The sequence below is a fragment of the Escherichia sp. Lx600-2 genome (assembly GCF_036662595.1).
Taxonomy (GTDB): Bacteria; Pseudomonadota; Gammaproteobacteria; order Enterobacterales; family Enterobacteriaceae; genus Escherichia; species Escherichia coli.
This window is the reverse complement of the sequence record NZ_JAYQWM010000021.1, coordinates 1-57671: the sequence shown is the minus strand read 5'-3', so window position 1 is coordinate 57671 and position 57671 is coordinate 1. Positions and strand designations below refer to the sequence as shown.

The window sequence follows — 57671 nt, the reverse complement described above, 5'->3', positions numbered from 1 at the left end:
TGGCTGCTGTTAAAACTGGCTATCGTTTTTGCCGTGCTGATCGCCATTTACGGCGTTTATCTCGATCAAAAAATTCGTAGCCGTATTGATGGCAAGGTCTGGCAACTGCCTGCGGCAGTTTATGGTCGAATGGTCAACCTTGAGCCAGACATGACCATCAGCAAGAACGAGATGGTGAAGCTGCTGGAGGCAACACAGTATCGTCAGGTGTCGAAAATGACCCGTCCTGGCGAATTTACTGTGCAGGCTAACAGCATTGAGATGATCCGCCGTCCGTTTGATTTCCCGGACAGCAAAGAAGGGCAGGTGCGTGCGCGTCTGACCTTTGATGGCGATCATCTGGCGACCATCGTCAATATGGAGAACAACCGTCAGTTCGGTTTCTTCCGTCTTGATCCGCGCCTGATCACCATGATCTCCTCACCAAACGGTGAGCAACGTCTGTTTGTGCCGCGCAGTGGTTTCCCGGATTTGCTGGTGGATACTTTGCTGGCGACAGAAGACCGTCATTTTTACGAGCATGATGGGATCAGTCTCTACTCCATCGGACGTGCGGTGCTGGCAAACCTGACAGCCGGACGCACGGTGCAGGGGGCGAGTACGCTGACGCAACAGCTGGTGAAAAACCTGTTCCTCTCCAGCGAGCGCTCTTATTGGCGTAAAGCGAATGAAGCCTACATGGCGCTGATCATGGACGCGCGTTACAGCAAAGACCGTATTCTTGAGCTGTATATGAACGAGGTGTATCTCGGTCAGAGCGGCGACAACGAAATCCGCGGCTTCCCGCTGGCGAGCTTGTATTACTTTGGTCGCCCGGTAGAAGAATTGAGCCTCGATCAGCAGGCGCTGTTAGTCGGTATGGTGAAAGGAGCGTCCATCTACAACCCGTGGCGTAACCCGAAACTGGCGCTGGAGCGACGTAATCTGGTACTGCGTCTGCTGCAACAGCAACAGATTATTGATCAAGAACTCTATGACATGTTGAGTGCGCGTCCGCTGGGTGTTCAGCCGCGCGGTGGGGTGATCTCTCCTCAGCCAGCCTTTATGCAACTGGTGCGTCAGGAGCTTCAGGCTAAATTAGGCGATAAGGTAAAAGATCTCTCCGGCGTGAAGATCTTCACTACCTTTGACTCGGTGGCCCAGGACGCGGCAGAAAAAGCCGCCGTGGAAGGCATTCCTGCACTGAAGAAACAGCGTAAGTTGAGCGATCTGGAAACCGCGATTGTGGTCGTCGACCGCTTTAGTGGTGAAGTTCGTGCGATGGTCGGAGGTTCTGAGCCGCAGTTTGCGGGCTACAACCGTGCGATGCAGGCGCGGCGTTCGATTGGTTCCCTTGCAAAACCAGCGACTTATCTGACGGCTTTAAGCCAGCCGAAAATCTATCGTCTGAATACGTGGATTGCGGATGCGCCAATCGCGCTACGTCAGCCGAATGGCCAGGTCTGGTCACCGCAGAACGATGACCGTCGTTATAGCGAAAGCGGCAGAGTGATGCTGGTGGATGCGTTGACCCGTTCGATGAACGTGCCGACGGTAAATCTGGGGATGGCGCTGGGGCTGCCTACGGTTACGGATACCTGGATTAAACTGGGCGTACCGAAAGATCAGTTGCATCCGGTTCCGGCAATGCTGCTGGGGGCGTTGAACTTAACGCCAATCGAAGTGGCGCAGGCATTCCAGACCATCGCCAGCGGTGGTAACCGTGCACCGCTTTCTGCGCTGCGTTCGGTAATCGCGGAAGATGGTAAGGTGCTGTATCAGAGCTTCCCGCAGGCAGAACGCGCTGTTCCGGCACAGGCGGCGTATCTGACACTATGGACCATGCAGCAGGTGGTACAACGTGGTACGGGTCGTCAGCTTGGGGCGAAATACCCGAACCTGCATCTGGCAGGGAAAACAGGGACTACCAACAATAACGTAGATACATGGTTTGCGGGCATTGACGGCAGCACGGTGACCATCACCTGGGTCGGCCGTGATAACAACCAGCCGACCAAACTGTATGGTGCCAGCGGGGCAATGTCGATTTATCAGCGTTATCTGGCTAACCAGACGCCAACGCCGCTGAATCTTGTTCCGCCAGAAGATATTGCAGATATGGGCGTGGACTACGACGGCAACTTTGTTTGCAGCGGTGGCATGCGTGTCTTGCCGGTCTGGACCAGCGATCCGCAATCGCTGTGCCAGCAGAGTGAGATGCAGCAGCAGCCGTCAGGCAATCCGTTTGATCAGTCTTCTCAGCCGCAGCAACAGCCGCAACAGCAACCTGCTCAGCAAGAGCAGAAAGACAGCGACGGTGTAGCCGGTTGGATTAAAGATATGTTTGGTAGTAATTAACGTCTAAACGTGACATACCGGATGGCGAGTTGCCATCCGGTAAAATAACATCCCACCTAAAGTATTAACCCTTTCTTTTCATCTGGTTGTTTATTAACCCTTCAGGAACGCTCAGATTGCGTACCGCTTGCGAACCCGCCAGCGTTTCGAATATTATCTTACCTTTATAATAATCATTCTCGTTTACGTTATCATTCACTTTACATCAGAGATATACCAATGGCGCGTTCCAAAACTGCTCAGCCAAAACACTCACTGCGTAAAATCGCAGTTGTAGTAGCCACAGCGGTTAGCGGCATGTCTGTTTATGCACAGGCAGCGGTTGAACCGAAAGAAGACACTATCACCGTTACCGCTGCACCTGCGCCGCAAGAAAGCGCATGGGGGCCTGCTGCAACTATTGCGGCGCGACAGTCAGCTACCGGCACTAAAACCGATACGCCGATTCAAAAAGTGCCACAGTCTATTTCTGTTGTGACCGCTGAAGAGATGGCGCTGCATCAGCCTAAGTCGGTGAAAGAAGCGCTTAGCTACACGCCGGGTGTCTCTGTTGGTACGCGTGGCGCATCCAACACCTATGACCACCTGATCATTCGCGGTTTTGCGGCAGAAGGCCAAAGCCAGAATAACTATCTGAATGGCCTGAAGTTGCAGGGCAACTTCTATAACGATGCGGTCATTGATCCGTATATGCTGGAACGCGCTGAAATTATGCGTGGCCCGGTTTCCGTGCTTTACGGTAAAAGCAGTCCTGGCGGCCTGTTGAATATGGTCAGCAAGCGTCCGACCACCGAACCGCTGAAAGAAGTTCAGTTTAAAGCCGGTACTGACAGCCTGTTCCAGACTGGTTTTGACTTTAGCGATGCACTGGATGATGACGGCGTTTACTCTTATCGCCTGACCGGCCTTGCGCGTTCTGCCAATGCCCAGCAGAAAGGGTCAGAAGAGCAGCGTTATGCTATTGCACCGGCGTTCACTTGGCGTCCGGATGATAAAACCAATTTCACCTTCCTTTCTTACTTCCAGAACGAGCCGGAAACCGGTTATTACGGCTGGTTGCCGAAAGAGGGAACCGTTGAGCCGCTGCCGAACGGTAAGCGTCTGCCGACAGACTTTAATGAAGGGGCGAAGAACAACACCTATTCACGTAATGAGAAGATGGTGGGCTACAGCTTCGATCACGAATTTAACGACACCTTTACTGTGCGTCAGAACCTGCGCTTTGCTGAAAACAAAACCTCGCAAAACAGCGTTTATGGTTACGGCGTCTGCTCCGATCCGGCGAATGCTTACAGCAAACAGTGTGCGGCATTAGCGCCAGCGGATAAAGGCCATTATCTGGCACGTAAATACGTCGTTGATGATGAGAAGCTGCAAAACTTCTCTGTTGATACCCAGTTGCAGAGCAAGTTTGCCACTGGCGATATCGACCACACCCTGCTGACCGGTGTCGACTTTATGCGTATGCGTAATGACATCAACGCCTGGTTTGGTTACGACGACTCTGTGCCACTGCTCAATCTGTACAATCCGGTGAATACCGATTTCGACTTCAATGCCAAAGATCCGGCAAACTCCGGCCCTTACCGCATTCTGAATAAACAGAAACAAACGGGCGTTTATGTTCAGGATCAGGCGCAGTGGGATAAAGTGCTGGTCACCCTGGGCGGTCGTTATGACTGGGCAGATCAAGAATCTCTTAACCGCGTTGCCGGGACGACCGATAAACGTGATGACAAACAGTTTACCTGGCGTGGTGGTGTTAACTACCTGTTTGATAATGGCGTAACACCTTACTTCAGCTATAGCGAATCGTTTGAACCTTCTTCGCAAGTTGGGAAGGATGGTAATATTTTCGCACCGTCTAAAGGTAAGCAGTATGAAGTCGGCGTGAAATATGTACCGGAAGATCGTCCGATTGTAGTTACTGGTGCCGTGTATAATCTCACTAAAACCAACAACCTGATGGCGGACCCTGAGGGTTCCTTCTTCTCGGTTGAAGGTGGCGAGATCCGCGCACGTGGCGTAGAAATCGAAGCGAAAGCGGCGCTGTCGGCGAGTGTTAACGTAGTCGGTTCTTATACTTACACCGATGCGGAATACACCACCGATACTACCTATAAAGGCAATACGCCGGCACAGGTGCCAAAACACATGGCTTCGCTGTGGGCTGACTATACCTTCTTTGACGGTCCGCTTTCAGGTCTGACGCTGGGCACCGGTGGTCGTTATACTGGCTCCAGCTATGGTGATCCGGCTAACTCCTTTAAAGTGGGAAGTTATACGGTCGTGGATGCGTTAGTGCGTTATGATCTGGCGCGAGTCGGCATGGCGGGCTCCAACGTGGCGCTGCATGTTAACAACCTGTTCGATCGTGAATACGTCGCCAGCTGCTTTAACACTTATGGCTGCTTCTGGGGCGCAGAACGTCAGGTCGTTGCAACCGCAACCTTCCGTTTCTAATTTCTCTTTTGGGGCACGGATTTCCGTGCCCATTTCACAAGTTGGCTGTTATGCAGGAATACACGAATCATTCCGATACCACTTTTGCACTGCGTAATATCTCCTTTCGTGTGCCCGGGCGCACGCTTTTGCATCCGCTGTCGTTAACCTTTCCTGCTGGGAAAGTGACCGGTCTGATTGGTCACAACGGTTCTGGTAAATCCACTCTGCTCAAAATGCTTGGCCGTCATCAGCCTCCGTCAGAAGGGGAGATTCTTCTTGATGCCCAGCCGCTGGAAAACTGGAGCAGCAAAGCGTTCGCCCGCAAAGTGGCTTATTTGCCGCAGCAGCTTCCTCCGGCAGAAGGGATGACCGTGCGTGAACTGGTGGCGATTGGTCGTTACCCGTGGCATGGCGCGCTGGGGCGCTTTGGGGCGGCAGATCGCGAAAAAGTCGAGGAAGCTATCTCGCTGGTTGGCTTAAAACCGCTGGCGCATCGGCTGGTCGATAGCCTCTCTGGCGGCGAACGTCAGCGGGCGTGGATCGCCATGCTGGTGGCGCAGGATAGCCGTTGTCTGTTGCTCGACGAGCCAACCTCGGCGCTGGATATCGCTCACCAGGTTGATGTGCTGGCACTGGTGCATCGTTTAAGTCAGGAACGTGGCCTGACGGTCATTGCCGTGCTGCACGATATCAATATGGCTGCGCGTTACTGTGATTATCTGGTCGCCCTGCGCGGCGGTGAAATGATTGCTCAGGGAACGCCTGCGGAAATTATGCGCGGCGAAACCCTCGAAATGATTTATGGCATCCCGATGGGTATTTTGCCGCATCCGGCGGGTGCTGCACCTGTGAGTTTTGTTTATTGATGAGCGGCTTACCTCTTATTTCGCGCCGTCGACTGTTAACGGCGATGGCGCTTTCTCCGTTGTTATGGCAGATGAATACCGCCCACGCGGCGGCTATTGATCCCAATCGTATTGTGGCGCTGGAGTGGTTGCCGGTGGAATTACTGCTGGCGCTCGGCATCGTGCCTTACGGCGTGGCGGACACCATCAACTATCGCCTGTGGGTTAGCGAACCGCCATTGCCGGACTCAGTGATTGACGTTGGTTTGCGTACAGAACCTAACCTTGAACTGCTGACCGAAATGAAACCGTCGTTTATGGTCTGGTCGGCAGGATATGGCCCTTCACCAGAAATGCTGGCTCGTATTGCGCCGGGGCGTGGTTTTAACTTCAGCGACGGCAAACAGCCGCTGGCGATGGCGCGTAAATCGCTGACGGAAATGGCGGATTTACTTAACCTGCAAAGCGCAGCAGAAACGCATTTAGCGCAATATGAAGACTTTATCCGCAGCATGAAACCCCGCTTTGTGAAGCGTGGTGCACGCCCGTTATTGCTGACGACGCTTATCGATCCGCGCCATATGTTGGTCTTCGGTCCAAACAGCTTGTTCCAGGAAATTCTTGATGAGTACGGTATCCCAAATGCCTGGCAAGGGGAAACCAACTTCTGGGGCAGCACCGCCGTCAGTATCGATCGTCTGGCGGCGTATAAAGATGTTGATGTGCTCTGTTTTGATCATGACAACAGCAAAGACATGGATGCGCTAATGGCAACGCCGCTGTGGCAGGCCATGCCGTTTGTCCGCGCCGGACGCTTTCAGCGCGTACCTGCAGTCTGGTTTTATGGTGCGACGCTCTCGGCAATGCACTTTGTGCGCGTTCTGGATAACGCCATCGGAGGTAAAGCGTGAGTAAACGAATTGCGCTTTTCCCGGCGTTATTGCTGGCGCTGTTAGTGATTGTCGCTACGGCGCTCACCTGGATGAACTTCTCGCAGGCGCTGCCGCGTAGCCAGTGGGCGCAGGCTGCCTGGTCGCCGGATATTGACGTCATCGAGCAGATGATTTTTCACTACAGCTTGTTGCCGCGTCTGGCGATTTCGCTGCTGGTGGGCGCGGGCCTGGGGCTGGTGGGCGTGCTGTTTCAGCAAGTGCTGCGTAACCCGCTGGCGGAACCGACGACACTTGGCGTTGCTACAGGCGCGCAACTGGGGATTACCGTCACTACGCTCTGGGCGATCCCAGGGGCGATGGCGAGTCAGTTTGCTGCGCTGGCGGGCGCTTGCGTTGTTGGCTTAATCGTCTTTGGCGTCGCGTGGGGGAAACGGCTTTCGCCGGTAACGCTGATCCTCGCGGGGCTGGTAGTGAGCCTTTATTGTGGGGCAATCAATCAGTTACTGGTTATCTTCCACCATGACCAACTGCAAAGCATGTTCCTGTGGAGCACCGGAACGCTGACGCAAACCGACTGGGGCGGTGTTGAGCGTTTATGGCCGCAGTTGCTGGGCGGTGTGATGCTGACGTTGCTGCTACTTCGTCCGTTAACCCTGATGGGGCTTGATGATGGCGTGGCGCGCAATCTCGGGCTGGCCTTGTCGCTCGCGCGTCTGGCGGCGCTGTCGCTGGCGATAGTCATCAGTGCGCTGCTGGTGAACGCAGTGGGGATTATCGGCTTTATCGGGTTGTTCGCGCCGCTGCTGGCAAAAATGCTGGGGGCGCGGCGTCTGCTGCCGCGACTGATGCTGGCGTCGTTGATTGGTGCGCTGATCCTCTGGCTTTCCGATCAAATCATCCTCTGGCTGACTCGTGTGTGGATGGAAGTGTCCACCGGTTCGGTCACTGCGTTGATCGGTGCGCCGCTGCTACTGTGGCTGTTGCCGCGTTTACGCAGCATTAGCGCGCCGGATATGAAGGTCAACGATCGTGTCGCGGCTGAACGCCAACATGTGCTGGCGTTTGCCCTCGCGGGCGGCGTGCTGCTGTTGATGGCTGTGGTGGTGGCGCTGTCGTTTGGTCGTGATGCGCACGGCTGGACGTGGGCGAGCGGGGCGTTGCTCGATGATTTAATGCCCTGGCGCTGGCCGCGAATTATGGCGGCGCTATTTGCGGGCGTCATGCTGGCGGTGGCGGGCTGTATTATTCAGCGACTGACCGGCAACCCGATGGCAAGCCCGGAAGTGCTGGGGATTAGCTCCGGCGCAGCGTTTGGCGTGGTACTGATGCTGTTTCTGGTACCGGGTAATGCTTTTGGCTGGCTGTTACCCGCGGGAAGTATCGGTGCGGCGGTGACGCTGTTGATTATTATGATCGCCGCCGGGCGCGGTGGATTTTCCCCACACCGTATGTTACTGGCGGGGATGGCGTTAAGTACCGCATTCACCATGCTTTTGATGATGTTGCAGGCGAGCGGTGACCCGCGAATGGCGCAAGTGCTGACCTGGATTTCCGGTTCGACCTACAACGCGACCGATGCGCAGGTCTGGCGTACCGGAATTGTGATGGTGATTTTGCTGGCGATTACCCCGCTGTACCGCCGCTGGCTGACCATTTTACCGCTGGGTGGTGATACCGCCCGAGCCGTAGGAATGGCGCTGACGCCGACGCGAATTGCGCTGCTGCTGTTAGCGGCTTGCCTGACGGCGACCGCGACGATGACTATTGGACCGTTGAGTTTTGTTGGTTTAATGGCACCGCATATTGCGCGGATGATGGGTTTTCGACGGACGATGCCACACATCGTAATTTCGGCGCTGGTGGGTGGTTTACTGCTGGTATTCGCTGACTGGTGTGGGCGGATGGTGCTGTTTCCATTCCAGATCCCGGCGGGGCTGCTGTCGACCTTTATCGGCGCGCCATATTTTATCTATTTGCTGAGAAAGCAGAGCCGTTAATAGAATGCCTCGCCCGGTGGGCGAGGCAAAATTATCACAACTTCGCAAATACCCGACGTGCAGCATCGATGGTGTTATTGATATCTTCCCTGCTGTGCGCCACAGACATAAAGCCCGCTTCAAACGCTGACGGTGCCAGGTAAACACCTTCATCCAGCATCATATGGAAGAAACGCTTAAAGCGCTCGACGTCACAGGCCATCACATCCTGATAGCACGTCACGGACTCGGCGTCGGTAAAGAAAATACCGAACATGCCGCCAACGTGGTTTACCACCAGCGGAATTCCGGCTTCTTCTGCCGCTTCCAGCAGACCTTCTGCCAGACGTGTTGTCAGCTCATCCAGCGTTTCGTGAACGCCCGGCTGCGCGACTTCATTCAGACAGGCGAAACCGGCTGCCATCGCAATCGGGTTACCGGAAAGCGTACCCGCCTGATAGACCGGACCCGTCGGGGCCAGCGCATCCATTACATCACGACGACCACCGAATGCGCCTACCGGCATTCCACCGCCGATGATTTTTCCGAGGCAGGTTAAATCTGGCACTACGCCGTAATAATCCTGTGCGCCAGCTAGCGCTACGCGGAAACCGGTCATCACTTCATCGATGATCAGCAACGCGCCAAATTCGTCGCACAGCGCGCGCAGACCTGGCAGGAAGTCTGGCAGCGGTGGAACACAGTTCATATTGCCTGCCACCGGCTCGACGATAATACAGGCAATCTCTTGCGGGTATTGCTCAAACGCGGCGCGTACAGAAGCCAGATCGTTATAAGTACAGGTTAAGGTATGTTTGGCGAAATCTGCCGGAACGCCCGGCGAGTTTGGCTGACCTAACGTGAGTGCGCCAGAACCGGCTTTCACCAGCAGGCAGTCAGCGTGACCGTGGTAGCATCCTTCAAATTTAATAATTTTGTCGCGACCGGTAAAACCACGGGCCAGGCGGATGGCGCTCATTGTCGCTTCAGTGCCGGAGTTCACCATGCGCACCATATCCATGGTCGGGACCAGTTCGGTCACCAGTTGCGCCATTTTCACTTCCATTTCGGTTGGTGCACCAAAGCTTAAACCACGCTCGGCGGCTTCAATCACGGCATTGCGGATCGCCGGATGGTTATGGCCCAGCACCATCGGCCCCCAGGAACCGACATAATCGATATAGGCTTTGCCATCAACATCGTACAGATAAGCGCCGTCCGCTTTTTCGATAAACAGTGGAGTGCCGCCCACGCCAGTAAAGGCGCGAACAGGGGAGTTCACACCGCCAGGGATCAGCTCGCGCGCTGCGCTGTAAAGATTTTCAGACTTACTCATGGAGGGTTCCTGATTCGTAGAAAAAGTGAATGGCTGCTATTCTATGTTATTCATAACAAGTTAAATACTCGTCAAACATCAGGCTGCTTGTACTGGTGCAATCCTGATTTCTTAGAGTATAAAAGTTTTGTGCATTTGAAACATTACGCTTTGCAAAGGATTTTCATGGAACGTGCGAGTAAAATGCCGTCATCTTATTTGTATGACCAATAAGTGATCATTGGATGAAAACTGATACTCCCTCTTTAGAAACACCGCAGGCCGCGCGCCTGCGACGCAGACAACTGATTCGCCAACTTCTTGAGCGCGATAAAACCCCGTTAGCCATTTTGTTTATGGCGGCAGTCGTCGGCACGCTTGTCGGGCTGGCTGCGGTTGCTTTTGACAAAGGTGTCGCCTGGTTGCAGAACCAACGTATGGGGGCGCTGGTACATACTGCTGATAATTATCCGCTACTGTTAACCGTCGCTTTTCTCTGTTCGGCGGTGCTGGCGATGTTCGGCTACTTTTTAGTGCGCAAATACGCGCCGGAAGCAGGTGGTTCGGGGATCCCGGAAATTGAAGGGGCGCTGGAAGATCAACGTCCCGTTCGCTGGTGGCGTGTATTGCCGGTGAAATTCTTTGGCGGGCTGGGGACACTCGGCGGAGGCATGGTGTTGGGGCGCGAAGGGCCAACCGTGCAGATCGGCGGTAATATCGGGCGGATGGTACTCGATGTTTTCCGCCTGAAAGGTGATGAAGCTCGCCATACGCTGTTGGCAACCGGTGCGGCGGCGGGTCTGGCGGCGGCCTTTAACGCGCCGCTGGCGGGTATTTTGTTTATTATCGAAGAGATGCGTCCGCAGTTTCGCTATACGTTAATTTCGATTAAAGCGGTATTTATTGGCGTCATTATGTCGACCATTATGTACCGGATTTTTAATCATGAAGTTGCGTTGATTGACGTCGGTAAACTTTCTGACGCGCCGCTTAATACGCTGTGGCTTTATCTGATCCTCGGTATTATTTTTGGCATTTTCGGCCCTATTTTTAATAAATGGGTGCTGGGGATGCAGGATTTGCTGCACCGTGTGCACGGCGGCAATATTACCAAATGGGTACTGATGGGCGGTGCGATTGGCGGTCTGTGTGGATTGCTGGGGTTTGTGGCACCAGCAACGTCGGGCGGCGGTTTTAACCTGATTCCTATCGCTACCGCGGGGAATTTCAGCATGGGAATGCTGGTGTTTATCTTCGTCGCGCGGGTCATTACCACCTTACTCTGCTTCTCTTCCGGCGCGCCGGGCGGTATTTTTGCCCCGATGCTGGCGCTGGGTACTGTGCTGGGAACCGCTTTCGGAATGGTTGCCGTTGAGCTGTTTCCGCAATATCACCTTGAGGCGGGGACGTTTGCTATTGCCGGAATGGGGGCGTTACTGGCGGCATCTATTCGCGCGCCGTTAACGGGGATCATTCTGGTTCTGGAGATGACCGATAACTACCAGCTCATTTTGCCAATGATTATTACCGGTCTTGGCGCAACACTATTAGCGCAATTTACCGGCGGGAAACCGCTATACTCGGCGATTCTTGCGCGCACGCTGGCAAAACAGGAAGCTGAGCAACTGGCGCGAAGCAAGGCCGCATCAGCCAGCAAGAATACTTGAACGAAATACCAGGGTATTAGATAATGGCGATTATTATTGGGTTAGAATTTGCCCAATTGCCGATGTCGTTTGGAGCAAAATATGAGTGATGACGTAGCACTGCCGCTGGAGTTTACCGACGCAGCAGCCAACAAAGTTAAAAGCCTGATCGCTGACGAAGATAACCCGAATCTGAAATTACGCGTGTATATCACCGGTGGCGGTTGCAGCGGCTTCCAGTATGGTTTCACCTTTGATGATCAGGTGAACGAAGGCGATATGACCATCGAAAAACAGGGCGTTGGCCTGGTGGTTGATCCGATGAGCCTGCAATATCTGGTCGGCGGTTCCGTTGACTATACCGAAGGACTGGAAGGTTCTCGTTTCATCGTGACCAACCCGAACGCGAAAAGCACCTGCGGTTGCGGTTCTTCCTTTAGTATCTAATCTGTTGTTCATGTGCCGGATAAATTATCCGGCACATCTTCTCTCTTCAACGCCCATTCTCATCCAGCGCAAACGTCGGTAGCTTAAGATGCCAACGAATAGCCGCCAGCCGAATCAATAGCGTCACGACCATGCCCATCATACTGGCTGTTTCCAGTGGTACGGAAAATGTGTAATAAGCCGTAGCGTGGACAATACCGCCGATAATACAGGCAGTTGCGTAGATTTCTGTACGTAAAATCATGGGGATTTCGCGGGCCAGAACATCACGAATGATCCCGCCGCCAACGCCAGTAATGACGCCCATACAAACCGCGATTAACGGACCGGCTTCCGCATTAAAGGCTTTATTCACGCCAATGCCGACAAACACCGCCAGACCAACGGCGTCCAGCACCGGCAACATCCATTTTGGTAAGCGTCTTGGCTGGCGCACCAGCACGATGGTCAGCATGCTGGTTACCATTGCAACGACCAGATCGGTGGGATCTTTCACCCAAAATACCGGGCCGTGATCCAGCGCCATGTCGCGAATTGTTCCGCCGCCTACTGCGGTAACCACGCCCAATACCAGAACACCAAAAGGGTCCATACGCAATTTTCCGGCTAACAAAACGCCGGAGATGGCAAATACCGCTGTGCCGACTATATCCAGCCAATAGACGAGCATTGTTCAATCCCCACTGAGCACCTAAAAAGGTCAGGCGCTAATCTACCTGTGAAAGCGCATTACAGAGCTGTTGTGCAGCGAGGATAATACGTGGGCTTGCACGTTCAAACCAGTCACTCGTGAGAGGAATAACGGGAATTTTGAGCTGTTCACCCCAGTATTGTTTGATTTTAGGAATTTGGTCCGGTCCGCCTGTAATGACAATCGCCTGTGGCGAGCGTGCTAACACCTGTTCGCGGCTAACTTGCGGCCAGGGAACCCGGCTGTCTTTAAAGATGTTTTCTCCGCCACAAACTTCGAGTACCTGGTTTTGAATCGACTCTTTTCCACTGGTAAATGGCGGATTAATGCCGAATTGCAGAAAAACACGTTTTTTAGGTTTATCAGCATATTGCGCTTTCAATTGCGCGTACTGATCCAGCAGGGATTGCGCGGCTTGTTCGGCCTTATCCGGTTGCGGACTCCAGGGGGCCAGTTGACGTAACGCATTGGCAATTTGTTCAATGCTTGTCGCATCGACCCACATCACTTTTATTCCCAGCGAAGCCAGCTGGTCAACCTGCCGCTCGGCATTACCTCCACGCCAGGCAATCACCAGATCGGGTTTCAGCGCGACAATGCGTTCCAGATTCATCCCCTGCCAGGTGGAAACCTGCTCAATCTTTTGCGCTTGTGGAGGATAGTCGGAATAGCTGCTGACCCCAACCGGCGTGATCCCGGCGGCAAAGGCAAGTTCAGTGTTGGCGGGAGAAAGCGTGATGACGCGCGGTGCCGCGTTGAGCCACAGTGGCGCGAGAAAAGACAGGGCGACCAGCGCCCTGAACAGTGACTTAGCCATGTGCCAGTTTCTGCACCAGTGACTCAACCATCAGGCTGGACTGTTTAGCGGCAACAGCCAGGAACTCATCGAAGCTAAGATGAGACTGTTGATCGGCCACGTCGGAGATGGCGCGTACGACAACAAACGGGACGTTGAAATTGTGGCAGACATGGGCGATTGCCGTCGCTTCCATCTCTACAGCAATGGCCTGTGGGAAGTTGTGGCGGATTTTCGCCAGACCAACAGAACCGTTGATGAAAGCGTCGCCGCTAACAATCAGGCCACGTACAGCGTTAAGATTCAGTTCGGCAATGCAGGCCTCAGCGGCAGCGATCAGTTTATCGTCAGCTTTAAAGCCTGCCGGACAGCCTGGTAACTGACCGTATTCATAACCAAATGCCGTGACATCCGCGTCGTGATAACGTGCTTCGTCCGAGACAACGATATCGCCCACTTTCAACGTTGGTGCCAGGCCACCGGCAGAACCGGTGTTAATAATCACATCTGGCTTGCAGTGTTCCAACAGCAAAGTGGCACCCAGCGCCGCAGCGACTTTACCGATGCCCGATTTCAGAAGCGCAACCTCGGTTCCATTCAGTTGGCCGGTATAGATTTCGCAACCGCCGAGACTGATAGTTTGACGGTTTTCGATTTTGTCACGCAGCAGCGTAACTTCTTCTTCCATTGCACCAATGATGCCGATTTTCATAGATTTACTCGCGATAAGCCCGATTTGAAGGCATAGTTTACCATGCGCTTACGGGGAAGCGTATTTCTCACGCGGGAGAGGACATGGCACAGATTGATTTCCGAAAAAAAATAAACTGGCATCGTCGTTACCGTTCACCGCAGGGCGTTAAAACCGAACATGAGATCCTGCGGATCTTCGAGAGCGATCGCGGGCGTATCATCAACTCTCCGGCAATTCGTCGTCTGCAACAAAAGACCCAGGTTTTTCCACTGGAGCGCAATGCCGCCGTGCGCACGCGTCTTACCCACTCGATGGAAGTCCAGCAGGTGGGGCGCTACATCGCCAAAGAAATTTTAAGCCGTCTGAAAGAGCTTAAATTGCTGGAAGCATACGGCCTGGATGAACTGACCGGACCTTTTGAAAGCATTGTTGAGATGTCATGCCTGATGCACGATATCGGCAATCCGCCGTTTGGTCATTTTGGCGAAGCGGCGATAAATGACTGGTTTCGCCAGCGTTTATACCCGGAAGATGCCGAAAGCCAGCCTCTGACTGACGATCGCTGCAGCGTGGCGGCACTACGTTTACGGGACGGGGAAGAACCGCTTAACGAGCTGCGGCGCAAGATTCGTCAGGACTTATGTCATTTTGAGGGGAATGCACAAGGCATTCGTCTGGTGCATACATTGATGCGGATGAATCTCACCTGTGCGCAGGTTGGCGGTATTTTAAAATATACCCGTCCAGCGTGGTGGCGTGGCGAAACGCCTGAGACACATCACTATTTAATGAAAAAGCCGGGTTATTATCTTTCTGAAGAAGCCTATATTGCCCGGTTGCGTAAAGAACTTAATTTGGCGCTTTACAGTCGTTTTCCATTAACGTGGATTATGGAAGCTGCAGACGACATCTCCTATTGTGTGGCAGACCTTGAAGATGCGGTAGAGAAAAGAATATTTACCGTTGAGCAGCTTTATCATCATTTGCACGAGGCGTGGGGTCAGCATGAGAAAGGTTCGCTCTTTTCGCTAGTGGTTGAAAATGCCTGGGAAAAATCACGCTCAAATAGTTTAAGCCGCAGTACGGAAGATCAGTTTTTTATGTATTTACGGGTAAACACCCTAAATAAACTGGTACCCTACGCGGCACAACGATTTATTGATAATCTGCCTGCGATTTTCGCCGGAACGTTTAATCATGCATTATTGGAAGATGCCAGCGAATGCAGCGATCTTCTTAAGCTATATAAAAATGTCGCTGTAAAACATGTGTTTAGCCATCCAGATGTCGAGCAGCTTGAATTGCAGGGCTATCGGGTCATTAGCGGATTATTAGAGATTTATCGTCCTTTATTAAGCCTGTCGTTATCAGACTTTACTGAACTGGTAGAAAAAGAACGGGTGAAACGTTTCCCTATTGAATCGCGCTTATTCCACAAACTCTCGACGCGCCATCGGCTGGCCTATGTCGAGGCTGTCAGTAAATTACCGTCAGATTCTCCTGAGTTTCCGCTATGGGAATATTATTACCGTTGCCGCCTGCTGCAGGATTATATCAGCGGTATGACCGACCTCTATGCGTGGGATGAATACCGACGTCTGATGGCCGTAGAACAATAACCAGGCTTTTGTAAAGACGAACAATAAATTTTTACCTTTTGCAGAAACTTTAGTTCGGAACTTCGCGCTATAAAACGAATCTGAAGAACACAGCAATTTTGCGTTATCTGTTAATCGAGACTGAAATACATGAAAAAAACCACATTAGCACTGAGTGCACTGGCTCTGAGTTTAGGTTTGGCGTTATCTCCGCTCTCTGCAACGGCGGCTGAGACTTCTTCAGCAACGACAGCCCAGCAGATGCCAAGCCTTGCACCGATGCTCGAAAAGGTGATGCCTTCAGTGGTCAGCATTAACGTAGAAGGTAGCACAACCGTTAATACGCCGCGTATGCCGCGTAATTTCCAGCAGTTCTTCGGTGATGATTCTCCGTTCTGCCAGGAAGGTTCTCCGTTCCAGAGCTCTCCGTTCTGCCAGGGTGGCCAGGGCGGTAATGGTGGCGGCCAGCAACAGAAATTCATGGCGCTGGGTTCCGGCGTCATCATTGATGCCGATAAAGGCTATGTCGTCACCAACAACCACGTTGTTGATAACGCGACGGTCATTAAAGTTCAACTGAGCGATGGCCGTAAGTTCGACGCGAAGATGGTTGGCAAAGATCCGCGCTCTGATATCGCGCTGATCCAAATCCAGAACCCGAAAAACCTGACCGCAATTAAGATGGCGGATTCTGATGCACTGCGCGTGGGTGATTACACCGTAGCGATTGGTAACCCGTTTGGTTTGGGCGAGACGGTAACTTCCGGGATTGTCTCTGCGCTGGGGCGTAGCGGCCTGAATGCCGAAAACTACGAAAACTTCATCCAGACCGATGCAGCGATCAACCGTGGTAACTCCGGTGGTGCGCTGGTTAACCTGAACGGTGAACTGATCGGTATCAACACCGCGATCCTCGCACCGGACGGCGGCAACATCGGTATCGGTTTTGCTATCCCGAGCAACATGGTGAAAAACCTGACCTCGCAGATGGTGGAATACGGCCAGGTGAAACGCGGTGAGCTGGGTATTATGGGGACTGAGCTGAACTCCGAACTGGCGAAAGCGATGAAAGTTGACGCCCAGCGCGGTGCTTTCGTAAGCCAGGTTCTGCCTAACTCCTCCGCTGCAAAAGCGGGCATTAAAGCGGGTGATGTGATCACCTCACTGAACGGTAAGCCGATCAGCAGCTTTGCCGCCCTGCGTGCTCAGGTGGGTACTATGCCGGTGGGCAGCAAACTGACCCTGGGCTTACTGCGCGACGGTAAGCAGGTTAACGTGAACCTGGAACTGCAGCAGAGCAGCCAGAATCAGGTTGATTCCAGCTCCATCTTCAACGGCATTGAAGGCGCTGAGATGAGCAACAAAGGCAAAGATCAGGGCGTGGTAGTGAACAACGTGAAAACGGGCACTCCGGCTGCGCAGATCGGCCTGAAGAAAGGTGATGTGATTATTGGCGCGAACCAGCAGGCAGTGAAAAACATCGCTGAACTGCGTAAAGTTCTCGACAGCAAACCGTCTGTGCTGGCACTGAACATTCAGCGCGGCGACAGCACCATCTACCTGTTAATGCAGTAATCTCCCTCAACCCCTTCCTGAAAACGGGAAGGGGTTCTCCTTACAATCTGTGAACTTCACCACAACTCCATACATCTTCATCATCCTTTAGGCATTTGCACAATGCCGTACGTTACGTACTTCCTTATGCTAAGCCGTGCATAACGGAGGACTTATGGCTGGCTGGCATCTTGATACCAAAATGGCGCAGGATATCGTGGCACGTACCATGCGCATCATCGATACCAATATCAACGTAATGGATGCCCGTGGGCGAATTATCGGCAGCGGCGATCGTGATCGTATTGGTGAATTGCACGAAGGTGCATTGCTGGTACTTTCACAGGGACGAGTCGTCGATATCGATGACGCGGTGGCACGTCATCTGCACGGTGTGCGGCAAGGGATTAATCTACCGTTACGGCTGGAAGGTGAAATTGTCGGCGTAATTGGCCTGACAGGTGAACCAGAGAATCTGCGTAAATATGGCGAACTGGTCTGCATGACGGCTGAAATGATGCTGGAACAGTCGCGGTTGATGCACTTGTTGGCGCAGGATAGCCGTTTGCGGGAGGAACTGGTGATGAACCTGATTCAGGCTGAGGAGAATACTCCCGCACTTACTGAATGGGCGCAACGGCTGGGGATCGATCTCAATCAACCGCGAGTGGTGGCTATTGTTGAGGTCGACAGCGGTCAGCTTGGTGTGGACAGCGCAATGGCGGAGTTACAACAACTGCAAAACGCGCTGACTACGCCCGAGCGTAATAATCTGGTGGCGATTGTCTCGCTAACCGAAATGGTGGTGTTGAAACCGGCGTTGAACTCTTTTGGGCGCTGGGATGCAGAAGATCATCGTAAGCGAGTTGAACAACTGATTACCCGCATGAAAGAGTACGGCCAGCTGCGTTTTCGCGTTTCACTGGGCAACTATTTTACCGGTCCTGGCAGTATTGCCCGATCCTATCGTACGGCGAAAACGACGATGGTGGTGGGTAAACAGCGGATGCCAGAAAGTCGCTGCTATTTTTATCAGGATCTGATGTTACCTGTGTTACTCGACAGTTTGCGTGGCGACTGGCAGGCCAACGAACTGGCGCGACCGCTGGCGCGGCTGAAAGCGATGGACAATAACGGCTTGCTGCGACGAACGCTGGCGGCGTGGTTTCGTCACAATGTGCAACCGCTGGCAACGTCAAAGGCGTTGTTTATTCATCGTAATACCCTGGAGTATCGGCTTAATCGTATATCGGAACTGACCGGGCTTGATTTGGGCAATTTTGATGACAGGTTGCTGCTGTATGTGGCGTTACAACTGGATGAAGAGCGGTAGGTTATGCGTTAAGGTTGAGGCGGCGCTGGCTCATTCCCCTCAGCCCGAAGGGGAGAGGGGAATGCCCGAGTTAACCGTCAATTCGGGATTATTTACGCGTTAGTTTTTCCAGATCGGCTTCAATCTCGCTGATCTTATTGGTTACGACTGACTCCAGGTGACGTAAGTCGTCGAGGATCTTACGCTTAAGATCAACTTCGCTGCGGTCACGCTGACAGATTTGATCAAGCTCATCAATGATATACCGTAGATTCGGGCTGATTTCCTGGACTTCTTTATAACCCTGACCCACACCATCAGCGACGACCGTTTTACGCTGACGCGGATATTTAAACTTAACGCTCTTGGCGAAAAACTCGCCTTTGTCTTTCTGGAAATAGATTTTCAGAATATCGTTGTTGGCTTCCTGCCGGAGGCTGTAACGATCAATTTCTTCAGGATTGGTAATACCCAGACTTTTCAGATTGTCGTACATAGCGTTACCTCAAAATGAGTCAGTAAATTGTGCTTATTTTAGCATTTGGCCTGGCCCGCCCGGCTCGACTGTGATCGCAGAAAGCCTTTTTCTTCCAGACTTCTATCATGGCGTAAAAATCAAAAAATTACCTGCTTTATTGTGGCGATATTCCATGGGATGGATTAGCACATTTATCTTCGTTTTGCGAATTACATGACAGTCCGAAACAAGATGAAAAAGTATTTAAAAAAGGGGGAGGAAGAATGAGTAGGACGAATTATTCTGAACCAGAAAGCAATCGGGCAGCGTCGTGCTGCCCGTGTGCATACTTTTAGTCGATGGTACGCAGCAGTTCGTTAATGCCGACTTTGCCGCGAGTTTTCGCGTCAACTTTCTTAACGATAACCGCACAGTAGAGGCTGTATTTGCCATCTTTCGACGGCAGATTACCTGAAACAACCACAGACCCCGCCGGAACGCGACCGTAGTGGATTTCGCCGGTTTCACGGTCGTAAATACGGGTGCTCTGACCAATGTATACGCCCATGGAAATGACGGAACCTTCTTCGACAATCACCCCTTCAACCACTTCAGAGCGCGCGCCGATGAAGCAATTATCTTCAATGATGGTTGGGTTAGCCTGCAGCGGTTCCAGCACACCGCCGATGCCCACGCCACCGGAAAGGTGGACGTTTTTACCAATCTGCGCACAAGAACCGACGGTCGCCCAGGTATCAACCATGGTGCCTTCGTCAACATATGCGCCGATGTTGACGTAAGACGGCATCAGCACGGTGTTACGGGCAATAAATGCACCCTGACGTACCGCCGCAGGTGGTACAACGCGGAAGCCTTCTTTCTGGAAACGTGCTTCGTCGTAGTCGGCGAATTTCATCGGCACTTTGTCGAAGTAGCGGCTTTCTGCCCCTTCGATCACCTGATTATCATTAATACGGAAAGAGAGCAGCACCGCTTTTTTCAACCACTGATGCGTCACCCATTGACCGTCAATTTTTTCCGCAACACGCAGTGCGCCGGAATCCAGCAGGGCGATCACCTGATTTACCGCTTCGCGGGTAACGGTGTCTGCATTGGCTGGCGTGATCTCGGCACGGCGTTCAAAAGCGGTTTCAATAATGTTCTGTAACTGCTGCATTGTTAAACTCTTTTCATATCAGTAAACACATCACCCTTTATCGTTTGGATTGAGGGCCTCTGTCAACCGCTGATGCACTTCCTGCTGCAACTCGTTATTAAGAGCACGCCGGTCAGCGGTGGCAATTATGAATAAATCTTCTACTCGCTCGCCAATGGTTGTAATTCGGGCACCATGGAGCGAAATTCCCAGATCGGCAAAAATTTTCCCGACTCTCGCCAGCAGTCCTGGCTGGTCGAGCGCGATAAGCTCAAGGAACGATTTGCGGTCGGTATGGGTTGGCAAAAACGTCACTTCGGTTTCAACAGTAAAGTGACGTAGTTTAGCCGGTTGACGACGCGGCTGTGGTGGCTGCCAGCTACTTTGTGTCAGTACTTGCTCCAGACCAAACCGAATAACCTCATGACGATCTGCGGATAGCGGGCTACCATCGGGTTCCAGCACGATGAAGGTATCCATCGCCATACCGTCGCGAGTGGTGAAAATTTGTGCGTCGTGGACACTTAAATTGCGGCGGTCTAATTCGGCACAGACGGCGGCAAACAGATAGGGGCGGTCCGGGCTCCAGATAAAAATCTCGGTGCCTCCACGCGTAGCCTGCGGACTAAGCAATACCAGCGGTTTGCTTAAATCATGCTGTAATAAATGGCGCGCATGCCAGGCCAGTTGATTTGGGCTATGGCGGACAAAATAGTTAGCACGACAGCGTGACCAAATTTGGTGCAGCGCCTCTTCGTCGATGTTATCCATGCGCAGTAGTGCCAGCGCCTGGAGTTGGTGATGGCGAACCCGTTCGCGCATATCCGGCGTGTTTTGCATTCCGCGTCGTAGCTGCTTTTCGGTGGCGAAATAGAGTTCGCGCAACAGACTTTGCTTCCAGCTATTCCACAGCGTTTCGTTGGTGGCGCAAATGTCAGCCACTGTCAGGCATACCAGATAGCGCAGACGATTTTCCGTTTGAACTTCTTCGGCAAACTGCTTGATGACTTCCGGGTCCTGAATATCGCGACGCTGAGCTGTCACCGACATCAGCAAGTGCTGGCGAACCAGCCAGGCGACCAGCTGTGTTTCGCGTGAGTTCAGCCCGTGGAGTTCGGCAAAATGCACTACATCCTGAGCACCGAGAATAGAGTGGTCGCCGCCGCGTCCTTTGGCGATATCGTGAAACAGCGCGGCGATGAAAATCAGCTCAGTTGACGGTAGGCGCGGCCAGACGTCCACACACAACGGATGGCGCTGGCGCGTTTCTTCACTGGCAAAACTCTCCAGTTTCAGCATCACGCGGATAGTATGTTCATCCACCGTGTAGGCGTGGAACAGATCAAACTGCATCTGCCCGACGATATGTGACCATTGCGGCATATACGCGCCGAGTACGCTATGGCGATGCATTGGCAATAGCCCGCGCCGCACCGCTCCGGGGTGACGCAGAATGCTCAAAAACAGTTTTCGTGCTTGCGGAATATTACACAGCGGTTGTTGCAGATGGCGCCGGGCATGGCGTAACTGGCGCAGCGTGGTGGAGTAAATGCCGGTGATCGCACTGTTGCGCACCATGGTGTAGAACATACGCAAGATGGCTTCCGGCTGGCGCATAAATAGTGTTTCATCACGCAGGTCGATTAGCGTACCGCGTAGCTGAAACTCATCGTCGATTGGACGTGGTTTTTCGTCGGCGGGAAGGGCGAGGATGGCTTCATCGAACAGTTGCAGCAGCATCTGGTTGAGTTCACTGACGCGGCGTGTCACGCGGAAGTAATCCTTCATCATCCGCTCGACCGGTTCGTTACCTTCGCCACTGTAATTCAGACGCTGGGCGACGCTAAGCTGGCGATCGAATAACAGGCGATTATCGTAACGGCTGACGACCAGATGCAGGGCAAAGCGAATACGCCACAATATATGCAGACATTCGTTTAATTCCGCCCGCTCCGCTGAGGTTAAGAAGCCAAACCCAACCATTTCATCCAGCGATGTTGCGCCAAAATGACGGCGGGCCACCCATTGCAGAGTGTGGATATCGCGCAAGCCGCCAGGGCTACTTTTGATGTCTGGTTCAAGATTGTAGCTGGTGCCGTGGTAACGCTGATGGCGCTGGTTCTGTTCTTCAACTTTCGCCGCGTAGAACTTGTCGGAAGGCCAGAATCCTTCGCTGAAAATATGTTTTTGCAGTTCAAGAAATAGCGCAACATCGCCAATTAATAAGCGGGATTCGATCAAATTGGTGGCGACGGTTAAATCCGATAACCCTTCCAGCATGCACTCTTCAAGCGTGCGCACACTATGACCGACTTCCAGCTTTACATCCCAGAGCAGCGTTAACAGCTCGCCCACTTTTTGCGCCTGATCGTCCGGGAGCTTTTTACGGCTTAAAATCAGTAAATCGATGTCAGAAAGTGGATGCAGCTCGCCACGACCGTAGCCACCGACGGCGACCAATGCCAGGTCGGCAATCTGGCTGAATCCCGCTTCAATCCATAATCGTTGCAGGAGCTGGTCGATAAACTCGGTGCGCGCCTCAATCAACTGTTCTGCAGAGATCCCATTGTCAAAGGCATCACCCAGCCAACGCTGGAAAGTATCGATATGGGCTTTTATCCCACCGACGGTTAATTCATCACGGGGCCAGACGCATGGATTTTGCGGTTGACCGGGCAGGGTGGGGAGAGCGGTGTTTGCGTACTGTTCTGGAAGGGTATTCATTGTGCGCCACCCATAAGATTAAATTATCGCATTAAAAAAGCCGGCATTCGCCGGCTTCATTTTATTCGTCGTGCGAGATTATCGCCGGGATGGTGTCATCCTTGCGTAGTGTCAGAATTTCGCAGCCGTTATCAGTCACCACAATAGTATGCTCATATTGTGCAGACAAGCTGCGATCTTTGGTTTTTACCGTCCAGCCATCTTTCATGGTGCGGATCTCTTTTTTACCCGCGTTGACCATTGGCTCGATGGTGAACGTCATCCCAGGTTTCAGTACGACGTTGGTTTCACGGGAGTCATAGTGCAGCACCTGCGGTTCTTCATGGAAGCCGCGACCAATACCGTGTCCGCAATATTCACGAACGACGGAGAAGCCTTCTGCTTCGACAAATTTCTGAATCGCCGCACCGATTTCGCGCAGATTAATGCCTGGTTTTACCATGCGTAGCGCCAGGTACAGGCTTTCTTGCGTGATACGGCACAGACGTTCGCCCATGATGGTCGGCTTACCGACGATAAACATTTTCGAGGTATCGCCGTGGAAACCATCTTTGATTACGGTGACATCAATGTTAACGATATCGCCATCTTTCAGCAGCTTAGCATCGTCCGGGATACCGTGGCACACCACTTCATTAATTGAGATGCAAACGGATTTCGGATAACCGTGATAGCCGAGGCAGGCAGAAACCGCGTGTTGTTCATTAACAATGTAATCATTACAGATGCGATCCAGCTCACCGGTGCTGACGCCCGGTTTAACATATGGTTCGATCATCTCCAGCACTTCGGCAGCCAGTCGGCCAGCGACGCGCATTTTTTCGATATCTTCTGGGGTCTTGATTGAGATAGCCATTAATTCTGTCCATCAGCGTCGGTGATACCGACAATATATATGTAAGTGCCGTCAATGGTATCACACCCGGGCAAATTGAGAATCATTCTGAATTTCGCCAAACGTGCCACTGAAGGTTTTCTATAATAGAAAATTCGACGTCTGATGCTGTACACAGCGCCAACAATTATTGGTGTCCCAGACGTATTTGTGGTATAAAGCGCGCCGGACTTCCGATCCATTTCGTATACACAGACTGGACGGAAGCGACAATCTCACTTTGTGTAACAACACACACGTATCGGCACATATTCCGGGGTGCCCTTTGGGGTCGGTAATATGGGATACGTGGAGGCATAACCCCAACTTTTATATAGAGGTTTTAATCATGGCAACTGTTTCCATGCGCGACATGCTCAAGGCTGGTGTTCACTTCGGTCACCAGACCCGTTACTGGAACCCGAAAATGAAGCCGTTCATCTTCGGTGCGCGTAACAAAGTTCACATCATCAACCTTGAGAAAACTGTACCGATGTTCAACGAAGCTCTGGCTGAACTGAACAAGATTGCTTCTCGCAAAGGTAAAATCCTTTTCGTTGGTACTAAACGCGCTGCAAGCGAAGCGGTGAAAGACGCTGCTCTGAGCTGCGACCAGTTCTTCGTGAACCATCGCTGGCTGGGCGGTATGCTGACTAACTGGAAAACCGTTCGTCAGTCCATCAAACGTCTGAAAGACCTGGAAACTCAGTCTCAGGACGGTACTTTCGACAAGCTGACCAAGAAAGAAGCGCTGATGCGCACTCGTGAGCTGGAGAAACTGGAAAACAGCCTGGGCGGTATCAAAGACATGGGCGGTCTGCCGGACGCTCTGTTTGTAATCGATGCTGACCACGAACACATTGCTATCAAAGAAGCAAACAACCTGGGTATTCCGGTATTTGCTATCGTTGATACCAACTCTGATCCGGACGGTGTTGACTTCGTTATCCCGGGTAACGACGACGCAATCCGTGCTGTGACCCTGTACCTGGGCGCTGTTGCTGCAACCGTACGTGAAGGCCGTTCTCAGGATCTGGCTTCCCAGGCGGAAGAAAGCTTCGTAGAAGCTGAGTAATAAGGCACGCTCGTACGAGCCCTTATAGACCAGGTAGTACACGTTTGGTTAGGGGGCCTGCATATGGCCCCCTTTTTCACTTTTATATCTGTGCGGTTTAATGCCGGGCAGATCACATCTCCGAGGATTTTAGAATGGCTGAAATTACCGCATCCCTGGTAAAAGAGCTGCGTGAGCGTACTGGCGCAGGCATGATGGATTGCAAAAAAGCACTGACTGAAGCTAACGGCGACATCGAGCTGGCAATCGAAAACATGCGTAAGTCCGGTGCTATTAAAGCAGCGAAAAAAGCAGGCAACGTTGCTGCTGACGGCGTGATCAAAACCAAAATCGACGGCAACTACGGCATCATTCTGGAAGTTAACTGCCAGACTGACTTCGTTGCAAAAGACGCTGGTTTCCAGGCGTTCGCAGACAAAGTTCTGGACGCAGCTGTTGCTGGCAAAATCACTGACGTTGAAGTTCTGAAAGCACAGTTCGAAGAAGAACGTGTTGCGCTGGTAGCGAAAATTGGTGAAAACATCAACATTCGCCGCGTTGCTGCGCTGGAAGGCGACGTTCTGGGTTCTTATCAGCACGGTGCGCGTATCGGCGTTCTGGTTGCTGCTAAAGGCGCTGACGAAGAGCTGGTTAAACACATCGCTATGCACGTTGCTGCAAGCAAGCCAGAATTCATCAAACCAGAAGACGTATCCGCTGAAGTGGTAGAAAAAGAATACCAGGTACAGCTGGATATCGCGATGCAGTCTGGTAAGCCGAAAGAAATCGCAGAGAAAATGGTTGAAGGCCGCATGAAGAAATTCACCGGCGAAGTTTCTCTGACCGGTCAGCCGTTCGTTATGGAACCAAGCAAAACTGTTGGTCAGCTGCTGAAAGAGCATAACGCTGAAGTGACTGGCTTCATCCGCTTCGAAGTGGGTGAAGGCATCGAGAAAGTTGAGACTGACTTTGCAGCAGAAGTTGCTGCGATGTCCAAGCAGTCTTAATTATCAAAAAGGAGCCGCCTGAGGGCGGCTTCTTTTTGTGCCCATCTTGTAAATTCAGCTAACCCTTGTGGGGCTGCGCTGAAAAGCGACGTACAATGTCGCTAGTATTAATTCATTTCAATCGTTGACAGTCTCAGGAAAGAAACATGGCTACCAATGCAAAACCCGTCTATAAACGCATTCTGCTTAAGTTGAGTGGCGAAGCTCTGCAGGGCACTGAAGGCTTCGGTATTGATGCAAGCATACTGGATCGTATGGCTCAGGAAATCAAAGAACTGGTTGAACTGGGTATTCAGGTTGGTGTGGTGATTGGTGGGGGTAACCTGTTCCGTGGCGCTGGTCTGGCGAAAGCGGGTATGAACCGCGTTGTGGGCGACCACATGGGGATGCTGGCGACCGTAATGAACGGCCTGGCAATGCGTGATGCACTGCACCGCGCCTATGTGAACGCTCGTCTGATGTCCGCTATTCCATTGAATGGCGTGTGCGACAGCTACAGCTGGGCAGAAGCTATCAGCCTGTTGCGCAACAACCGTGTGGTGATCCTCTCCGCCGGTACAGGTAACCCGTTCTTTACCACCGACTCAGCAGCTTGCCTGCGTGGTATCGAAATTGAAGCCGATGTGGTGCTGAAAGCAACCAAAGTTGACGGCGTGTTTACCGCTGATCCGGCGAAAGATCCAACCGCAACCATGTACGAGCAACTGACTTACAGCGAAGTGCTGGAAAAAGAGCTGAAAGTCATGGACCTGGCGGCCTTCACGCTGGCTCGTGACCATAAATTACCGATTCGTGTTTTCAACATGAACAAACCGGGTGCGCTGCGCCGTGTGGTAATGGGTGAAAAAGAAGGGACTTTAATCACGGAATAATTCCCGTGATGGATAAATAAGGGTAAGATTCCGCGTAAGTATCGCGGGGGATCTTACCCGTAATATGTTTAATCAGGGCTATACTTAGCACACTTCCACTGTGTGTGACTGTCTGGTCTGACTGAGACAAGTTTTCAAGGATTCGTAACGTGATTAGCGATATCAGAAAAGATGCTGAAGTACGCATGGACAAATGCGTAGAAGCGTTCAAAACCCAAATCAGCAAAATACGCACGGGTCGTGCTTCTCCCAGCCTGCTGGATGGCATTGTCGTGGAATATTACGGCACGCCGACGCCGCTGCGTCAGCTGGCAAGCGTAACGGTAGAAGATTCCCGTACTCTGAAAATCAACGTGTTTGATCGTTCAATGTCTCCGGCCGTTGAAAAAGCGATTATGGCGTCCGATCTTGGCCTGAACCCGAACTCTGCGGGTAGCGACATCCGTGTTCCGCTGCCGCCGCTGACGGAAGAACGTCGTAAAGATCTGACCAAAATCGTTCGTGGTGAAGCAGAACAAGCGCGTGTTGCAGTACGTAACGTGCGTCGTGACGCGAACGACAAAGTGAAAGCACTGTTGAAAGATAAAGAGATCAGCGAAGACGACGATCGCCGTTCTCAGGACGATGTACAGAAACTGACTGATGCTGCAATCAAGAAAATTGAAGCGGCGCTGGCAGACAAAGAAGCAGAACTGATGCAGTTCTGATTTCTTGAACGACAAAAACGCCGCTCAGTAGATCCTTGCGGATCGGCTGGCGGCGTTTTGCTTTTTATTCTGTCTCAACTCTGGATGTTTCATGAAGCAACTCACCATTCTGGGCTCGACCGGCTCGATTGGTTGCAGCACGCTGGACGTGGTGCGCCATAATCCCGAACACTTCCGCGTAGTTGCGCTGGTGGCAGGCAAAAATGTCACTCGCATGGTAGAACAGTGCCTGGAATTCTCTCCCCGCTATGCCGTAATGGACGATGAAGCGAGTGCGAAACTTCTTAAAACGATGCTACAGCAACAGGGTAGCCGCACCGAAGTCTTAAGTGGGCAACAAGCCGCTTGCGATATGGCAGCGCTTGAGGATGTTGATCAGGTGATGGCAGCCATTGTTGGCGCTGCTGGGCTGTTACCTACGCTTGCTGCGATCCGCGCGGGTAAAACCATTTTGCTGGCCAATAAAGAATCACTGGTTACCTGCGGACGTCTGTTTATGGACGCCGTAAAGCAGAGCAAAGCGCAATTGTTACCGGTCGATAGCGAACATAACGCCATTTTTCAGAGTTTACCGCAACCTATCCAGCATAATCTGGGATACGCTGACCTTGAGCAAAATGGCGTGGTGTCCATTTTACTTACCGGGTCTGGTGGCCCTTTCCGTGAGACGCCATTGCGCGATTTGGCAACAATGACGCCCGATCAAGCCTGCCGTCATCCGAACTGGTCGATGGGACGTAAAATTTCTGTCGATTCGGCTACCATGATGAACAAAGGTCTGGAATACATTGAAGCGCGTTGGCTGTTTAACGCCAGCGCCAGCCAGATGGAAGTGCTGATTCACCCGCAGTCAGTGATTCACTCAATGGTGCGCTATCAGGACGGCAGTGTTCTGGCGCAGCTGGGGGAACCGGATATGCGTACGCCAATTGCCCACACCATGGCATGGCCGAATCGCGTGAACTCTGGCGTGAAGCCGCTCGATTTTTGCAAACTAAGTGCGTTGACATTTGCCGCACCGGATTATGATCGTTATCCATGCCTGAAACTGGCGATGGAGGCGTTCGAACAAGGCCAGGCAGCGACGACAGCATTGAATGCCGCAAACGAAATCACCGTTGCTGCTTTTCTTGCGCAACAAATCCGCTTTACGGATATCGCTGCGTTGAATTTATCCGTACTGGAAAAAATGGATATGCGCGAACCACAATGTGTGGACGATGTGTTATCTGTTGATGCGAACGCGCGTGAAGTCGCCAGAAAAGAGGTGATGCGTCTCGCAAGCTGAGGATAATCCGGCTACAGAGAGTCGCGCTATTTGTTAGCGTAGGGCTTCGGTGATATAGTCTGCGCCATCTGATCGTAAGTAGTTGGCTTTATAAGGTCAGGTATGCCGTGGTTTTACACGGCTTTTTTTTGTATAGGCTTCAGTATTCCTGAGTACCGTAAACCCTGTCAGGGAATAAAAAACGCGTGATGTTGTCTGCTACTCAACCACTTAGCGAAAAATTGCCAGCGCATGGCTGCCGTCATGTTGCGATCATTATGGACGGCAATGGTCGCTGGGCAAAAAAGCAAGGGAAGATTCGTGCCTTTGGGCATAAAGCCGGGGCAAAATCCGTCCGCCGGGCTGTCTCTTTTGCGGCCAACAACGGTATTGAGGCGTTAACGCTGTATGCCTTTAGTAGTGAAAACTGGAACCGACCAGCGCAGGAAGTCAGTGCGTTAATGGAACTGTTTGTGTGGGCGCTCGATAGCGAAGTAAAAAGTCTGCACCGACATAACGTGCGTCTGCGTATTATTGGCGATACCAGTCGCTTTAACTCGCGTTTGCAAGAACGTATTCGTAAATCTGAAGCGCTAACAGCCGGGAATACCGGTCTGACGCTGAATATTGCGGCGAACTACGGTGGACGTTGGGATATAGTCCAGGGAGTCAGGCAACTGGCTGAAAAGGTGCAGCAAGGAAACCTGCAACCAGATCAGATAGATGAAGAGATGCTAAACCAGCATGTCTGTATGCATGAACTGGCCCCTGTAGATTTAGTAATTAGGACTGGGGGGGAGCATCGCATTAGTAACTTTTTGCTTTGGCAAATTGCCTATGCCGAACTTTACTTTACAGATGTTCTCTGGCCCGATTTCGATGAACAAGACTTTGAAGGGGCGTTAAATGCCTTTGCTAATCGAGAGCGTCGTTTCGGCGGCACCGAGCCCGGTGATGAAACAGCCTGATGGGGGTCGCTTTTGCTGAAGTATCGCCTGATATCTGCTTTTGTGTTAATACCCGTCGTCATCGCGGCGTTGTTTCTGTTGCCGCCGGTGGGGTTCGCCATTGTAACGCTGGTGGTCTGCATGCTGGCAGCGTGGGAATGGGGACAGCTTAGCGGTTTTACCACTCGTTCGCAGCGAGTATGGTTGGCGGTGTTATGCGGGTTATTGTTGGCGCTGATGCTTTTTCTGTTGCCGGAATATCACCGAAATATTCATCAACCGCTGGTTGAAATCTCACTTTGGGCTTCGCTGGGTTGGTGGATTGTCGCGCTATTGCTGGTGCTGTTTTACCCAGGTTCCGCAGCAATCTGGCGTAACTCTAAAACATTGCGCCTTATTTTTGGCGTGCTAACCATTGTTCCCTTCTTCTGGGGCATGCTGGCGTTACGGGCCTGGCACTATGACGAGAATCATTACAGTGGCGCAATATGGCTGCTCTATGTCATGATCCTGGTATGGGGCGCTGACTCCGGCGCATATATGTTTGGCAAATTGTTTGGTAAACATAAGCTGGCTCCGAAGGTTTCTCCGGGTAAAACCTGGCAAGGCTTTATCGGTGGACTCGCTACTGCAGCGGTAATCTCATGGGGTTATGGCATGTGGGCGAATCTCGACGTCGCTCCCGTCACCTTACTCATTTGCTCTATTGTCGCAGCGTTAGCCTCAGTGCTCGGCGATCTGACCGAGAGTATGTTTAAGCGTGAAGCAGGAATTAAGGACAGCGGTCATTTAATTCCAGGACACGGTGGTATTTTAGATCGTATTGATAGCCTGACGGCTGCGGTACCGGTCTTTGCTTGCTTGTTGTTACTGGTATTCAGGACGCTTTAACGGAAGGTAATATGCTGAGTTTTCTCTGGGATTTGGCTTCGTTCATCGTTGCACTGGGTGTACTTATCACCGTGCATGAATTTGGTCATTTCTGGGTTGCCCGGCGTTGTGGTGTTCGCGTTGAGCGTTTCTCAATAGGGTTTGGTAAGGCGCTCTGGCGGCGAACTGATAAGCTCGGCACCGAATATGTTATCGCCCTGATCCCGTTGGGCGGTTATGTCAAAATGCTGGATGAGCGCGCAGAACCGGTCGTTCCGGAACTCCGCCACCATGCCTTCAATAATAAATCTGTCGGCCAACGAGCGGCGATTATTGCCGCAGGTCCGGTTGCAAACTTCATTTTTGCTATCTTTGCCTACTGGCTGGTTTTTATTATTGGTGTGCCTGGCGTACGTCCGGTGGTTGGCGAAATAGCAGCCAATTCGATAGCTGCGGAAGCACAAATTGCACCAGGTACGGAACTAAAAGCCGTAGATGGTATCGAAACGCCTGATTGGGATGCCGTGCGTTTGCAGTTGGTCGATAAAATTGGCGATGAAAGCACCACCATTACAGTAGCGCCATTTGGCAGCGACCAACGGCGGGATGTAAAGCTCGATTTACGTCACTGGGCGTTTGAGCCTGATAAAGAAGATCCGGTATCTTCGCTGGGGATTCGTCCTCGTGGGCCGCAAATTGAACCTGTACTGGAAAATGTGCAGCCAAACTCGGCGGCAAGCAAGGCAGGTTTGCAAGCAGGCGACAGGATCGTTAAAGTCGATGGTCAGCCCTTAACGCAGTGGGTGACCTTTGTGATGCTTGTCCGGGATAACCCGGGTAAATCCTTAGCGTTAGAAATCGAAAGGCAGGGGAGTCCCTTGTCTTTGACATTAATCCCGGAGAGTAAACCGGGTAATGGTAAAGCGATTGGTTTTGTCGGTATTGAGCCGAAAGTCATTCCTTTGCCAGATGAGTATAAAGTTGTACGCCAGTATGGGCCGTTCAACGCCATCGTCGAAGCCACGGACAAAACGTGGCAGCTGATGAAGCTGACGGTCAGTATGCTGGGAAAATTGATCACCGGTGATGTGAAACTGAACAACCTCAGTGGGCCGATCTCTATCGCCAAGGGGGCTGGGATGACAGCGGAACTCGGGGTAGTTTATTACCTGCCGTTTCTTGCGCTTATTAGCGTGAACTTAGGGATAATTAACCTGTTTCCGTTGCCCGTGCTTGACGGGGGGCATCTGCTGTTCCTTGCGATCGAAAAGATCAAGGGCGGACCGGTATCCGAGCGGGTTCAAGACTTTTGTTATCGCATTGGCTCGATTCTGCTGGTGCTGTTAATGGGGCTTGCACTTTTCAATGATTTCTCTCGGTTATGAGAGTTAGTTAGGAAGAACGCATAATAACGATGGCGATGAAAAAGTTGCTCATAGCGTCGCTGCTGTTTAGCAGCGCCACCGTATACGGTGCTGAAGGGTTCGTAGTGAAAGATATTCATTTCGAAGGCCTTCAGCGTGTCGCCGTTGGTGCGGCCCTCCTCAGTATGCCGGTGCGCACAGGCGACACGGTTAATGATGAAGATATCAGTAATACCATTCGCGCTCTGTTTGCTACCGGCAACTTTGAGGATGTTCGCGTCCTTCGTGATGGTGATACCCTTCTGGTTCAGGTAAAAGAACGTCCGACCATTGCCAGCATTACTTTCTCCGGTAACAAATCGGTGAAAGATGACATGCTGAAGCAAAACCTCGAGGCTTCTGGTGTGCGTGTGGGCGAATCCCTCGATCGCACCACCATTGCCGATATCGAGAAAGGTCTGGAAGACTTCTACTACAGCGTCGGTAAATATAGCGCCAGCGTTAAAGCTGTCGTGACCCCGCTGCCGCGCAACCGTGTTGACCTAAAACTGGTGTTCCAGGAAGGTGTGTCAGCTGAAATCCAGCAAATTAACATTGTTGGTAACCATGCTTTCACCACCGACGAACTGATCTCTCATTTCCAACTGCGTGACGAAGTGCCGTGGTGGAACGTGGTAGGCGATCGTAAATACCAGAAACAGAAACTGGCGGGCGACCTTGAAACCCTGCGCAGCTACTATCTGGATCGCGGTTATGCCCGTTTCAACATCGACTCTACCCAGGTCAGTCTGACGCCAGATAAAAAAGGTATTTACGTCACGGTGAACATCACCGAAGGCGATCAGTACAAGCTTTCTGGCGTTGAAGTGAGCGGCAACCTTGCCGGGCACTCCGCTGAAATTGAGCAGCTGACTAAGATCGAGCCGGGTGAGCTGTATAACGGCACCAAAGTGACCAAGATGGAAGATGACATTAAAAAGCTTCTCGGTCGCTATGGTTATGCCTATCCGCGCGTACAGTCGATGCCCGAAATTAACGATGCCGACAAAACCGTTAAATTACGCGTGAACGTTGATGCGGGTAACCGTTTCTACGTGCGTAAGATCCGTTTTGAAGGTAACGATACCTCGAAAGATGCCGTCCTGCGTCGCGAAATGCGTCAGATGGAAGGTGCATGGCTGGGAAGCGATCTGGTCGATCAGGGTAAGGAGCGTCTGAATCGTCTGGGCTTCTTTGAAACTGTCGATACCGATACCCAACGTGTTCCGGGTAGCCCGGACCAGGTAGATGTAGTCTACAAGGTGAAAGAACGTAACACCGGTAGCTTCAACTTCGGGATTGGTTACGGTACTGAAAGTGGCGTGAGCTTCCAGGCTGGCGTGCAACAGGATAACTGGTTAGGTACAGGTTATGCTGTTGGTATCAACGGGACCAAAAACGATTACCAGACCTATGCTGAATTGTCGGTAACCAACCCGTACTTCACTGTAGATGGTGTAAGCCTCGGTGGTCGTCTCTTCTATAATGACTTCCAGGCAGATGACGCCGACCTGTCCGACTATACCAACAAGAGTTATGGTACAGACGTGACGTTGGGCTTCCCGATCAACGAATATAACTCGCTGCGTGCAGGTCTGGGTTATGTACATAACTCCCTGTCCAACATGCAGCCTCAGGTTGCGATGTGGCGTTATCTGTACTCTATGGGTGAACATCCGAGCACCTCTGATCAGGATAACAGCTTCAAAACGGACGACTTCACGTTCAACTATGGTTGGACCTATAACAAGCTTGACCGTGGTTACTTCCCGACAGATGGTTCACGTGTCAACCTGACCGGTAAAGTGACCATTCCTGGATCGGATAACGAATACTACAAAGTGACGTTAGACACGGCGACTTATGTGCCGATCGATGACGATCACAAATGGGTTGTTCTGGGGCGTACCCGCTGGGGTTATGGTGATGGTTTAGGCGGCAAAGAGATGCCGTTCTACGAGAACTTCTATGCCGGTGGTTCCAGCACCGTGCGTGGCTTCCAGTCCAATACCATTGGTCCGAAAGCAGTTTACTTCCCGCATCAGGCCAGTAATTATGATCCGGGCTATGATTACGAATGTGCGACTCAGGACGGCGCGAAAGACCTGTGTAAATCGGATGATGCTGTAGGCGGTAACGCCATGGCGGTTGCCAGCCTCGAGTTCATCACCCCGACGCCGTTTATTAGCGATAAGTATGCTAATTCGGTTCGTACTTCCTTCTTCTGGGATATGGGTACCGTTTGGGATACAAACTGGGATTCCAGCCAATATTCTGGATATCCGGACTATAGTGATCCAAGCAATATCCGTATGTCTGCGGGTATCGCATTACAATGGATGTCCCCATTGGGGCCGTTGGTGTTCTCCTACGCCCAGCCGTTCAAAAAGTACGATGGAGACAAGGCAGAACAGTTCCAGTTTAACATCGGTAAAACCTGGTAAGTGTTCTCCACAAAGGAATGTAGTGGTAGTGTAGCGATGACTTTAGGCGATCAATATAAGATCGCCGGGCCACGCAAAGAACTGCACCCTCCGGTGCAAATGGGATGGTAAGGAGTTTATTGTGAAAAAGTGGTTATTAGCTGCAGGTCTCGGTTTAGCACTGGCAACATCTGCTCAGGCGGCTGACAAAATTGCAATCGTCAACATGGGCAGCCTGTTCCAGCAGGTAGCGCAGAAAACCGGTGTTTCTAACACGCTGGAAAATGAGTTCAAAGGCCGTGCCAGCGAACTGCAGCGTATGGAAACCGATCTGCAGGCTAAAATGAAAAAGCTGCAGTCCATGAAAGCGGGCAGCGATCGCACTAAGCTGGAAAAAGACGTGATGGCTCAGCGCCAGACTTTTGCTCAGAAAGCGCAGGCTTTTGAGCAGGATCGCGCACGTCGTTCCAACGAAGAACGCGGCAAACTGGTTACTCGTATCCAGACTGCTGTGAAATCCGTTGCCAACAGCCAGGATATCGATCTGGTTGTTGATGCAAACGCCGTTGCTTACAACAGCAGCGATGTAAAAGACATCACTGCCGACGTACTGAAACAGGTTAAATAAGTAATGCCTTCAATTCGACTGGCTGATTTAGCGCAGCAGTTGGATGCAGAACTACACGGTGATGGCGATATCGTCATCACCGGCGTTGCGTCCATGCAATCTGCACAAACAGGTCACATTACGTTCATGGTTAACCCAAAATACCGTGAGCATTTAGGCTTGTGCCAGGCGTCCGCGGTTGTCATGACCCAGGACGATCTTCCTTTCGCGAAAAGTGCCGCGCTGGTAGTGAAGAATCCCTACCTGACTTACGCGCGCATGGCGCAAATTTTAGATACCACGCCGCAGCCCGCGCAGAACATTGCACCCAGTGCGGTGATCGACGCGACGGCGAAGCTGGGTAACAACGTATCGATTGGCGCTAACGCGGTGATTGAGTCCGGCGTTGAACTGGGCGATAACGTGATTATCGGTGCCGGTTGCTTCGTAGGTAAAAACAGCAAAATCGGTGCAGGTTCGCGTCTCTGGGCGAACGTAACCATTTACCATGAGATCCAGATCGGTCAGAATTGCCTGATCCAGTCCGGAACAGTGGTAGGCGCAGACGGCTTTGGTTATGCCAACGATCGTGGTAACTGGGTGAAGATCCCACAGATTGGTCGCGTAATTATTGGCGATCGCGTGGAGATCGGTGCCTGCACAACCATCGATCGCGGCGCGCTGGATGACACTATTATTGGCAATGGCGTGATCATTGATAACCAGTGCCAGATTGCACATAACGTCGTGATTGGCGACAATACGGCGGTTGCCGGCGGCGTCATTATGGCGGGCAGCCTGAAAATTGGTCGTTACTGCATGATCGGCGGAGCCAGCGTAATCAACGGGCATATGGAAATATGCGACAAAGTGACGGTTACGGGCATGGGTATGGTGATGCGTCCCATCACTGAACCAGGCGTCTATTCCTCAGGCATTCCGCTGCAACCCAACAAAGTCTGGCGCAAAACCGCTGCACTGGTGATGAACATTGATGACATGAGCAAGCGTCTGAAATCGCTTGAGCGCAAGGTTAATCAACAAGACTAACGTTCCATCTTTTGTTCGCCAAACTTTACGGCCTGTCTCATTCTTACGATTGCGGCAGGCCGTGTTATTATTGTCGTTTCTTATATTTTGACAGGAAGAGTATCTTGACTACTAACACTCATACTCTGCAGATTGAAGAGATTTTAGAACTTCTGCCGCACCGTTTCCCGTTCTTACTGGTAGATCGCGTGCTGGATTTTGAAGAAGGTCGTTTTCTGCGCGCAGTAAAAAATGTCTCTGTCAATGAGCCATTCTTCCAGGGCCATTTCCCTGGAAAACCGATTTTCCCGGGTGTGCTGATTCTGGAAGCAATGGCACAGGCAACAGGTATTCTGGCGTTTAAAAGCGTAGGAAAACTGGAACCGGGTGAGCTGTACTATTTCGCTGGTATTGACGAAGCGCGCTTCAAGCGCCCGGTCGTGCCTGGCGATCAAATGATCATGGAAGTCACTTTCGAAAAAACGCGCCGCGGCCTGACCCGTTTTAAAGGGGTTGCTCTGGTCGACGGTAAAGTAGTTTGCGAAGCAACGATGATGTGTGCTCGTAGCCGGGAGGCCTGATACGTGATTGATAAATCCGCCTTTGTGCATCCAACCGCCATTGTGGAAGAGGGCGCGTCGATTGGCGCGAACGCACACATTGGTCCTTTTTGTATCGTTGGACCCCATGTCGAAATTGGTGAGGGTACCGTACTGAAATCTCACGTTGTCGTGAATGGTCATACTAAAATTGGCCGCGATAATGAGATTTATCAGTTCGCCTCCATCGGCGAAGTTAACCAGGATTTGAAATATGCTGGCGAACCGACCCGTGTGGAAATCGGCGATCGTAACCGCATTCGCGAAAGCGTCACCATTCATCGTGGCACAGTCCAGGGCGGTGGATTGACGAAGGTGGGCAGCGACAACTTACTGATGATCAACGCGCACATTGCGCACGATTGTACGATAGGTAACCGCTGTATTCTCGCCAACAACGCAACGCTGGCGGGTCACGTATCGGTAGACGACTTCGCGATCATCGGCGGCATGACCGCAGTCCATCAGTTCTGCATCATTGGTGCGCATGTGATGGTTGGCGGTTGCTCCGGTGTGGCGCAGGACGTCCCTCCTTATGTCATTGCGCAGGGTAACCACGCAACGCCGTTCGGTGTCAATATCGAAGGGCTGAAGCGCCGCGGATTCAGCCGCGAGGCGATTACCGCTATCCGCAATGCGTATAAGCTGATTTATCGCAGCGGTAAAACGCTCGATGAAGTGAAACCGGAAATTGCTGAACTGGCGGAAACGTATCCGGAAGTGAAAGCTTTTACCGATTTCTTTGCACGCTCAACGCGCGGTCTGATTCGTTAATGACTGAACAGCGTCCATTAACGATTGCCCTGGTCGCCGGAGAAACCTCCGGCGATATCCTGGGGGCCGGTTTAATCCGCGCTCTGAAAGAACGTGTGCCCAACGCCCGCTTTGTTGGCGTTGCCGGGCCACGAATGCAGGCTGAAGGCTGCGAAGCCTGGTACGAAATGGAAGAACTGGCGGTGATGGGCATTGTTGAAGTGCTCGGTCGTCTGCGTCGCTTACTGCATATTCGTGCCGATCTGACAAAGCGTTTTGGTGAACTAAAGCCAGATGTTTTTGTTGGCATTGATGCGCCTGACTTCAATATTACCCTCGAAGGTAACCTTAAAAAGCAGAGTATCAAAACCATTCATTATGTCAGTCCGTCCGTCTGGGCGTGGCGACAGAAACGCGTTTTCAAAATAGGCAGAGCCACCGATCTGGTGCTCGCATTTCTGCCTTTCGAAAAAGCGTTTTATGACAAGTATAACGTGCCGTGCCGTTTTATCGGTCACACGATGGCTGATGCCATGCCGTTAGATCCAGATAAAAACGCCGCCCGTGATGTGCTGGGTATCCCTCACGATGCCCACTGTCTGGCATTGTTGCCGGGCAGCCGTGGCGCGGAAGTCGAAATGCTTAGTGCCGATTTCCTGAAAACGGCCCAGCTTTTGCGCCAGACATATCCGGATCTCGAGATCGTGGTGCCGCTGGTGAATGCCAAACGCCGTGAGCAGTTTGAGCGTATCAAAGCGGAAGTTGCGCCAGACCTGTCGGTTCATTTGCTGGATGGAATGGGCCGTGAGGCGATGGTCGCCAGTGATGCGGCGCTACTGGCGTCGGGTACGGCAGCCCTGGAGTGTATGCTGGCGAAATGCCCAATGGTGGTGGGGTATCGCATGAAGCCTTTCACCTTCTGGTTGGCGAAGCGTCTGGTGAAAACTGATTATGTCTCGCTGCCAAATCTGCTGGCGGGCAGAGAGTTAGTCAAAGAGTTATTGCAGGAAGAGTGTGAGCCGCAAAAACTGGCTGCGGCGCTGTTACCGCTGTTGGCGAACGGGAAAACCAGCCACGCGATGCACGATACCTTCCGTGAACTGCATCAGCAGATCCGCTGCAATGCCGATGAGCAGGCGGCACAAGCCGTTCTGGAGTTAGCACAATGATCGAATTTGTTTATCCGCACACGCACTTGGTTGCGGGTGTGGATGAAGTCGGACGCGGGCCGTTAGTTGGCGCGGTCGTCACCGCTGCGGTGATCCTCGACCCGGCGCGCCCGATTGCCGGGCTGAATGATTCCAAAAAGCTGAGCGAAAAACGTCGTCTGGCGCTCTATGAAGAGATCAAAGAGAAAGCGTTGAGCTGGAGTCTGGGGCGCGCGGAACCCCACGAAATCGACGAGCTGAACATTCTTCATGCGACCATGCTGGCGATGCAGCGTGCCGTCGCTGGGCTGCATATTGCGCCGGAATATGTGTTGATTGATGGTAACCGCTGCCCGAAATTACCGATGCCTGCGATGGCTGTGGTGAAAGGCGATAGCCGCGTACCGGAAATCAGTGCCGCGTCTATCCTGGCGAAAGTGACGCGCGACGCCGAAATGGCGGCGCTGGATATTGTTTTCCCGCAATATGGTTTTGCCCAACACAAAGGGTATCCAACCGCTTTTCATCTGGAAAAACTGGCTGAACACGGCGCGACCGAACACCATCGGCGCAGCTTTGGGCCTGTCAAACGCGCACTGGGACTTGCGTCCTGATTCTTGTGTCGAGATTAAGTAAACCGGAATCTGAAGATGTCTGAACCACGTTTCGTACACCTGCGGGTGCACAGCGACTACTCGATGATCGATGGCCTGGCCAAAACCGCACCGCTGGTAAAAAAGGCGGCGGCGTTGGGTATGCCAGCACTGGCGATCACCGATTTCACCAACCTTTGCGGTCTGGTGAAGTTCTACGGAGCGGGACATGGCGCAGGGATTAAGCCTATCGTCGGGGCAGATTTTAACGTCCAGTGCGACCTGCTGGGTGATGAGTTAACCCACCTGACGGTACTGGCGGCGAACAATACCGGCTATCAGAATCTGACGTTGCTGATCTCAAAAGCGTATCAGCGCGGGTACGGTGCCGCCGGGCCGATCATCGATCGCGACTGGCTTATCGAATTAAACGAAGGGTTGATCCTTCTTTCCGGCGGGCGCATGGGCGACGTCGGACGCAGTCTTTTGCGTGGTAACAGCGCGCTGGTAGATGAGTGTGTCGCGTTTTATGAAGAACACTTCCCGGATCGCTATTTTCTCGAGCTGATCCGCACCGGCAGGCCGGATGAAGAAAGCTATCTGCACGCGGCGGTGGAACTGGCGGAAGCGCGCGGTTTGCCCGTCGTGGCGACTAACGATGTGCGCTTTATCGACAGCAGCGACTTTGACGCACACGAAATCCGCGTCGCGATCCACGACGGCTTTACCCTCGACGATCCTAAACGCCCGCGTAACTATTCGCCGCAGCAATATATGCGTAGCGAAGAGGAGATGTGCGAGCTGTTTGCCGACATCCCAGAAGCCCTTGCCAACACCGTTGAGATCGCCAAACGCTGTAACGTAACTGTGCGTCTTGGTGAATACTTCCTGCCGCAGTTCCCGACCGGGGACATGAGCACCGAAGATTATCTGGTCAAGCGTGCAAAAGAGGGCCTGGAAGAGCGTCTGGCCTTTTTATTCCCTGATGAGGAAGAACGTGTTAAGCGCCGCCCGGAATATGACGAACGTCTGGAGACTGAACTTCAGGTTATCAACCAGATGGGCTTCCCGGGCTACTTCCTCATCGTTATGGAATTTATCCAGTGGTCGAAAGATAACGGCGTACCGGTAGGGCCAGGCCGTGGCTCCGGTGCGGGTTCACTGGTGGCCTACGCGCTGAAAATCACCGACCTCGATCCGCTGGAATTTGACCTGCTGTTCGAACGTTTCCTTAACCCGGAACGTGTCTCCATGCCTGACTTCGACGTTGACTTCTGTATGGAGAAACGCGATCAGGTTATCGAACACGTAGCGGACATGTACGGTCGTGATGCGGTATCGCAGATTATCACCTTCGGTACGATGGCGGCGAAAGCGGTGATCCGCGACGTAGGCCGCGTGCTGGGGCATCCGTACGGCTTTGTCGATCGTATCTCGAAACTGATCCCGCCCGATCCGGGGATGACGCTGGCGAAAGCGTTTGAAGCCGAGCCGCAGCTGCCGGAAATCTACGAAGCGGATGAAGAAGTTAAGGCGCTGATCGACATGGCGCGCAAACTGGAAGGGGTCACCCGTAACGCCGGTAAGCACGCCGGTGGGGTGGTTATCGCGCCGACCAAAATTACCGATTTTGCGCCGCTTTATTGCGATGAAGAGGGCAAACATCCGGTCACCCAGTTTGATAAAAGCGACGTTGAATACGCCGGACTGGTGAAGTTCGACTTCCTTGGTTTGCGTACGCTCACCATCATCAACTGGGCGCTGGAGATGATCAACAAGCGGCGGGCGAAGAATGGCGAGCCGCCGCTGGATATCGCCGCGATCCCGCTGGATGACAAGAAAAGCTTCGACATGCTGCAACGCTCGGAAACCACGGCGGTATTCCAGCTTGAATCGCGCGGCATGAAGGACCTGATCAAGCGTCTGCAACCTGACTGCTTCGAAGATATGATCGCACTGGTGGCACTGTTCCGCCCTGGTCCGTTGCAGTCAGGGATGGTGGATAACTTTATTGACCGTAAACATGGTCGCGAAGAAATCTCCTATCCGGACGTACAGTGGCAGCATGAAAGCCTGAAACCGGTACTGGAGCCAACCTACGGCATTATCCTGTATCAGGAACAGGTCATGCAGATTGCGCAGGTGCTTTCTGGTTATACCCTCGGTGGCGCGGATATGCTGCGTCGTGCGATGGGTAAGAAAAAGCCGGAAGAGATGGCTAAGCAGCGTTCTGTATTTGCTGAAGGTGCAGAAAAGAACGGAATCAACGCTGAACTGGCGATGAAAATCTTCGACCTGGTGGAGAAATTCGCTGGTTACGGATTTAACAAATCGCACTCTGCGGCCTATGCTTTGGTGTCATATCAAACGTTATGGCTGAAAGCGCACTATCCGGCGGAGTTTATGGCGGCGGTAATGACCGCCGATATGGACAACACCGAGAAGGTGGTGGGCCTGGTGGATGAGTGCTGGCGGATGGGGCTGAAAATCCTGCCACCAGATATAAACTCCGGTCTTTACCATTTCCACGTCAACGACGACGGCGAAATCGTGTATGGTATTGGCGCGATCAAAGGGGTAGGTGAAGGTCCGATTGAGGCGATCATCGAAGCCCGTAATAAAGGCGGCTACTTCCGCGAACTGTTTGATCTCTGCGCCCGAACCGACACCAAAAAGTTAAACCGGCGGGTGCTGGAAAAACTGATCATGTCCGGGGCGTTTGACCGTCTTGGGCCACACCGCGCGGCGCTGATGAACTCGCTGGGTGATGCGTTAAAAGCGGCAGATCAACACGCGAAAGCGGAAGCTATCGGTCAGGCCGATATGTTCGGCGTGCTGGCCGAAGAACCGGAACAAATTGAACAATCCTACGCCAGCTGCCAACCGTGGCCGGAGCAGGTGGTATTAGATGGGGAACGTGAAACGTTAGGTCTGTACCTGACGGGACACCCTATCAACCAGTATTTAAAAGAGATTGAGCGTTATGTCGGAGGCGTAAGGCTGAAAGACATGCACCCGACAGAACGTGGTAAAGTCATCACGGCTGCGGGGCTCGTTGTTGCCGCGCGGGTTATGGTCACCAAGCGCGGCAATCGTATCGGTATCTGCACGCTGGATGACCGTTCCGGGCGGCTGGAAGTGATGTTGTTTACTGACGCCCTGGATAAATACCAGCAATTGCTGGAAAAAGACCGCATACTTATCGTCAGCGGACAGGTCAGCTTTGATGACTTCAGCGGTGGGCTTAAAATGACCGCTCGCGAAGTGATGGATATTGACGAAGCCCGGGAAAAATATGCTCGCGGGCTTGCTATCTCGCTGACGGACAGGCAAATTGATGACCAGCTTTTAAACCGACTCCGTCAGTCTCTGGAACCCCACCGCTCTGGGACAATTCCAGTACATCTCTACTATCAGAGGGCGGATGCACGCGCGCGGTTGCGTTTTGGCGCGACGTGGCGTGTCTCTCCGAGCGATCGTTTATTAAACGATCTCCGTGGCCTCATTGGTTCGGAGCAGGTGGAACTGGAGTTTGACTAATACAGGAATACTATGAGTCTGAATTTCCTTGATTTTGAACAGCCGATTGCAGAGCTGGAAGCGAAAATCGATTCTCTGACTGCGGTTAGCCGTCAGGATGAGAAACTGGATATTAACATCGATGAAGAAGTGCATCGTCTGCGTGAAAAAAGCGTAGAACTGACGCGTAAAATCTTCGCCGATCTCGGTGCATGGCAGATTGCGCAACTGGCACGCCATCCACAGCGTCCTTATACCCTGGATTACGTTCGCCTGGCATTTGATGAATTTGACGAACTGGCTGGCGACCGCGCGTATGCAGACGATAAAGCTATCGTCGGTGGTATCGCCCGTCTCGATGGTCGTCCGGTGATGATCATTGGCCATCAAAAAGGTCGTGAAACCAAAGAAAAAATTCGCCGTAACTTTGGTATGCCAGCGCCAGAAGGTTACCGCAAAGCACTGCGTCTGATGCAAATGGCTGAACGCTTTAAGATGCCTATCATCACCTTTATCGACACCCCGGGGGCTTATCCTGGCGTGGGCGCAGAAGAGCGTGGTCAGTCTGAAGCCATTGCACGCAACCTGCGTGAAATGTCTCGCCTCGGCGTACCGGTAGTTTGTACGGTTATCGGTGAAGGTGGTTCTGGCGGTGCGCTGGCGATTGGCGTGGGCGATAAAGTGAATATGCTGCAATACAGCACCTATTCCGTTATCTCGCCGGAAGGTTGTGCGTCCATTCTGTGGAAGAGCGCCGACAAAGCGCCGCTGGCGGCTGAAGCGATGGGTATCATCGCTCCGCGTCTGAAAGAGCTGAAACTGATCGACTCCATCATCCCGGAACCGCTGGGCGGCGCTCACCGTAACCCGGAAGCGATGGCGGCATCGTTGAAAGCGCAACTGCTGGCGGATCTGGCCGATCTCGACGTGTTAAGCACTGAAGATTTAAAAAATCGTCGTTATCAGCGCCTGATGAGCTACGGTTACGCGTAATTCGCAAAAGTTCTGAAAAAGGGTCACTTCGGTGGCCCTTTTTTATCGCCACGGTTTGAGCAGGCTATGATTAAGGAAGGATTTTCCAGGAGGAACACATGAACATCATTGCCATTATGGGACCGCATGGCGTCTTTTATAAAGATGAGCCCATCAAAGAACTGGAGTCGGCGCTGGTGGCGCAAGGCTTTCAGATTATCTGGCCACAAAACAGCGTTGATTTGCTGAAATTTATCGAACATAACCCTCGAATTTGCGGCGTGATTTTTGACTGGGATGAGTACAGTCTCGATTTATGTAGCGATATCAATCAGCTTAATGAATATCTCCCGCTTTATGCCTTCATCAACACCCACTCGACGATGGATGTCAGCGTGCAGGATATGCGGATGGCGCTCTGGTTTTTTGAATATGCGCTGGGGCAGGCGGAAGATATCGCCATTCGTATGCGTCAGTACACCGACGAATATCTTGATAACATTACCCCACCGTTCACGAAAGCCTTGTTTACCTACGTCAAAGAGCGGAAGTACACCTTTTGTACGCCGGGTCATATGGGCGGCACCGCATATCAAAAAAGCCCGGTTGGCTGTCTGTTTTATGATTTTTTCGGCGGGAATACCCTTAAGGCTGATGTCTCTATTTCGGTCACCGAGCTTGGTTCGTTGCTCGACCACACCGGGCCACACCTGGAAGCGGAAGAGTACATCGCGCGGACTTTTGGCGCGGAACAGAGTTATATCGTTACCAACGGAACATCGACGTCGAACAAAATTGTGGGTATGTACGCCGCGCCATCCGGCAGCACGCTGTTGATCGACCGCAATTGTCATAAATCGCTGGCGCATCTGTTGATGATGAACGATGTAGTGCCAGTCTGGCTGAAACCGACGCGTAATGCGTTGGGGATTCTTGGTGGGATCCCGCGCCGTGAATTTACTCGCGACAGCATCGAAGAGAAAGTCGCTGCTACCACGCAAGCACAATGGCCGGTTCATGCGGTGATCACCAACTCCACCTATGATGGCTTGCTCTACAACACCGACTGGATCAAACAGACGCTGGATGTCCCGTCGATTCACTTCGATTCTGCCTGGGTGCCGTACACCCATTTTCATCCGATCTACCAGGGTAAAAGTGGTATGAGCGGCGAGCGTGTTGCGGGAAAAGTGATCTTCGAAACGCAATCTACCCACAAAATGCTGGCGGCGTTATCGCAGGCTTCGCTGATCCACATTAAAGGCGAGTATGACGAAGAGGCGTTTAACGAAGCCTTTATGATGCATACCACCACCTCGCCCAGTTATCCCATTGTTGCTTCGGTTGAGACGGCGGCGGCGATGCTGCGTGGTAATCCGGGCAAACGGCTGATTAACCGTTCAGTAGAACGAGCTCTGCATTTTCGCAAAGAGGTCCAGCGGCTGCGGGAAGAGTCTGACGGTTGGTTTTTCGATATCTGGCAACCGCCGCAGGTGGATGAAGCCGAATGCTGGCCCGTTGCGCCTGGCGAAGAGTGGCACGGATTTAACGATGCGGATGCCGATCATATGTTTCTCGATCCGGTTAAAGTCACTATTTTGACACCGGGGATGGACGAACAGGGCAATATGAGCGAGGAGGGGATCCCGGCGGCGCTGGTGGCAAAATTCCTCGACGAACGTGGGATCGTAGTAGAGAAAACCGGCCCTTATAACCTGCTGTTTCTCTTTAGTATTGGTATCGATAAAACCAAAGCAATGGGATTATTGCGTGGGTTGACGGAATTTAAACGCTCTTACGATCTCAACCTGCGGATCAAAAATATGCTACCCGATCTCTATGCTGAAGATCCCGATTTCTACCGCAATATGCGTATTCAGGATCTGGCGCAAGGGATCCATAAGCTGATTCGTAAACACGATCTTCCCGGTTTGATGTTGCGGGCATTCGATACTTTGCCGGAGATGATCATGACGCCACATCAGGCATGGCAGAGACAGATTAAAGGTGAAGTAGAAACCATTGCGCTGGAACAACTGGTCGGTAGAGTATCGGCAAATATGATCCTGCCTTATCCACCGGGCGTACCGCTGTTGATGCCTGGAGAAATGCTGACCAAAGAGAGCCGCACAGTACTCGATTTTCTACTGATGCTTTGTTCCGTAGGGCAACATTACCCCGGTTTTGAAACGGATATTCACGGTGCGAAACAGGACGAAGACGGCGTTTACCGCGTACGAGTCCTAAAAATGGCGGGATAACTTGCCAGAGCGGCTTCCGGGCGAGTAACGTGCTGTTAACAAATAAAGGAGACGTTATGCTGGGTTTAAAACAGGTTCACCATATTGCGATTATTGCGTCGGATTATGCGGTGAGCAAAGCTTTCTACTGCGATATTCTTGGTTTCACGCTGCAAAGCGAAGTCTATCGCGAAGCGCGCGACTCGTGGAAAGGGGATTTGGCGCTTAATGGGCAATATGTGATTGAGCTTTTCTCATTTCCGTTCCCGCCGGAGCGCCCCAGCCGACCGGAAGCTTGCGGCCTGCGTCATCTGGCTTTTAGCGTTGATGATATCGATGCGGCAGTGGCGCACCTTGAAAGCCATAACGTGAAGTGTGAAGCCATCCGTGTCGATCCATACACGCAAAAACGCTTCACCTTCTTTAACGATCCGGACGGGCTGCCGTTGGAACTGTATGAGCAGTAAGGCTTGTCATCGCCGCATTTGCCCGGTAACGTGCCGGGCATTGCTACTGTAAAATCGCACCATCATGACACTCACGCTCAATAGACAACTTCTCACCTCACGCCAGATTCTGGTGGCCTTTAGCGGCGGGCTTGACTCCACCGTTCTGCTGCATCAGTTGGTGCAGTGGCGGACGGAAAATCCGGGTGTCGCTCTGCGCGCTATTCATGTGCATCACGGTTTAAGTGCCAATGCCGATGCCTGGGTTACGCATTGCGAAAACGTCTGCCAACAGTGGCAGGTGCCGCTGGTGGTCGAACGCGTACAACTTGCGCAAGAGGGGCTGGGGATTGAGGCCCAGGCGCGACAGGTGCGTTATCAGGCATTTGCCCGCACCTTGTTGCCCGGTGAAGTGCTGGTCACCGCGCAACATCTCGACGATCAATGTGAAACTTTTCTGCTGGCGCTAAAACGCGGTAGCGGCCCTGCCGGGCTTTCGGCTATGGCGGAAGTTTCGGAGTTTGCCGGAACACGGCTTATCCGCCCGTTGCTTGCCCGCACGCGGGGGGAACTGGAGCAGTGGGCATTGGCGCATGGTTTACGCTGGATTGAAGACGAAAGTAATCAGGACGACTCATACGATCGTAACTTTCTGCGCCTGCGCGTAGTGCCGTTATTGCAGCAGCGTTGGCCGCATTTTGCCGAAACAACGGCCCGCAGCGCCGCACTTTGTGCTGAACAAGAGAGCCTGCTGGATGAACTGCTGGCAGATGATTTAGCACACTGTCAATCGCCGCAGGGGACGCTGCAGATTGTGCCAATGCTGGCGATGAGTGATGCCCGCCGCGCGGCGATTATCCGCCGCTGGCTGGCAGGGCAGAATGCACCGATGCCTTCCCGCGACGCGTTGGTGAGGATCTGGCAGGAAGTGGCGCTGGCGCGGGAAGATGCCTCCCCCTGTTTACGTTTGGGCGCGTTTGAAATCCGACGCTATCAGTCGCAACTGTGGTGGATTAAATCCGTCACCGGGCAAAGCGAAAACATTGTGCCGTGGCAGACGTGGCTTCAACCGCTGGAATTACCGGCGGGGCTGGGAAGTGTACAGCTTAATGCGGGAGGCGATATTCGCCCTCCGCGTGCAGACGAAGCGGTCAGCGTGCGTTTCAAAGCGCCAGGATTGCTGCATATTGTCGGGCGTAACGGCGGACGTAAGCTAAAGAAAATCTGGCAAGAGCTGGGCGTGCCGCCGTGGCTACGTGACACCACGCCACTGCTGTTTTATGGCGAAACGCTGATTGCGGCGGCAGGGGTATTTGTGACGCAAGAAGGTGTGGCTGAAGGTGAGAATGGCATAAGTTTTGTCTGGCAGCGAAACGCTTAGTTAAGTGAAGGCCGGATATGACGCATTAAGCGTCGCATCCGGCGAAAGTCAATCAGGACTCGCTCACCACCACCGTACCGATTTCTGGGTGGCTAAAGCTGGTAATTTTATCCAGACGTAGCTCACGGGTTTCGCCAGCGGCCTCGACGACCAGATACTCCACATTTTTGCGGGAGACTAAATCGCTGGCTTTTGCCTGCAATTTTTCGCCATCTTTCAGCTCAAGTGTCAGCATTAAATGATGCTGGCAGGCGAGCTCAAGATTATCGTAATCATCACAATTGATTGGTTGATACGTATCATTCATTGACATAATCGCTCACCAGTAAGTTTGCCGCAGCGTATGCTGCTTTTTCCCTGACAGCCTCAGAAAGGGCGTCGTCGGCAGCCATTTCATTCAGCACTTTCAAAACGCAGCCCAGCGCGTCCGGAACGTATCCTAAGTCTCCGCTGGCGATTTCCGCGTACCGCTTGCGTATTAACTCACAATATTTTTCCACATGCCCTCCTGTCAGCACTCTGACTTAACCGTGGATGCAAGTCTAAGCCTACGAAGATAAACTCTGTTTCGCAAGGTGACTATACCACACTCATTTCTGCAATATCAGCGCCGCAACTGCACGTATTCCGTTACAATGGCCTCCTGATTCGAAAGGAGTTTTCTTATGGCGCTTAAAGCGACAATTTATAAAGCGACGGTTAATGTGGCCGATCTCGACCGCAACCAGTTTCTCGATGCCTCTCTGACGCTGGCGCGCCACCCTTCAGAAACCCAGGAGCGTATGATGCTGCGCTTGCTGGCGTGGTTGAAATATGCTGATGAACGTCTGCAATTTACCCGTGGTTTGTGTGCCGATGATGAGCCGGAAGCGTGGCTGCGTAACGATCACCTGGGCATTGATTTGTGGATTGAGCTGGGGCTGCCGGATGAGCGGCGGATTAAGAAAGCCTGCACCCAGGCCGCAGAAGTGGCGCTGTTTACCTATAATAGTCGGGCGGCGCAAATCTGGTGGCAGCAAAATCAGAGCAAATGTGTGCAGTTTGCCAATCTTTCCGTCTGGTATCTGGACGATGAACAACTGGCGAAAGTAAGCGCCTTTGCCGATCGTACCATGACGCTGCAGGCAACGATTCAGGATGGCGTGATCTGGTTATCGGATGATAAGAATAATCTGGAAGTGAACTTAACCGCCTGGCAACAACCTTCATGATTGTGATTTCCCGACATGTTGCTATTCCCGATGGTGAGCTTGTGATCACCGCCATTCGTGCGCAGGGCGCGGGCGGGCAGCATGTTAATAAGACCTCAACGGCTATTCATCTGCGTTTTGACATTCGGGCGTCCAGCCTGCCAGAGTATTACAAAGAGCGTCTGCTCGCCGCCAGCCATCATTTGATCAGCAGTGATGGCGTGATTGTCATTAAGGCACAGGAATACCGCAGTCAGGAACTGAACCGCGAAGCAGCTCTGGCCCGGCTGGTGGCTGTGATTAAAGAATTAACAACAGAACAAAAAGCCCGACGACCCACGCGGCCCACCCGAGCATCGAAAGAGCGCAGGCTGGCATCGAAAGCACAAAAATCAAGCGTGAAGGCGATGCGCGGCAAAGTGCGCAGCGGTCGGGAATAAAAAGAAGGAATGGATGGTGAAAAAAGCGATAGTGACAGCGATGGCTGTAATCAGCCTCTTTACTCTGATGGGTTGTAATAATCGGGCCGAAGTCGATACGCTTTCTCCGGCGCAGGCTGCCGAACTGAAACCGATGCCGCAAAGTTGGCGCGGCGTGCTGCCGTGTGCCGATTGCGAAGGAATCGAAACCTCTCTGTTCCTCGAAAAAGACGGAACATGGGTGATGAATGAGCGTTATCTCGGTGCTCGTGAAGAACCTTCCTCCTTCGCTTCCTACGGTACATGGGCGCGAACCGCTGACAAGCTGGTATTAACCGACAGCAAAGGTGAAAAGTCATATTATCGGGCGAAAGGCGATGCGCTGGAGATGCTCGATCGTGAAGGCAATCCGATTGAATCGCAGTTCAACTATACGCTGGAACCGGCACAATCCAGTTTACCCATGACGCCGATGACCCTGCGGGGCATGTATTTTTATATGGCTGATGCGGCGACCTTCACTGATTGCGCGACCGGAAAACGTTTCATGGTAGCGAATAACGCAGAGCTGGAGCGTGGCTACCTGGCTGCGCGCGGTCACAGTGAAAAACCGGTGTTACTGTCAGTAGAAGGTCACTTTACGCTTGAGGCTAATCCGGATACCGGTGCGCCGACCAAAGTATTAGCGCCCGATACGGCAGGTAAATTTTACCCAAACAAGGATTGCAATAGTTTGGGGCAGTAACCCGTCTTGAGACAGAAACAAACGCAAAACAGGCCAGAAGGATATATTTCAACATTTTGAATTTGCACGTTTTTTGTAGGCCGGATAAGGCGTTTACGCCGCATCCGGCAATGGTGCTCAACGCCTGATGCGACGCTGGCGCGTCTTATCATGCCTACAACCCCCCTCATACCTTAAGGCGGATAAGGCATTTACTTTATCACCGGGTCAGCCCAACAAAGCGACCCGCCTTGATATAAATCCCTGGCTTCAGGTGCCCAACATACTGTAACTGCGTTTCTGGCTTAAACGCAGAGACATCACCAATACGCATATGCATCAGATCGGCAGGGCTAATCCAGCCCGATTGCGCCAGCGTAAGCGGATGCCCGGCTTTGGCAAATGCATCAGTGACAAATTCCGAACAAAACCACGACTTTTTGTCTCCTTCGCCCACACTGCTTAACTGCGCTTTCGCCAGGCCGCTGACGCACTGTTGGCGAAAATCCTCGGAGAACGGATTCAGTGAGCACATCTGGCGAGTCACCATAAAGGGGATAAATTCGACAATGCCGCGATAGTTATAACCGCTATCTTTGATTTTATTGGCGAACGCGGTGATTTCTGTGGCTTGTTGCGGGGTAAGATCCGGGACTCGTAAGACGAAAAGTTTATCACTATGCTTCATCGCTTTTTTAAGGGAAACAATCTGGACGCCAGCGCCTGTCGCTTCTGCAACGTTATTTTCACCCAGATAGATTGCAACGTGACTCACAGAGGAAGTGCTGAAAACGCGGATCCCAAATGAGGTTACCCCCAGGCTTGAGGAGAACAGCAAATCGCCGGGTTTGAGATCAGGTACCGTTATTTCTTTTATTGATTGTTCGGTGAAAGAGCTTTGATGCTGGAATTTGACAGCCCATGTTTTTGCCTCGACATCTACCGCTGTGGCAGAGGAGTCTGGCTGGCTGATATCAACGGTACAGGCCGAAAGTAAAAGAAAGCTGGTGAGAAGCAGGCGGTAGTACGCCTTTGGTTTATCCATTTTATACAATCCATGTAAAAAAGGGCCCTGAAATTCAGGACCCTTTCTGGCATCAGCCTTTAATCTGTTTCACCAGATATTCGACGATGTCACCAGTCTTAATTAACTGTTTCTCGCCGTTGCGACGATATTTATATTCGATATCGTCGTTGTCGAGGTTACGGTCGCCCAGCACAATAGTGTGCGGAATACCGATCAGTTCCATATCAGCAAACATCACGCCCGGACGCTCTTTGCGGTCATCCAGCAGCACTTCGATACCTTGTGCACGCAGTTCGCTGTAGAGTTTCTCGGCCAGCTCCTGTACGCGGAAGGATTTGTGCATGTTCATCGGCAGAATCGCCACCTGGAACGGCGCGATAGCGTCAGGCCATACGATGCCGCGCTCGTCGTAGTTCTGCTCAATCGCCGCAGCCACTACGCGCGTTACCCCGATACCGTAGCAACCCATCGTCAGGATTTGGTTACGGCCATCTTCACCCTGTACGGAGGCTTTCAGTGCTTCGGAGTACTTGGTACCCAGCTGGAAGATGTGACCAACTTCGATACCACGTTTGATCAGCAGCGTACCCTGGCCATCCGGGCTTGGATCGCCAGCCACCACGTTACGGATATCCGCAACTTCCGGGGTAGCGACATCGCGATCCCAGTTGATGCCGAAGTAGTGTTTACCATCGATGTTAGCACCAGCAGCGAAATCACTCATCGCCGCAACGGTACGGTCAATCACCACCGGAATCGGCATGTTTACCGGACCCAGTGAACCCGGACCGGCTTTAACCACGGCACGAATTTCTTCTTCGGTCGCGAAAGTCAGCGGGCTGGCAACCTGCGGCAGTTTTTCTGCTTTAACTTCGTTCAGCTCGTGATCACCGCGCACCAGCAGCGCAACCAGCGGGAAGCTACTGCCTTCAACCGCTTTAACCAGCAGAGTCTTAACCGTTTTCTTAATCGGCAGATTGAACTGTTCAACCAGTTCCGCGATGGTTTTCGCGTTCGGCGTATCAACCAGCGTCATTTCCTGGGTAGCCGCGCCGCGCGGTTCTTTCGGCGCGATAGCTTCTGCCAGTTCAATGTTCGCTGCGTAGTCTGAGGTGTCGGAGAAGACCACATCGTCTTCACCGCTCTGCGCCAGCACCTGGAATTCGTGAGAGGCGCTACCGCCGATAGAACCGGTGTCGGCCTGTACGGCGCGGAAATCCAGCCCCATGCGGCTGAAGATTTTGCTGTAGGCCGCATACATTGCATCGTAGGTTTCCTGCAGGGATTCCTGAGAAGTATGGAAAGAGTAAGCATCTTTCATCAGGAATTCGCGGGAACGCATGACGCCGAAACGCGGACGCACTTCGTCGCGGAACTTGGTCTGGATCTGATAGAAGTTCAGCGGCAGCTGTTTGTAAGAGCTAAGCTCGTTACGAATCAGGTCAGTGATAACTTCTTCATGAGTTGGGCCGAGTACGAACGGACGCTCGCCACGGTCAACAAAACGCAGCAGTTCCGGACCGTACTGTTCCCAACGACCACTCTCTTGCCACAAATCGGCTGGCTGAACCACCGGCATCGACACCTCGATTGCACCGGCGTTGTTCATCTCTTCACGCACGATGTTTTCGACTTTTTTCAGAACGCGCACGCCGGTCGGCAGCCAGGTATATAACCCGGAGGCCAGCTTGCGGATCATCCCGGCGCGCAGCATCAGCTGATGGCTGATCACCTCGGCGTCGGCAGGTGTCTCCTTGAGAGTGGAGAGCAGGTATTGGCTAGTACGCATGTTGTTACGGTTCCAGTTGGAAGGTAGAACAGGCTCAAGGCGAGCCTGGGACAAAAAAAGTGATTTAGTTTACCAGTGCAAAAGAAATGTCAAAAGAGAAGGGCGTGAATTTAACGCGGTTCCAGCGCAAAGACTTCAAAACCTGCGTCGGTGACGCGCCAGCGAACGTTAAAATCATGTAGCCAGACGGCATAGGTTTTGCCCGTTTCCTCACCTTTACGATAGGCCGGGCGCGGGTCCTGCGCCAGTACTTCGCGGATAAACAGCGTTAACTGCGGATAACGCTTCTCCAGCGTCAAAAGCTGCTTTTCGACCTCTGCGGTAAAACTCACCGTCATCTCTGCCGCTGGCGCACTTTGCGCATAGCTGGCACTGGCATCGGGAAGCGATTCGGCAAAGGGGAGATACGGTTTGATATCCACCACCGGCGTACCATCGACCAGATCCAGACTGCCGAGCTTCAGAATCACGCTGTCTTTATGGCAAACAACCTCTTTCAGCTCTACCAGCGACATACCAATTGGGTTAGGGCGAAAAGTGGAACGCGTAGCGAAAACACCCATTCTGGCATTACCGCCAAGACGAGGCGGACGCACAGTCGGACGCCAGCCGCCTTCCATCGTTTGATGAAAGACGAAAAGGATCCATAAATGGCTGAATGCTTCCAGGCCGCGAACGGCGTCAGCCTGGTTGTAGGGAGCAATGAGATGCAGTTCGCCGTTGGCGCTTTTTACCAGACCTGGCTGGCGCGGAACGGCGAATTTTTCTTTATAGGGCGAGCGAATAACGCCTATTTGCTCGAACTGGAAACTGCTCATTTCGCCGTAATGTTAAGCGCAGAGCCGATACATACAGCCTGACGATAGCAGCCCGGCGTACCGCTGGTGACTTCGCAGCTATGCAGTAATACAGCATTGGCTTTCATTTTAGAGGCGTTGATTTGCATCCGCTTACGTGCGGTTGGAATGCTCGGCGGAGAGTCCTGATTAGAGGCCTGGCAAGAGTCGCCACTGACTTCACCGAGATCGCGGAACGGTTTGCCGACTAATTCTTCTGCATTGGTATAAATTCGGACCGGCGTGGCGCGCGGCGCTTTCGGTTTTGCAGGCTCCGCTTTCGGCTGGGGTGCAGTGCTTTGAACGGGTTCGATAGGGGATCTGCTTAACATGGAACAGCCGCTTAGCATGAGTGCTACTAAACAGATCGGTAAAGCACGCATAGTATTTCCTCAATGTATGATCAAAACGTCAATATTGAATCAGGAGCTTGTAAAAATGACAAGACGGGCAAGCGCCCGTCCTGAATGATATTACAAATTGTGGAAACAGCCTAAAAATTACCAGCCTTTAACAGCGCCGCCGTTAAACACTTTGTTTGCTGCTTCGTAAACTTCGTCAGACTGATAAGCCTGGACGAATTTCTTCACGTTCTCGGCGTCTTTGTTATCTTCACGCGTTACGATCAGGTTTACGTACGGGGAGTCTTTATCTTCGACAAAGATACCGTCTTTCGCTGGAGTCAGGCCAATCTGGCTGGCATAGGTGGTGTTAATAACTGCCAGAGCGATTTGCGCGTCGTCCAGAGAACGCGGCAGTTGCGGTGCTTCTAGTTCAACAATTTTCAGATTTTTTGGGTTCTCAACAACATCAAGAACGGTCGGCAGCAGGCCAACGCCATCTTTCAGTTTGATCAAGCCCACTTTTTGCAGCAGCAGCAGTGAACGACCAAGGTTAGTTGGGTCGTTTGGCACGGCAACCTGCGAACCATCCTGCAGTTCATCCAGTGATTTGATTTTCTTGGAGTAACCAGCAATCGGATAAACAAAAGTGTTGCCTACTGCGACCAGTTTGTAGCCACGATCTTTCAGTTGCTGATCAAGGTACGGTTTATGCTGGAAGGCGTTGGCGTCGATATCGCCTTTGCTCAATGCTTCGTTTGGCAGAACATAGTCGTTGAAGGTTACCAGCTCAACGTCCAGGCCATATTTGTCTTTCGCAACTTTCTGCGCGACTTCTGCAACCTGCTGTTCGGCACCAACAATCACGCCGACTTTAATGTGGTTTGGATCTTTTTCATCCTGACCGCAGCCTACCAGTGCCAGTGATCCAATCAGGGCTCCCACTGCCGCAAAGGTTTTGAATTTGAACGCCATACCTTATTCCTTCTTCAATTATTTATGTTGTGTTGAACGTTACTTGCGAGTGACAGCCCGGACGATGCGGTCGCCTGCGAACTGAATTAAATAAACCAGAATGACCAGCAATACCAGTACCGTATTCATCACCGTCGCGTTGTAGCCGATGTAGCCATACTGATAGCCAATCTGACCTAAACCACCGGCACCGACTGCACCACCCATCGCGGAATAACCGACCAGGGTAATCAGGGTGATAGTTGCCGCATTCACCAGACCCGGCAACGCTTCCGGTAACAGCACTTTACGGACGATCTGCATTGGCGTGGCACCCATTGCGCGGGAAGCTTCAATTAACCCGGTTGGGATCTCCAGCAGAGCGTTCTCGACCATACGGGCAATAAACGGTGCTGCACCAACGGTTAACGGAACAATTGCTGCCTGCAAACCAATCGATGTACCGACAATAACGCGGGTAAACGGAATCATCCATACCAGCAAGATAATGAACGGGATGGAACGGAAAATGTTCACAATCGCAGAAACGGTACGATACAGCTTCGCGTTAGCAATAATTTGCCCCGGACGCGTGACATAAAGCAGGACGCCAACCGGCAGACCAATCACAAACCCAAAAAATCCGGATACGAAGGTCATTGCCAGCGTTTCCCATACGCCACGAACCAGCAGCCACATCATCGGCTCAGACATAACCCAGTACCTCTACTTTTACATGGTGTTCCTGCAGCCAGGCAATGGCGGCTTGCGTATCTTGTTGTGTGCCGTGCATTTCAGTCAGCATGATGCCGAACTTAACGCCACCGGCGTAATCCATCTGCGCGCTAATAATGTTGTTGTTGACGTTGAAACGACGCGCGGTTTCAGAAAGCAGTGGGGCATCGACCGATTGACCGGTAAACTCCAGACGCAGCATCGGCACGCAGTCAGTAAATGGCTCCGCTTGCAGACGTTCCTGGTAATCTTCCGGGATATCCAGATGCAGGGTCGACTGAATAAACTTCTGCGCCAGCGGCGTTTTCGGATGCGAGAACACTTCACTTACCGTGTCCTGCTCGATCAGTTCGCCATTGCTGATGACCGCCACGCAATCACAAATACGCTTCACAACGTCCATTTCGTGGGTGATCAACAGAATCGTCAAACCCAGACGGCGGTTGATGTCTTTCAGCAGTTCGAGAATAGAACGTGTCGTTGCCGGGTCCAGCGCGCTGGTGGCTTCATCACACAGCAATACTTTGGGATTGCTGGCTAATGCACGGGCAATCGCCACACGTTGTTTCTGCCCACCGGAAAGATTCGACGGGTAGCTATCATGCTTATCGCCAAGACCAACCAATGACAGCAATTCCGTCACGCGACGTTTGATCTCGTCTTTCGGTGTATTGTCCAGCTCCAGCGGCAGAGCCACGTTGCCAAAAACAGTACGCGAAGAGAGCAGGTTAAAATGCTGGAAAATCATACCAATCTGGCGACGAGCTTTGGTCAACTCGGATTCTGACAGCGTGGTCAGTTCCTGGCCATCGACCAGCACGCTACCCTCGGTTGGGCGCTCCAGCAGGTTTACACAACGTATAAGCGTACTCTTACCCGCGCCTGAGGCACCGATAACGCCATAAATTTGTCCAGCTGGCACATGCAGGCTGACGTTGTTCAACGCCTGGATGGTGCGGGTGCCCTGGTGGAACACTTTGGTGATATTCGAAAGTTTTATCATTGATTATTTATTATCGTCATTAAGTTAGTCGTGGCATTTCGCATGCCTGAAACGGGCAACGCCGTCAATGAAATGGATGTTAAGGCATCCAGACGTCTAAATCAATCAGGTTTATGCGAAGAGCACTTTCTTGCAGGTCGAAACATGCGATACTAGCGTCACATGCCTTATTAAGGAGCTATAAAAGGTGGCGAAGAGCGTACCCGCAATTTTTCTTGACCGTGATGGCACCATTAATGTCGATCACGGCTATGTCCATGAGATCGACAACTTTGAATTTATCGACGGTGTTATTGACGCCATGCGCGAGCTAAAAAAAATGGGCTTTGCGCTGGTGGTAGTAACCAACCAGTCTGGCATTGCTCGCGGTAAATTTACCGAAGCACAGTTTGAAACGCTGACCGAGTGGATGGACTGGTCGCTGGCGGACCGAGATGTCGATCTGGATGGTATCTATTATTGCCCGCATCATCCGCAGGGTAGTGTTGAAGAGTTTCGTCAGGTCTGCGATTGCCGCAAACCACATCCGGGGATGCTTTTGTCAGCACGCGATTATTTGCATATTGATATGGCCGCTTCTTATATGGTGGGCGATAAATTAGAAGATATGCAGGCAGCGGTTGCGGCGAACGTGGGAACAAAAGTGCTGGTGCGTACGGGTAAACCTATTACACCTGAAGCAGAAAACGCGGCAGATTGGGTGTTAAATAGCCTGGCAGACCTGCCGCAAGCGATAAAAAAGCAGCAAAAACCGGCGCAATGATTAAAAGATGAGCGATTGAAATAAAAATGCATTTTTCCGCTTGTCTTCCTGAGCCGACTCCCTATAATGCGCCTCCATCGACACGGCGGATGTGAATCACTTCACACAAACAGCCGGTTCGGTTGAAGAGAAAAATCCTGAAATTCAGGGTTGACTCTGAAAGAGGAAAGCGTAATATACGCCACCTCGCGACAGTGAGCTGAAAGCCGCGTCGCAACTGCTCTTTAACAATTTATCAGACAATCTGTGTGGGCACTCGAAGATACGGATTCTTAACGTCGCAAGACGAAAAA

General features: G+C 52.3%; 53 protein-coding genes (1 of these 53 running past the window's edge). 36 read left to right on the top strand and 17 right to left on the bottom strand.

Features of this window, described 5'->3' with window-relative positions; translation table 11 throughout:
* The 5 genes from mrcB to fhuB form a co-directional block, all read left to right on the top strand.
* A protein-coding gene (mrcB, locus tag OQV04_RS10355; protein ID WP_032280275.1) for a bifunctional glycosyl transferase/transpeptidase crosses the window boundary here: on the top strand, positions 1 to 2337 show its 3' portion. The gene continues 198 nt to the left of window position 1, outside the view; 2337 of the gene's 2535 nt are visible here — the last part of the coding sequence; its start codon lies off the left edge, out of view; it ends in the stop codon at positions 2335 to 2337.
* Between the two features lie 219 nt (positions 2338 to 2556).
* Positions 2557 to 4800 (top strand): ferrichrome porin FhuA, encoded by a 2244-nt coding sequence (fhuA, locus tag OQV04_RS10350; protein ID WP_000124421.1) that lies wholly within the window; start codon positions 2557 to 2559, stop codon positions 4798 to 4800.
* Between the two features lie 50 nt (positions 4801 to 4850).
* Positions 4851 to 5648: a Fe3+-hydroxamate ABC transporter ATP-binding protein FhuC gene (gene fhuC / locus OQV04_RS10345; protein ID WP_001158926.1), complete on the top strand. Its 798-nt coding sequence runs from the start codon at positions 4851 to 4853 to the stop codon at positions 5646 to 5648.
* Positions 5648 to 6538 carry a Fe(3+)-hydroxamate ABC transporter substrate-binding protein FhuD gene (gene fhuD / locus OQV04_RS10340; protein ID WP_001310529.1) on the top strand — a complete coding sequence of 297 codons (891 nt, stop codon included), beginning with the start codon at positions 5648 to 5650 and terminating at the stop codon, positions 6536 to 6538. Before fhuC ends, fhuD begins: the two co-directional genes overlap by 1 nt.
* Complete coding sequence (fhuB, locus tag OQV04_RS10335; protein ID WP_032280276.1) at positions 6535 to 8517, top strand: Fe(3+)-hydroxamate ABC transporter permease FhuB; 1983 nt, start codon at positions 6535 to 6537, stop codon at positions 8515 to 8517. The genes fhuD and fhuB overlap by 4 nt, the downstream gene beginning before the upstream one ends.
* Positions 8518 to 8551: 34 nt before the next feature.
* Here fhuB and hemL read toward each other — a convergent pair whose 3' ends face one another.
* Positions 8552 to 9832 (bottom strand): glutamate-1-semialdehyde 2,1-aminomutase, encoded by a 1281-nt coding sequence (gene hemL, locus OQV04_RS10330; RefSeq protein ID WP_032280277.1) that lies wholly within the window; start codon positions 9830 to 9832, stop codon positions 8552 to 8554.
* Positions 9833 to 9997: 165 nt separating this feature from the next.
* Between hemL and yadX the strand changes: the two genes are divergently transcribed.
* From yadX to erpA, 4 genes are read left to right on the top strand one after another with little or no spacing between them, the layout of a single operon-like run.
* On the top strand, positions 9998 to 10045 hold the full coding sequence (gene yadX, locus OQV04_RS10325; RefSeq protein WP_211180485.1) for a protein YadX: 48 nt from the start codon (positions 9998 to 10000) through the stop codon (positions 10043 to 10045).
* An 11-nt stretch (positions 10046 to 10056) separates the two neighbouring features.
* The gene (clcA, locus tag OQV04_RS10320; protein WP_032280278.1) at positions 10057 to 11478 is read left to right on the top strand and encodes a H(+)/Cl(-) exchange transporter ClcA; all 1422 of its coding nucleotides are present in this window, start codon (positions 10057 to 10059) and stop codon (positions 11476 to 11478) included.
* Between the two features lie 23 nt (positions 11479 to 11501).
* On the top strand, positions 11502 to 11567 hold the full coding sequence (yadW, locus tag OQV04_RS10315) for a small protein YadW (RefSeq protein WP_120795373.1): 66 nt from the start codon (positions 11502 to 11504) through the stop codon (positions 11565 to 11567).
* Positions 11560 to 11904 carry an iron-sulfur cluster insertion protein ErpA gene (erpA, locus tag OQV04_RS10310; protein WP_001295564.1) on the top strand — a complete coding sequence of 115 codons (345 nt, stop codon included), beginning with the start codon at positions 11560 to 11562 and terminating at the stop codon, positions 11902 to 11904. Before yadW ends, erpA begins: the two co-directional genes overlap by 8 nt.
* Positions 11905 to 11950: 46 nt before the next feature.
* Here erpA and OQV04_RS10305 read toward each other — a convergent pair whose 3' ends face one another.
* From OQV04_RS10305 to mtnN, 3 genes are read right to left on the bottom strand one after another with little or no spacing between them, the layout of a single operon-like run.
* Positions 11951 to 12574, bottom strand: a complete 624-nt coding sequence (locus OQV04_RS10305) for a TRIC cation channel family protein (protein ID WP_000964221.1) — start codon at positions 12572 to 12574, stop codon at positions 11951 to 11953.
* 37 nt (positions 12575 to 12611) lie between these two features.
* The gene (btuF, locus tag OQV04_RS10300) at positions 12612 to 13412 is read right to left on the bottom strand and encodes a vitamin B12 ABC transporter substrate-binding protein BtuF (protein ID WP_001129927.1); all 801 of its coding nucleotides are present in this window, start codon (positions 13410 to 13412) and stop codon (positions 12612 to 12614) included.
* Positions 13405 to 14103: a 5'-methylthioadenosine/S-adenosylhomocysteine nucleosidase gene (mtnN, locus tag OQV04_RS10295; RefSeq protein WP_000689844.1), complete on the bottom strand. Its 699-nt coding sequence runs from the start codon at positions 14101 to 14103 to the stop codon at positions 13405 to 13407. The genes btuF and mtnN overlap by 8 nt, the downstream gene beginning before the upstream one ends.
* Positions 14104 to 14186: 83 nt before the next feature.
* Here mtnN and dgt point away from each other — a divergent pair, with 83 nt between their 5' ends.
* From dgt to cdaR, 3 genes are all read left to right on the top strand, one after another.
* Positions 14187 to 15704: a dGTPase gene (gene dgt, locus OQV04_RS10290; protein ID WP_032280279.1), complete on the top strand. Its 1518-nt coding sequence runs from the start codon at positions 14187 to 14189 to the stop codon at positions 15702 to 15704.
* A 129-nt stretch (positions 15705 to 15833) separates the two neighbouring features.
* The gene (degP, locus tag OQV04_RS10285) at positions 15834 to 17258 is read left to right on the top strand and encodes a serine endoprotease DegP (RefSeq protein ID WP_000753946.1); all 1425 of its coding nucleotides are present in this window, start codon (positions 15834 to 15836) and stop codon (positions 17256 to 17258) included.
* Between the two features lie 154 nt (positions 17259 to 17412).
* Entirely contained in the window at positions 17413 to 18570 is a 1158-nt protein-coding gene (gene cdaR, locus OQV04_RS10280) for a DNA-binding transcriptional regulator CdaR (RefSeq protein ID WP_028132486.1), read from the top strand.
* 88 nt (positions 18571 to 18658) lie between these two features.
* Here the strand turns inward: cdaR and OQV04_RS10275 are convergent, their stop codons facing one another.
* From OQV04_RS10275 to map, 4 genes are all read right to left on the bottom strand, one after another.
* Positions 18659 to 19045, bottom strand: coding sequence for a DUF3461 family protein (locus OQV04_RS10275; RefSeq protein WP_000272188.1), 387 nt, complete (start codon positions 19043 to 19045; stop codon positions 18659 to 18661).
* A 313-nt stretch (positions 19046 to 19358) separates the two neighbouring features.
* On the bottom strand, positions 19359 to 20183 hold the full coding sequence (gene dapD, locus OQV04_RS10270) for a 2,3,4,5-tetrahydropyridine-2,6-dicarboxylate N-succinyltransferase (protein WP_001186650.1): 825 nt from the start codon (positions 20181 to 20183) through the stop codon (positions 19359 to 19361).
* A 30-nt stretch (positions 20184 to 20213) separates the two neighbouring features.
* The gene (gene glnD, locus OQV04_RS10265) at positions 20214 to 22886 is read right to left on the bottom strand and encodes a bifunctional uridylyltransferase/uridylyl-removing protein GlnD (RefSeq protein WP_001094579.1); all 2673 of its coding nucleotides are present in this window, start codon (positions 22884 to 22886) and stop codon (positions 20214 to 20216) included.
* 61 nt (positions 22887 to 22947) lie between these two features.
* On the bottom strand, positions 22948 to 23742 hold the full coding sequence (map, locus tag OQV04_RS10260) for a type I methionyl aminopeptidase (RefSeq protein ID WP_001018194.1): 795 nt from the start codon (positions 23740 to 23742) through the stop codon (positions 22948 to 22950).
* Positions 23743 to 24109: 367 nt separating this feature from the next.
* On the opposite strand from map, the gene rpsB reads away from it, so the two are divergent.
* The 20 genes from rpsB (at position 24110) to tilS (ending at position 47597) form a co-directional block, all read left to right on the top strand.
* Positions 24110 to 24835: a 30S ribosomal protein S2 gene (rpsB, locus tag OQV04_RS10255; RefSeq protein ID WP_000246882.1), complete on the top strand. Its 726-nt coding sequence runs from the start codon at positions 24110 to 24112 to the stop codon at positions 24833 to 24835.
* A 134-nt stretch (positions 24836 to 24969) separates the two neighbouring features.
* Positions 24970 to 25821: a translation elongation factor Ts gene (gene tsf / locus OQV04_RS10250; RefSeq protein ID WP_000818114.1), complete on the top strand. Its 852-nt coding sequence runs from the start codon at positions 24970 to 24972 to the stop codon at positions 25819 to 25821.
* Positions 25822 to 25967: 146 nt separating this feature from the next.
* Positions 25968 to 26693, top strand: a complete 726-nt coding sequence (gene pyrH / locus OQV04_RS10245; RefSeq protein WP_000224573.1) for a UMP kinase — start codon at positions 25968 to 25970, stop codon at positions 26691 to 26693.
* Between the two features lie 149 nt (positions 26694 to 26842).
* On the top strand, positions 26843 to 27400 hold the full coding sequence (gene frr / locus OQV04_RS10240; protein WP_000622418.1) for a ribosome recycling factor: 558 nt from the start codon (positions 26843 to 26845) through the stop codon (positions 27398 to 27400).
* Positions 27401 to 27491: 91 nt separating this feature from the next.
* Entirely contained in the window at positions 27492 to 28688 is a 1197-nt protein-coding gene (gene ispC, locus OQV04_RS10235) for a 1-deoxy-D-xylulose-5-phosphate reductoisomerase (RefSeq protein WP_000811923.1), read from the top strand.
* 188 nt (positions 28689 to 28876) lie between these two features.
* A complete protein-coding gene (gene ispU, locus OQV04_RS10230; RefSeq protein WP_001295562.1) occupies positions 28877 to 29635 on the top strand; it encodes a (2E,6E)-farnesyl-diphosphate-specific ditrans,polycis-undecaprenyl-diphosphate synthase in 759 nt (252 codons plus the stop codon).
* 12 nt (positions 29636 to 29647) lie between these two features.
* On the top strand, positions 29648 to 30505 hold the full coding sequence (gene cdsA / locus OQV04_RS10225; protein WP_000922446.1) for a phosphatidate cytidylyltransferase: 858 nt from the start codon (positions 29648 to 29650) through the stop codon (positions 30503 to 30505).
* An 11-nt stretch (positions 30506 to 30516) separates the two neighbouring features.
* Positions 30517 to 31869: a sigma E protease regulator RseP gene (gene rseP / locus OQV04_RS10220; protein ID WP_001295561.1), complete on the top strand. Its 1353-nt coding sequence runs from the start codon at positions 30517 to 30519 to the stop codon at positions 31867 to 31869.
* A 29-nt stretch (positions 31870 to 31898) separates the two neighbouring features.
* Positions 31899 to 34331, top strand: coding sequence for an outer membrane protein assembly factor BamA (gene bamA / locus OQV04_RS10215; RefSeq protein WP_032280281.1), 2433 nt, complete (start codon positions 31899 to 31901; stop codon positions 34329 to 34331).
* 121 nt (positions 34332 to 34452) lie between these two features.
* Positions 34453 to 34938 carry a molecular chaperone Skp gene (gene skp / locus OQV04_RS10210; RefSeq protein WP_000758956.1) on the top strand — a complete coding sequence of 162 codons (486 nt, stop codon included), beginning with the start codon at positions 34453 to 34455 and terminating at the stop codon, positions 34936 to 34938.
* Between the two features lie 3 nt (positions 34939 to 34941).
* Entirely contained in the window at positions 34942 to 35967 is a 1026-nt protein-coding gene (lpxD, locus tag OQV04_RS10205; RefSeq protein ID WP_001139279.1) for a UDP-3-O-(3-hydroxymyristoyl)glucosamine N-acyltransferase, read from the top strand.
* A gap of 104 nt (positions 35968 to 36071) precedes the next feature.
* Positions 36072 to 36527 (top strand): 3-hydroxyacyl-ACP dehydratase FabZ, encoded by a 456-nt coding sequence (fabZ, locus tag OQV04_RS10200; protein ID WP_000210739.1) that lies wholly within the window; start codon positions 36072 to 36074, stop codon positions 36525 to 36527.
* Between the two features lie 3 nt (positions 36528 to 36530).
* A complete protein-coding gene (gene lpxA / locus OQV04_RS10195; RefSeq protein ID WP_032280282.1) occupies positions 36531 to 37319 on the top strand; it encodes an acyl-ACP--UDP-N-acetylglucosamine O-acyltransferase in 789 nt (262 codons plus the stop codon).
* Positions 37319 to 38467, top strand: a complete 1149-nt coding sequence (gene lpxB, locus OQV04_RS10190; RefSeq protein ID WP_032280283.1) for a lipid-A-disaccharide synthase — start codon at positions 37319 to 37321, stop codon at positions 38465 to 38467. Before lpxA ends, lpxB begins: the two co-directional genes overlap by 1 nt.
* Complete coding sequence (gene rnhB / locus OQV04_RS10185) at positions 38464 to 39060, top strand: ribonuclease HII (protein ID WP_032186056.1); 597 nt, start codon at positions 38464 to 38466, stop codon at positions 39058 to 39060. Before lpxB ends, rnhB begins: the two co-directional genes overlap by 4 nt.
* 36 nt (positions 39061 to 39096) lie before the next feature.
* Entirely contained in the window at positions 39097 to 42579 is a 3483-nt protein-coding gene (gene dnaE, locus OQV04_RS10180; RefSeq protein ID WP_001294774.1) for a DNA polymerase III subunit alpha, read from the top strand.
* Positions 42580 to 42591: 12 nt separating this feature from the next.
* Positions 42592 to 43551, top strand: coding sequence for an acetyl-CoA carboxylase carboxyl transferase subunit alpha (accA, locus tag OQV04_RS10175; RefSeq protein ID WP_000055741.1), 960 nt, complete (start codon positions 42592 to 42594; stop codon positions 43549 to 43551).
* 98 nt (positions 43552 to 43649) lie between these two features.
* On the top strand, positions 43650 to 45791 hold the full coding sequence (gene ldcC / locus OQV04_RS10170) for a lysine decarboxylase LdcC (RefSeq protein WP_001020971.1): 2142 nt from the start codon (positions 43650 to 43652) through the stop codon (positions 45789 to 45791).
* 56 nt (positions 45792 to 45847) lie between these two features.
* On the top strand, positions 45848 to 46237 hold the full coding sequence (locus tag OQV04_RS10165) for a VOC family protein (protein ID WP_032280284.1): 390 nt from the start codon (positions 45848 to 45850) through the stop codon (positions 46235 to 46237).
* A 64-nt stretch (positions 46238 to 46301) separates the two neighbouring features.
* The gene (gene tilS, locus OQV04_RS10160; RefSeq protein WP_032280285.1) at positions 46302 to 47597 is read left to right on the top strand and encodes a tRNA lysidine(34) synthetase TilS; all 1296 of its coding nucleotides are present in this window, start codon (positions 46302 to 46304) and stop codon (positions 47595 to 47597) included.
* Between the two features lie 52 nt (positions 47598 to 47649).
* Here the strand turns inward: tilS and rof are convergent, their stop codons facing one another.
* The gene (gene rof, locus OQV04_RS10155) at positions 47650 to 47910 is read right to left on the bottom strand and encodes a Rho-binding antiterminator (protein WP_000062312.1); all 261 of its coding nucleotides are present in this window, start codon (positions 47908 to 47910) and stop codon (positions 47650 to 47652) included.
* Positions 47897 to 48097 carry a YaeP family protein gene (locus OQV04_RS10150; RefSeq protein ID WP_000417058.1) on the bottom strand — a complete coding sequence of 67 codons (201 nt, stop codon included), beginning with the start codon at positions 48095 to 48097 and terminating at the stop codon, positions 47897 to 47899. The genes rof and OQV04_RS10150 overlap by 14 nt, the downstream gene beginning before the upstream one ends.
* Before the next feature lie 165 nt (positions 48098 to 48262).
* Here OQV04_RS10150 and OQV04_RS10145 point away from each other — a divergent pair, with 165 nt between their 5' ends.
* The 3 genes from OQV04_RS10145 to nlpE are packed head-to-tail and all read left to right on the top strand — an operon-like array spanning position 48263 to position 49951.
* Complete coding sequence (locus tag OQV04_RS10145) at positions 48263 to 48808, top strand: YaeQ family protein (protein ID WP_001185290.1); 546 nt, start codon at positions 48263 to 48265, stop codon at positions 48806 to 48808.
* Positions 48805 to 49227 carry an alternative ribosome rescue aminoacyl-tRNA hydrolase ArfB gene (gene arfB, locus OQV04_RS10140; protein WP_032280286.1) on the top strand — a complete coding sequence of 141 codons (423 nt, stop codon included), beginning with the start codon at positions 48805 to 48807 and terminating at the stop codon, positions 49225 to 49227. The genes OQV04_RS10145 and arfB overlap by 4 nt, the downstream gene beginning before the upstream one ends.
* 13 nt (positions 49228 to 49240) lie before the next feature.
* The gene (gene nlpE / locus OQV04_RS10135; protein ID WP_032280287.1) at positions 49241 to 49951 is read left to right on the top strand and encodes an envelope stress response activation lipoprotein NlpE; all 711 of its coding nucleotides are present in this window, start codon (positions 49241 to 49243) and stop codon (positions 49949 to 49951) included.
* A gap of 199 nt (positions 49952 to 50150) precedes the next feature.
* Here the strand turns inward: nlpE and OQV04_RS10130 are convergent, their stop codons facing one another.
* The 7 genes from OQV04_RS10130 to metN form a co-directional block, all read right to left on the bottom strand.
* Positions 50151 to 50975: a YaeF family permuted papain-like enzyme gene (locus tag OQV04_RS10130; protein WP_032280288.1), complete on the bottom strand. Its 825-nt coding sequence runs from the start codon at positions 50973 to 50975 to the stop codon at positions 50151 to 50153.
* 52 nt (positions 50976 to 51027) lie between these two features.
* A complete protein-coding gene (proS, locus tag OQV04_RS10125) occupies positions 51028 to 52746 on the bottom strand; it encodes a proline--tRNA ligase (RefSeq protein ID WP_032280289.1) in 1719 nt (572 codons plus the stop codon).
* A gap of 110 nt (positions 52747 to 52856) precedes the next feature.
* Positions 52857 to 53564, bottom strand: coding sequence for a tRNA (N6-threonylcarbamoyladenosine(37)-N6)-methyltransferase TrmO (gene tsaA / locus OQV04_RS10120; RefSeq protein WP_000094019.1), 708 nt, complete (start codon positions 53562 to 53564; stop codon positions 52857 to 52859).
* Positions 53561 to 53965, bottom strand: coding sequence for an Rcs stress response system protein RcsF (gene rcsF / locus OQV04_RS10115; RefSeq protein ID WP_032237026.1), 405 nt, complete (start codon positions 53963 to 53965; stop codon positions 53561 to 53563). Before rcsF ends, tsaA begins: the two co-directional genes overlap by 4 nt.
* 117 nt (positions 53966 to 54082) lie before the next feature.
* Positions 54083 to 54898, bottom strand: a complete 816-nt coding sequence (metQ, locus tag OQV04_RS10110; protein ID WP_000874224.1) for a methionine ABC transporter substrate-binding lipoprotein MetQ — start codon at positions 54896 to 54898, stop codon at positions 54083 to 54085.
* Positions 54899 to 54937: 39 nt separating this feature from the next.
* Positions 54938 to 55591 carry a methionine ABC transporter permease MetI gene (locus OQV04_RS10105; protein WP_001294600.1) on the bottom strand — a complete coding sequence of 218 codons (654 nt, stop codon included), beginning with the start codon at positions 55589 to 55591 and terminating at the stop codon, positions 54938 to 54940.
* Complete coding sequence (metN, locus tag OQV04_RS10100; protein ID WP_000593994.1) at positions 55584 to 56615, bottom strand: methionine ABC transporter ATP-binding protein MetN; 1032 nt, start codon at positions 56613 to 56615, stop codon at positions 55584 to 55586. The genes OQV04_RS10105 and metN overlap by 8 nt, the downstream gene beginning before the upstream one ends.
* A 187-nt stretch (positions 56616 to 56802) precedes the next feature.
* Between metN and gmhB the strand changes: the two genes are divergently transcribed.
* Positions 56803 to 57378 carry a D-glycero-beta-D-manno-heptose 1,7-bisphosphate 7-phosphatase gene (gene gmhB / locus OQV04_RS10095; protein ID WP_001140187.1) on the top strand — a complete coding sequence of 192 codons (576 nt, stop codon included), beginning with the start codon at positions 56803 to 56805 and terminating at the stop codon, positions 57376 to 57378.
* The last annotated feature ends 293 nt before the right edge of the window (positions 57379 to 57671 follow it).

Excerpts from the sequence above, each read along its gene's own strand:
- fhuD (WP_001310529.1), top strand. The coding sequence starts at position 5,648 with ATGAGCGGCTTACCTCTTATTTCGCGCCGTCGACTGTTAACGGCGATG.
- arfB (WP_032280286.1), top strand. The coding sequence starts at position 48,805 with ATGATTGTGATTTCCCGACATGTTGCTATTCCCGATGGTGAGCTTGTG.
- dgt (WP_032280279.1), top strand. The coding sequence starts at position 14,187 with ATGGCACAGATTGATTTCCGAAAAAAAATAAACTGGCATCGTCGTTAC.
- ldcC (WP_001020971.1), top strand. The coding sequence starts at position 43,650 with ATGAACATCATTGCCATTATGGGACCGCATGGCGTCTTTTATAAAGAT.
- hemL (WP_032280277.1), bottom strand. The coding sequence starts at position 9,832 with ATGAGTAAGTCTGAAAATCTTTACAGCGCAGCGCGCGAGCTGATCCCT.
- tsf (WP_000818114.1), top strand. The coding sequence starts at position 24,970 with ATGGCTGAAATTACCGCATCCCTGGTAAAAGAGCTGCGTGAGCGTACT.
- lpxB (WP_032280283.1), top strand. The coding sequence starts at position 37,319 with ATGACTGAACAGCGTCCATTAACGATTGCCCTGGTCGCCGGAGAAACC.
- ispC (WP_000811923.1), top strand. The coding sequence starts at position 27,492 with ATGAAGCAACTCACCATTCTGGGCTCGACCGGCTCGATTGGTTGCAGC.
- OQV04_RS10145 (WP_001185290.1), top strand. The coding sequence starts at position 48,263 with ATGGCGCTTAAAGCGACAATTTATAAAGCGACGGTTAATGTGGCCGAT.
- mtnN (WP_000689844.1), bottom strand. The coding sequence starts at position 14,103 with ATGAAAATCGGCATCATTGGTGCAATGGAAGAAGAAGTTACGCTGCTG.
- bamA (WP_032280281.1), top strand. The coding sequence starts at position 31,899 with ATGGCGATGAAAAAGTTGCTCATAGCGTCGCTGCTGTTTAGCAGCGCC.
- fhuA (WP_000124421.1), top strand. The coding sequence starts at position 2,557 with ATGGCGCGTTCCAAAACTGCTCAGCCAAAACACTCACTGCGTAAAATC.
- cdaR (WP_028132486.1), top strand. The coding sequence starts at position 17,413 with ATGGCTGGCTGGCATCTTGATACCAAAATGGCGCAGGATATCGTGGCA.
- nlpE (WP_032280287.1), top strand. The coding sequence starts at position 49,241 with ATGGTGAAAAAAGCGATAGTGACAGCGATGGCTGTAATCAGCCTCTTT.
- rcsF (WP_032237026.1), bottom strand. The coding sequence starts at position 53,965 with ATGCGTGCTTTACCGATCTGTTTAGTAGCACTCATGCTAAGCGGCTGT.
- pyrH (WP_000224573.1), top strand. The coding sequence starts at position 25,968 with ATGGCTACCAATGCAAAACCCGTCTATAAACGCATTCTGCTTAAGTTG.
- clcA (WP_032280278.1), top strand. The coding sequence starts at position 10,057 with ATGAAAACTGATACTCCCTCTTTAGAAACACCGCAGGCCGCGCGCCTG.
- OQV04_RS10165 (WP_032280284.1), top strand. The coding sequence starts at position 45,848 with ATGCTGGGTTTAAAACAGGTTCACCATATTGCGATTATTGCGTCGGAT.
- OQV04_RS10130 (WP_032280288.1), bottom strand. The coding sequence starts at position 50,975 with ATGGATAAACCAAAGGCGTACTACCGCCTGCTTCTCACCAGCTTTCTT.
- glnD (WP_001094579.1), bottom strand. The coding sequence starts at position 22,886 with ATGAATACCCTTCCAGAACAGTACGCAAACACCGCTCTCCCCACCCTG.
- map (WP_001018194.1), bottom strand. The coding sequence starts at position 23,742 with ATGGCTATCTCAATCAAGACCCCAGAAGATATCGAAAAAATGCGCGTC.
- lpxD (WP_001139279.1), top strand. The coding sequence starts at position 34,942 with ATGCCTTCAATTCGACTGGCTGATTTAGCGCAGCAGTTGGATGCAGAA.
- fhuC (WP_001158926.1), top strand. The coding sequence starts at position 4,851 with ATGCAGGAATACACGAATCATTCCGATACCACTTTTGCACTGCGTAAT.
- rpsB (WP_000246882.1), top strand. The coding sequence starts at position 24,110 with ATGGCAACTGTTTCCATGCGCGACATGCTCAAGGCTGGTGTTCACTTC.
- metQ (WP_000874224.1), bottom strand. The coding sequence starts at position 54,898 with ATGGCGTTCAAATTCAAAACCTTTGCGGCAGTGGGAGCCCTGATTGGA.
- OQV04_RS10275 (WP_000272188.1), bottom strand. The coding sequence starts at position 19,045 with ATGTACGACAATCTGAAAAGTCTGGGTATTACCAATCCTGAAGAAATT.
- tsaA (WP_000094019.1), bottom strand. The coding sequence starts at position 53,564 with ATGAGCAGTTTCCAGTTCGAGCAAATAGGCGTTATTCGCTCGCCCTAT.
- tilS (WP_032280285.1), top strand. The coding sequence starts at position 46,302 with ATGACACTCACGCTCAATAGACAACTTCTCACCTCACGCCAGATTCTG.
- erpA (WP_001295564.1), top strand. The coding sequence starts at position 11,560 with ATGAGTGATGACGTAGCACTGCCGCTGGAGTTTACCGACGCAGCAGCC.
- rseP (WP_001295561.1), top strand. The coding sequence starts at position 30,517 with ATGCTGAGTTTTCTCTGGGATTTGGCTTCGTTCATCGTTGCACTGGGT.
- ispU (WP_001295562.1), top strand. The coding sequence starts at position 28,877 with ATGTTGTCTGCTACTCAACCACTTAGCGAAAAATTGCCAGCGCATGGC.
- OQV04_RS10305 (WP_000964221.1), bottom strand. The coding sequence starts at position 12,574 with ATGCTCGTCTATTGGCTGGATATAGTCGGCACAGCGGTATTTGCCATC.
- dnaE (WP_001294774.1), top strand. The coding sequence starts at position 39,097 with ATGTCTGAACCACGTTTCGTACACCTGCGGGTGCACAGCGACTACTCG.
- accA (WP_000055741.1), top strand. The coding sequence starts at position 42,592 with ATGAGTCTGAATTTCCTTGATTTTGAACAGCCGATTGCAGAGCTGGAA.
- degP (WP_000753946.1), top strand. The coding sequence starts at position 15,834 with ATGAAAAAAACCACATTAGCACTGAGTGCACTGGCTCTGAGTTTAGGT.
- OQV04_RS10105 (WP_001294600.1), bottom strand. The coding sequence starts at position 55,591 with ATGTCTGAGCCGATGATGTGGCTGCTGGTTCGTGGCGTATGGGAAACG.
- rof (WP_000062312.1), bottom strand. The coding sequence starts at position 47,910 with ATGTCAATGAATGATACGTATCAACCAATCAATTGTGATGATTACGAT.
- rnhB (WP_032186056.1), top strand. The coding sequence starts at position 38,464 with ATGATCGAATTTGTTTATCCGCACACGCACTTGGTTGCGGGTGTGGAT.
- dapD (WP_001186650.1), bottom strand. The coding sequence starts at position 20,183 with ATGCAGCAGTTACAGAACATTATTGAAACCGCTTTTGAACGCCGTGCC.
- metN (WP_000593994.1), bottom strand. The coding sequence starts at position 56,615 with ATGATAAAACTTTCGAATATCACCAAAGTGTTCCACCAGGGCACCCGC.
- proS (WP_032280289.1), bottom strand. The coding sequence starts at position 52,746 with ATGCGTACTAGCCAATACCTGCTCTCCACTCTCAAGGAGACACCTGCC.
- btuF (WP_001129927.1), bottom strand. The coding sequence starts at position 13,412 with ATGGCTAAGTCACTGTTCAGGGCGCTGGTCGCCCTGTCTTTTCTCGCG.